General features: G+C 53.1%; 49 protein-coding genes, 1 tRNA gene, 2 rRNA genes and 1 pseudogene (1 of these 53 running past the window's edge). 37 read left to right on the forward strand and 16 right to left on the reverse strand.

Going from position 1 to position 57,671, the window contains the following annotated elements:
* The first annotated feature begins 138 nt into the window (after positions 1 to 138).
* From fhuA to fhuB, 4 genes are read left to right on the forward strand one after another with little or no spacing between them, the layout of a single operon-like run.
* Positions 139 to 2,388 carry a ferrichrome porin FhuA gene (gene fhuA / locus JSN25_RS09305; RefSeq protein WP_121528597.1) on the forward strand — a complete coding sequence of 750 codons (2,250 nt, stop codon included), beginning with the start codon at positions 139 to 141 and terminating at the stop codon, positions 2,386 to 2,388.
* A 47-nt stretch (positions 2,389 to 2,435) separates the two neighbouring features.
* Positions 2,436 to 3,233, forward strand: coding sequence for a Fe3+-hydroxamate ABC transporter ATP-binding protein FhuC (gene fhuC / locus JSN25_RS09310; protein WP_038637358.1), 798 nt, complete (start codon positions 2,436 to 2,438; stop codon positions 3,231 to 3,233).
* Positions 3,233 to 4,123 (forward strand): Fe(3+)-hydroxamate ABC transporter substrate-binding protein FhuD, encoded by an 891-nt coding sequence (gene fhuD / locus JSN25_RS09315; protein ID WP_137346851.1) that lies wholly within the window; start codon positions 3,233 to 3,235, stop codon positions 4,121 to 4,123. Before fhuC ends, fhuD begins: the two co-directional genes overlap by 1 nt.
* Positions 4,120 to 6,102, forward strand: coding sequence for a Fe(3+)-hydroxamate ABC transporter permease FhuB (fhuB, locus tag JSN25_RS09320; RefSeq protein ID WP_204525650.1), 1,983 nt, complete (start codon positions 4,120 to 4,122; stop codon positions 6,100 to 6,102). The genes fhuD and fhuB overlap by 4 nt, the downstream gene beginning before the upstream one ends.
* A gap of 114 nt (positions 6,103 to 6,216) precedes the next feature.
* Here the strand turns inward: fhuB and hemL are convergent, their stop codons facing one another.
* Entirely contained in the window at positions 6,217 to 7,497 is a 1,281-nt protein-coding gene (hemL, locus tag JSN25_RS09325; protein WP_204525651.1) for a glutamate-1-semialdehyde 2,1-aminomutase, read from the reverse strand.
* Positions 7,498 to 7,665: 168 nt separating this feature from the next.
* Between hemL and clcA the strand changes: the two genes are divergently transcribed.
* The 3 genes and pseudogenes from clcA to erpA all read left to right on the forward strand — a co-directional run bounded on the left by clcA (position 7,666) and on the right by erpA (position 9,513).
* Positions 7,666 to 9,087, forward strand: a complete 1,422-nt coding sequence (gene clcA, locus JSN25_RS09330) for a H(+)/Cl(-) exchange transporter ClcA (protein ID WP_038637374.1) — start codon at positions 7,666 to 7,668, stop codon at positions 9,085 to 9,087.
* Between the two features lie 23 nt (positions 9,088 to 9,110).
* A pseudogene (gene yadW / locus JSN25_RS09335) lies at positions 9,111 to 9,176 on the forward strand (small protein YadW).
* The gene (gene erpA / locus JSN25_RS09340; protein WP_006686771.1) at positions 9,169 to 9,513 is read left to right on the forward strand and encodes an iron-sulfur cluster insertion protein ErpA; all 345 of its coding nucleotides are present in this window, start codon (positions 9,169 to 9,171) and stop codon (positions 9,511 to 9,513) included. Before yadW ends, erpA begins: the two are co-directional and overlap by 8 nt.
* Before the next feature lie 119 nt (positions 9,514 to 9,632).
* On the opposite strand, the gene JSN25_RS09345 is transcribed toward erpA, so the two are convergent.
* The 3 genes from JSN25_RS09345 to mtnN are packed head-to-tail and all read right to left on the reverse strand — an operon-like array spanning position 9,633 to position 11,785.
* Positions 9,633 to 10,256, reverse strand: a complete 624-nt coding sequence (locus JSN25_RS09345; protein ID WP_204525652.1) for a TRIC cation channel family protein — start codon at positions 10,254 to 10,256, stop codon at positions 9,633 to 9,635.
* Between the two features lie 37 nt (positions 10,257 to 10,293).
* Positions 10,294 to 11,094 carry a vitamin B12 ABC transporter substrate-binding protein BtuF gene (gene btuF, locus JSN25_RS09350; protein ID WP_121528601.1) on the reverse strand — a complete coding sequence of 267 codons (801 nt, stop codon included), beginning with the start codon at positions 11,092 to 11,094 and terminating at the stop codon, positions 10,294 to 10,296.
* Positions 11,087 to 11,785, reverse strand: coding sequence for a 5'-methylthioadenosine/S-adenosylhomocysteine nucleosidase (gene mtnN / locus JSN25_RS09355; protein ID WP_038637386.1), 699 nt, complete (start codon positions 11,783 to 11,785; stop codon positions 11,087 to 11,089). The genes btuF and mtnN overlap by 8 nt, the downstream gene beginning before the upstream one ends.
* Positions 11,786 to 11,868: 83 nt before the next feature.
* Here mtnN and dgt point away from each other — a divergent pair, with 83 nt between their 5' ends.
* The 3 genes from dgt (at position 11,869) to cdaR (ending at position 16,255) form a co-directional block, all read left to right on the forward strand.
* Positions 11,869 to 13,386 (forward strand): dGTPase, encoded by a 1,518-nt coding sequence (gene dgt, locus JSN25_RS09360; protein ID WP_069324023.1) that lies wholly within the window; start codon positions 11,869 to 11,871, stop codon positions 13,384 to 13,386.
* Positions 13,387 to 13,515: 129 nt separating this feature from the next.
* A complete protein-coding gene (gene degP / locus JSN25_RS09365; RefSeq protein WP_005132129.1) occupies positions 13,516 to 14,949 on the forward strand; it encodes a serine endoprotease DegP in 1,434 nt (477 codons plus the stop codon).
* A gap of 148 nt (positions 14,950 to 15,097) precedes the next feature.
* Positions 15,098 to 16,255: a DNA-binding transcriptional regulator CdaR gene (gene cdaR / locus JSN25_RS09370; protein ID WP_038637395.1), complete on the forward strand. Its 1,158-nt coding sequence runs from the start codon at positions 15,098 to 15,100 to the stop codon at positions 16,253 to 16,255.
* An 83-nt stretch (positions 16,256 to 16,338) separates the two neighbouring features.
* Here the strand turns inward: cdaR and JSN25_RS09375 are convergent, their stop codons facing one another.
* The 4 genes from JSN25_RS09375 to map all read right to left on the reverse strand — a co-directional run bounded on the left by JSN25_RS09375 (position 16,339) and on the right by map (position 21,271).
* Entirely contained in the window at positions 16,339 to 16,725 is a 387-nt protein-coding gene (locus tag JSN25_RS09375; RefSeq protein WP_003018562.1) for a DUF3461 family protein, read from the reverse strand.
* 109 nt (positions 16,726 to 16,834) lie between these two features.
* Positions 16,835 to 17,659, reverse strand: a complete 825-nt coding sequence (dapD, locus tag JSN25_RS09380) for a 2,3,4,5-tetrahydropyridine-2,6-dicarboxylate N-succinyltransferase (RefSeq protein ID WP_006686779.1) — start codon at positions 17,657 to 17,659, stop codon at positions 16,835 to 16,837.
* Between the two features lie 31 nt (positions 17,660 to 17,690).
* Positions 17,691 to 20,363, reverse strand: a complete 2,673-nt coding sequence (glnD, locus tag JSN25_RS09385) for a bifunctional uridylyltransferase/uridylyl-removing protein GlnD (protein ID WP_085048277.1) — start codon at positions 20,361 to 20,363, stop codon at positions 17,691 to 17,693.
* Between the two features lie 113 nt (positions 20,364 to 20,476).
* Positions 20,477 to 21,271 carry a type I methionyl aminopeptidase gene (gene map, locus JSN25_RS09390; RefSeq protein WP_038637400.1) on the reverse strand — a complete coding sequence of 265 codons (795 nt, stop codon included), beginning with the start codon at positions 21,269 to 21,271 and terminating at the stop codon, positions 20,477 to 20,479.
* 451 nt (positions 21,272 to 21,722) lie between these two features.
* Between map and rpsB the strand changes: the two genes are divergently transcribed.
* From rpsB to tilS, 20 genes are all read left to right on the forward strand, one after another.
* Positions 21,723 to 22,448, forward strand: coding sequence for a 30S ribosomal protein S2 (gene rpsB / locus JSN25_RS09395; RefSeq protein WP_003018553.1), 726 nt, complete (start codon positions 21,723 to 21,725; stop codon positions 22,446 to 22,448).
* A gap of 134 nt (positions 22,449 to 22,582) precedes the next feature.
* The gene (gene tsf, locus JSN25_RS09400) at positions 22,583 to 23,434 is read left to right on the forward strand and encodes a translation elongation factor Ts (RefSeq protein WP_003018551.1); all 852 of its coding nucleotides are present in this window, start codon (positions 22,583 to 22,585) and stop codon (positions 23,432 to 23,434) included.
* Between the two features lie 145 nt (positions 23,435 to 23,579).
* On the forward strand, positions 23,580 to 24,305 hold the full coding sequence (pyrH, locus tag JSN25_RS09405; protein WP_003018549.1) for a UMP kinase: 726 nt from the start codon (positions 23,580 to 23,582) through the stop codon (positions 24,303 to 24,305).
* A gap of 139 nt (positions 24,306 to 24,444) precedes the next feature.
* Entirely contained in the window at positions 24,445 to 25,002 is a 558-nt protein-coding gene (gene frr / locus JSN25_RS09410; protein ID WP_006686783.1) for a ribosome recycling factor, read from the forward strand.
* Positions 25,003 to 25,100: 98 nt separating this feature from the next.
* Positions 25,101 to 26,297 (forward strand): 1-deoxy-D-xylulose-5-phosphate reductoisomerase, encoded by a 1,197-nt coding sequence (ispC, locus tag JSN25_RS09415; protein ID WP_038637403.1) that lies wholly within the window; start codon positions 25,101 to 25,103, stop codon positions 26,295 to 26,297.
* A gap of 187 nt (positions 26,298 to 26,484) precedes the next feature.
* Positions 26,485 to 27,243, forward strand: coding sequence for a (2E,6E)-farnesyl-diphosphate-specific ditrans,polycis-undecaprenyl-diphosphate synthase (gene ispU / locus JSN25_RS09420; protein ID WP_032940405.1), 759 nt, complete (start codon positions 26,485 to 26,487; stop codon positions 27,241 to 27,243).
* Positions 27,244 to 27,255: 12 nt separating this feature from the next.
* Positions 27,256 to 28,113, forward strand: a complete 858-nt coding sequence (gene cdsA / locus JSN25_RS09425; protein ID WP_038637406.1) for a phosphatidate cytidylyltransferase — start codon at positions 27,256 to 27,258, stop codon at positions 28,111 to 28,113.
* 11 nt (positions 28,114 to 28,124) lie between these two features.
* A complete protein-coding gene (gene rseP, locus JSN25_RS09430; protein WP_038637407.1) occupies positions 28,125 to 29,477 on the forward strand; it encodes a sigma E protease regulator RseP in 1,353 nt (450 codons plus the stop codon).
* Positions 29,478 to 29,506: 29 nt separating this feature from the next.
* Positions 29,507 to 31,921, forward strand: coding sequence for an outer membrane protein assembly factor BamA (bamA, locus tag JSN25_RS09435; RefSeq protein WP_038637411.1), 2,415 nt, complete (start codon positions 29,507 to 29,509; stop codon positions 31,919 to 31,921).
* Between the two features lie 122 nt (positions 31,922 to 32,043).
* Positions 32,044 to 32,529: a molecular chaperone Skp gene (gene skp, locus JSN25_RS09440; protein WP_016151765.1), complete on the forward strand. Its 486-nt coding sequence runs from the start codon at positions 32,044 to 32,046 to the stop codon at positions 32,527 to 32,529.
* A 3-nt stretch (positions 32,530 to 32,532) separates the two neighbouring features.
* Complete coding sequence (lpxD, locus tag JSN25_RS09445) at positions 32,533 to 33,558, forward strand: UDP-3-O-(3-hydroxymyristoyl)glucosamine N-acyltransferase (protein ID WP_038637414.1); 1,026 nt, start codon at positions 32,533 to 32,535, stop codon at positions 33,556 to 33,558.
* 103 nt (positions 33,559 to 33,661) lie between these two features.
* A complete protein-coding gene (gene fabZ / locus JSN25_RS09450) occupies positions 33,662 to 34,117 on the forward strand; it encodes a 3-hydroxyacyl-ACP dehydratase FabZ (RefSeq protein WP_003018528.1) in 456 nt (151 codons plus the stop codon).
* 3 nt (positions 34,118 to 34,120) lie between these two features.
* Positions 34,121 to 34,909, forward strand: a complete 789-nt coding sequence (gene lpxA / locus JSN25_RS09455) for an acyl-ACP--UDP-N-acetylglucosamine O-acyltransferase (RefSeq protein ID WP_038637417.1) — start codon at positions 34,121 to 34,123, stop codon at positions 34,907 to 34,909.
* On the forward strand, positions 34,909 to 36,057 hold the full coding sequence (gene lpxB / locus JSN25_RS09460) for a lipid-A-disaccharide synthase (protein WP_121528603.1): 1,149 nt from the start codon (positions 34,909 to 34,911) through the stop codon (positions 36,055 to 36,057). The genes lpxA and lpxB overlap by 1 nt, the downstream gene beginning before the upstream one ends.
* Entirely contained in the window at positions 36,054 to 36,650 is a 597-nt protein-coding gene (gene rnhB / locus JSN25_RS09465; RefSeq protein WP_038637421.1) for a ribonuclease HII, read from the forward strand. Before lpxB ends, rnhB begins: the two co-directional genes overlap by 4 nt.
* Positions 36,651 to 36,674: 24 nt before the next feature.
* On the forward strand, positions 36,675 to 40,157 hold the full coding sequence (dnaE, locus tag JSN25_RS09470) for a DNA polymerase III subunit alpha (RefSeq protein WP_085048274.1): 3,483 nt from the start codon (positions 36,675 to 36,677) through the stop codon (positions 40,155 to 40,157).
* Between the two features lie 12 nt (positions 40,158 to 40,169).
* Positions 40,170 to 41,129, forward strand: coding sequence for an acetyl-CoA carboxylase carboxyl transferase subunit alpha (gene accA, locus JSN25_RS09475; protein WP_038637427.1), 960 nt, complete (start codon positions 40,170 to 40,172; stop codon positions 41,127 to 41,129).
* 99 nt (positions 41,130 to 41,228) lie between these two features.
* Complete coding sequence (ldcC, locus tag JSN25_RS09480; RefSeq protein ID WP_199952512.1) at positions 41,229 to 43,367, forward strand: lysine decarboxylase LdcC; 2,139 nt, start codon at positions 41,229 to 41,231, stop codon at positions 43,365 to 43,367.
* Positions 43,368 to 43,432: 65 nt separating this feature from the next.
* On the forward strand, positions 43,433 to 43,822 hold the full coding sequence (locus JSN25_RS09485; RefSeq protein WP_087857689.1) for a VOC family protein: 390 nt from the start codon (positions 43,433 to 43,435) through the stop codon (positions 43,820 to 43,822).
* A 61-nt stretch (positions 43,823 to 43,883) separates the two neighbouring features.
* Entirely contained in the window at positions 43,884 to 45,176 is a 1,293-nt protein-coding gene (gene tilS / locus JSN25_RS09490; RefSeq protein ID WP_204525653.1) for a tRNA lysidine(34) synthetase TilS, read from the forward strand.
* Positions 45,177 to 45,259: 83 nt separating this feature from the next.
* On the opposite strand, the gene rof is transcribed toward tilS, so the two are convergent.
* Together rof and JSN25_RS09500 are read right to left on the reverse strand one after the other, a co-directional pair.
* Positions 45,260 to 45,520 carry a Rho-binding antiterminator gene (gene rof / locus JSN25_RS09495; protein ID WP_003018503.1) on the reverse strand — a complete coding sequence of 87 codons (261 nt, stop codon included), beginning with the start codon at positions 45,518 to 45,520 and terminating at the stop codon, positions 45,260 to 45,262.
* Entirely contained in the window at positions 45,507 to 45,707 is a 201-nt protein-coding gene (locus JSN25_RS09500) for a YaeP family protein (protein ID WP_024132476.1), read from the reverse strand. Before JSN25_RS09500 ends, rof begins: the two co-directional genes overlap by 14 nt.
* 189 nt (positions 45,708 to 45,896) lie before the next feature.
* On the opposite strand from JSN25_RS09500, the gene JSN25_RS09505 reads away from it, so the two are divergent.
* From JSN25_RS09505 to nlpE, 3 genes are read left to right on the forward strand one after another with little or no spacing between them, the layout of a single operon-like run.
* Positions 45,897 to 46,442, forward strand: a complete 546-nt coding sequence (locus JSN25_RS09505; RefSeq protein ID WP_038637444.1) for a YaeQ family protein — start codon at positions 45,897 to 45,899, stop codon at positions 46,440 to 46,442.
* Complete coding sequence (arfB, locus tag JSN25_RS09510; protein WP_204525654.1) at positions 46,439 to 46,861, forward strand: alternative ribosome rescue aminoacyl-tRNA hydrolase ArfB; 423 nt, start codon at positions 46,439 to 46,441, stop codon at positions 46,859 to 46,861. Before JSN25_RS09505 ends, arfB begins: the two co-directional genes overlap by 4 nt.
* Before the next feature lie 30 nt (positions 46,862 to 46,891).
* Positions 46,892 to 47,590, forward strand: coding sequence for an envelope stress response activation lipoprotein NlpE (nlpE, locus tag JSN25_RS09515; protein WP_087857695.1), 699 nt, complete (start codon positions 46,892 to 46,894; stop codon positions 47,588 to 47,590).
* A gap of 43 nt (positions 47,591 to 47,633) precedes the next feature.
* Here nlpE and proS read toward each other — a convergent pair whose 3' ends face one another.
* From proS to metN, 6 genes are all read right to left on the reverse strand, one after another.
* Positions 47,634 to 49,352 (reverse strand): proline--tRNA ligase, encoded by a 1,719-nt coding sequence (gene proS, locus JSN25_RS09520; RefSeq protein ID WP_204525655.1) that lies wholly within the window; start codon positions 49,350 to 49,352, stop codon positions 47,634 to 47,636.
* A gap of 113 nt (positions 49,353 to 49,465) precedes the next feature.
* On the reverse strand, positions 49,466 to 50,173 hold the full coding sequence (tsaA, locus tag JSN25_RS09525; protein WP_069324015.1) for a tRNA (N6-threonylcarbamoyladenosine(37)-N6)-methyltransferase TrmO: 708 nt from the start codon (positions 50,171 to 50,173) through the stop codon (positions 49,466 to 49,468).
* A complete protein-coding gene (gene rcsF, locus JSN25_RS09530; protein ID WP_016151780.1) occupies positions 50,170 to 50,574 on the reverse strand; it encodes an Rcs stress response system protein RcsF in 405 nt (134 codons plus the stop codon). Before rcsF ends, tsaA begins: the two co-directional genes overlap by 4 nt.
* A gap of 116 nt (positions 50,575 to 50,690) precedes the next feature.
* Positions 50,691 to 51,506 (reverse strand): methionine ABC transporter substrate-binding lipoprotein MetQ, encoded by an 816-nt coding sequence (gene metQ, locus JSN25_RS09535; protein ID WP_006686809.1) that lies wholly within the window; start codon positions 51,504 to 51,506, stop codon positions 50,691 to 50,693.
* Between the two features lie 44 nt (positions 51,507 to 51,550).
* The gene (locus JSN25_RS09540; RefSeq protein ID WP_006686810.1) at positions 51,551 to 52,204 is read right to left on the reverse strand and encodes a methionine ABC transporter permease MetI; all 654 of its coding nucleotides are present in this window, start codon (positions 52,202 to 52,204) and stop codon (positions 51,551 to 51,553) included.
* Complete coding sequence (metN, locus tag JSN25_RS09545; RefSeq protein WP_038637459.1) at positions 52,197 to 53,228, reverse strand: methionine ABC transporter ATP-binding protein MetN; 1,032 nt, start codon at positions 53,226 to 53,228, stop codon at positions 52,197 to 52,199. Before metN ends, JSN25_RS09540 begins: the two co-directional genes overlap by 8 nt.
* A gap of 189 nt (positions 53,229 to 53,417) precedes the next feature.
* Between metN and gmhB the strand changes: the two genes are divergently transcribed.
* The 4 genes from gmhB to JSN25_RS09565 form a co-directional block, all read left to right on the forward strand.
* A complete protein-coding gene (gmhB, locus tag JSN25_RS09550) occupies positions 53,418 to 53,984 on the forward strand; it encodes a D-glycero-beta-D-manno-heptose 1,7-bisphosphate 7-phosphatase (protein ID WP_204525656.1) in 567 nt (188 codons plus the stop codon).
* A 364-nt stretch (positions 53,985 to 54,348) separates the two neighbouring features.
* A 16S ribosomal RNA gene (locus JSN25_RS09555) occupies positions 54,349 to 55,888 on the forward strand.
* Between the two features lie 85 nt (positions 55,889 to 55,973).
* Positions 55,974 to 56,049 (forward strand) — tRNA-Glu (locus JSN25_RS09560).
* A gap of 210 nt (positions 56,050 to 56,259) precedes the next feature.
* Positions 56,260 to 57,671 (forward strand): 23S ribosomal RNA (locus JSN25_RS09565) (it continues 1,493 nt past the right edge of the window).
* Together the 16S and 23S rRNA genes with 1 tRNA gene alongside form the textbook arrangement of a ribosomal RNA operon.

Below are 57,671 nucleotides of genomic sequence, written 5' to 3' on the forward strand. Positions count from 1 at the left end.
ATCTGGTTATTTCTTAACCCCTTAGTTTTAGTAAGGGCGCGTATTGCTTGCGCTCGCAACAGCGTTTCGAATATCATACTCTCGTTATAAGAATAATTCTCGTTTACGTTATCATTCACTTTCATCAGAGAAATACCAATGGCGCGTCTTAAAACTGCTCAGCCAAATTCCTCGCTGCGTAAAATTGCAGTTGTGGTAGCCACAGCGGTTAGCGGCATGTCTGTCTATGCACAGGCGGCGGTTCAACCGAAAGAAGAAACCATCACCGTAACCGCAGCGCCTGCTCCGCAGGAAAGTGCATGGGGGCCAGCGGCAACCATCGCCGCACGACAGTCTGCTACGGCGACCAAAACCGATACTCCGATTCAAAAAGTTCCTCAGTCTATTTCAGTGGTCACCGCTGAAGAGATGGCGTTACATCAGCCGAAATCGGTTAAAGAGGCGCTCAGCTACACTCCTGGTGTCGCCGTGGGTACGCGTGGCGCATCCAATACCTATGACTATCTGATTATTCGCGGATTCGCGGCAGACGGCCAAAGTCAGAACAACTATCTGAATGGCCTGAAGATGCAGGGTAACTTCTACAACGATGCGGTAATCGATCCTTATATGCTGGAGCGCGCTGAAGTGATGCGCGGTCCGGTTTCCGTTCTTTACGGAAAGAGCAACCCTGGCGGGTTGTTGAACATGGTCAGCAAGCGCCCCACGACAGAGCCGCTGAAAGAAGTTCAGTTCAAAATGGGCACTGACAGCCTGTTCCAGACCGGGTTTGATTTCAGCGACGCGCTGGATGACGATGGCGTGTACTCATACCGCCTGACCGGCCTGGCGCGTTCCGCTAATGCGCAGCAGCAGGGCGCAGAAGAGCAACGCTACGCTATCGCGCCATCGTTCTCATGGCGTCCGGATGATAAGACAAACTTCACCTTCCTCTCCTACTTCCAGAACGAGCCTGAAACCGGTTATTACGGTTGGTTGCCGAAAGAGGGTACCGTATCTAAGCTGCCAAACGGTTCACGTCTGCCCACCGATTTCAACGAAGGCGCAAACAACAATACCTACTCTCGTAATGAGAAGATGGTGGGCTACAGCTTTGACCACGAATTTAACGACACCTTTACCGTGCGTCAGAATCTGCGTTATGCGCAAAACAAAGTTTCGCAAAACAGCGTGTATGGCTACGGCATGTGCTCAGATCCGCTCTATACAAAAGATCCGGCTAACAGTCCTTGTGCCAGCGTTCCTCAGTCAGATTGGGGTCATACATTGACTCGTCAGTACGTTGACGATAATGAGAAATTGCAGAACTTTGCTGTTGATACGCAGGTGCAGAGCAAATTTGCTACCGGTTCCCTGGATCACACATTGCTGACCGGCGTTGACTATATGCGTATGCGTAACGACATCAACTCCTGGTTTGGTTGGGCTGGTTCTGTAGCGCCGTCAGATATCTATAACCTTGACCGCAGCGACTTTGATTTTGGCGCGCATCCTGGACCAGGTGCTCCGTATCGTGTTCTGAATAAACAGGAACAAACTGGTCTGTACGCTCAGGATCAGATGCAGTGGGATAAGGTGCTGGTTACTCTGGGTGGTCGTTACGACTGGGCTAAACAGGATTCTCTGAACCGCGTATCTGGCGTGCAGGACTCCCGTGATGACAGACAGTTCACTTGGCGTGGCGGTGTTAACTATCTGTTTGACAATGGTGTAACTCCGTATTTCAGCTATAGCGAATCCTTTGAACCGGCTTCCCAGACCGGGGCTAGCGGCAATATCTTTGCGCCATCCAAAGGTAAGCAGTACGAAGCTGGCGTGAAATACGTGCCGGGCGATCGTCCGATCGTGTTGACCGGTGCGGTATACCAGCTCACCAAAACCAATAATTTGATGGCCGACCCGAATGGATCGCTTTTCTCGGTTGAAGGCGGTGAAATTCGTTCACGTGGTGTGGAAATTGAAGCAAAAGCGGCGCTGTCTGCTAGCGTTAACGTGGTGGGTTCTTATACCTACACCGATGCGGAATACACCACCGACACCAACTACAAAGGCAATACGCCTGCTCAGGTGCCAAAGCATATGGCATCCTTGTGGGGTGATTACACCATCTATGACGGCGCGCTCTCTGGCCTGACGCTGGGAACCGGCGCTCGTTTAACCGGTTCAAGCTACGGCGATCCGGCAAACTCCTTCAAAGTGGGAAGCTACACGGTGGTGGATGCGTTAGTGCGATACGATCTGGCGCGCGTCGGCATGGCGGGCTCCAACGTGGCGCTGCATGTGAACAACCTGCTTGATCGTGAATATGTCGCCAGTTGCTTCAACACCTATGGCTGCTTCTGGGGCGCAGAACGTCAGGTCGTTGCAACCGCAACCTTCCGTTTCTAATTTCTCTTTGGGCACGCTTTGCGTGCCCGTTTTACAAGTTGGCTGCTATGCAGGAAAACAGATCCCATCCCGATACCACTTTTGCGTTGCGTAATGTCTCCTTTCGTGTGCCTGGGCGCACGCTTTTGCATCCACTCTCGTTAACGTTTCCCGTAGGAAAAGTGACTGGTCTTATCGGCCACAACGGTTCCGGAAAATCGACGTTATTGAAAATGCTGGGACGTCATCAGCCGCCGTCAGAAGGCGAGATCCTGCTCGACGAACAGCCGCTGGAGAACTGGAGCAGTAAAGCGTTTGCCCGCAAGGTCGCCTATTTGCCGCAGCAGTTGCCGCAGGCAGAAGGGATGACCGTTCGCGAACTGGTAGCGATTGGCCGCTATCCGTGGCACGGCGCGCTGGGACGTTTTGGCGTGGCCGACAGAGAGAAAGTAGAAGAAGCCATTTCGTTGGTGGGCTTAAAACCCCTGGCGCATCGTCTGGTCGATAGCCTGTCCGGCGGCGAGCGTCAGCGTGCGTGGATCGCCATGCTGGTGGCGCAGGACAGCCGCTGCCTGCTGCTTGACGAACCGACCTCTGCGCTGGATATCGCTCATCAGGTTGACGTACTGGCGCTGGTGCATCGCTTAAGTCAGGAGCGCGGCTTGACGGTGGTTGCCGTACTGCACGATATCAATATGGCGGCCCGCTACTGCGATTATTTAGTTGCGCTGCGCGGCGGTGAAATGATTGCTCAGGGAACGCCTGCGGAACTGATGCGCAGCGAAACGCTGGAACAAATTTACGGTATCCCGATGGGCATTTTGCCGCATCCGGCCGGTGCCGCACCCGTGAGTTTTGTCTATTAATGATCGGATTACCACATATTACCCGTCGGCGGCTGCTGACGGCGATGGCGCTGTCGCCGCTGCTGTGGCGGATGAATACGGCTAACGCGGCGGCGATTGATCCGCAACGTATTGTGGCGCTGGAATGGCTGCCGGTAGAGCTGTTGCTGGCGCTGGGCATCGTGCCGTATGGCATTGCGGATATCCCTAACTACAAACTGTGGGTCAATGAACCTCCATTGCCGGACTCGGTGATTGACGTCGGGCTACGTACGGAACCCAATCTCGAACTACTGACCGAAATGAAACCCTCGTTTTTGGTATGGTCGGCTGGTTATGGCCCCGCCCCCGAAAAACTGGCGCGAATTGCGCCTGGTCGGGGATTTAACTTCAGCGATGGCAAAAAGCCGCTGGCGGTTGCGCGTCAGTCGCTGCAGGAAATGGCGCAATTGCTGAATTTGCCAGCTTCTGCTGAACGTCATCTGACTGAATACGATCGTTTTATCGCCAGCCTGAAACCGCGCTTTATCCAACGAGGCGCGCGCCCCGTGCTCCTGACGTCCCTGCTTGATTCGCGGCATATGCTGGTGTTTGGCCCGAACAGCCTGTTCCAGGAGGTGCTGGACGAATATGGGATCCCCAACGCCTGGCAGGGAGAAACCAACTTCTGGGGCAGCACTGCCGTGAGTATTGACCGGCTTGCAGCCTATAAAGATGTTGATGTGCTGTGCTTTGATCACGGCAACAACAGAGAAATGGATGCGCTGATGTCTACGCCGTTATGGCAGGCGATGCCGTTTGTCCGTAGCGGACGTTTTCAGCGCGTGCCTGCCGTCTGGTTTTATGGTGCAACGCTGTCCGCGATGCATTTTGCCCGCATCCTGGATAATGCACTGGGAGGCAAAGCGTGAGTAAACGAATTGCGCTGTTCCCAACGCTTCTTCTGGCGGTTCTGTTTGTCGCTGCCTGCTGGCTCACCTGGGTTAACTTCTCTGTGGCGCTACCGCGCAGCCAGTGGCAACAGGCCATCTGGTCACCGGATATCGATGCCATTGAGCAGATGGTTTTCCACTACAGCCTGCTGCCGAGGCTGGCGATTTCGCTATTAGTTGGCGCCGGGCTGGGGTTGGTCGGCGTGTTGTTCCAGCAGGTGCTGCGTAACCCACTGGCGGAGCCAACCACGTTAGGTGTCGCAACCGGGGCGCAGTTAGGTATTACGGTCACGACGCTGTGGGCGATTCCGGGGGCGCTGACCGCGCAATTTGCGGCGCTGGCAGGGGCCTGTATTGTTGGCGCGCTGGTGTTTGGCGTTGCCTGGGGCAAACGTCTCTCCCCCGTGACGCTAATCCTTGCCGGTCTGGTGGTCAGCCTGTACTGCGGGGCGATTAACCAGTTGCTGGTACTTTTCCATCACGATCAGCTGCAAAGCATGTTTTTGTGGAGCAGTGGCTCGCTGACGCAAACCGACTGGAGCGGCGTTCAGCGTTTGTGGCCGCAACTGCTGGGCGGCGTGATGTTGACGCTGCTGTTATTACGCCCAATGACGCTGATGGGACTGGATGACGGCGTGGCGCGCAACCTTGGGCTGGCGCTATCGCTGGCCCGTCTGGCGGCACTGACGCTGGCGATTGTCATCAGCGCCTTGCTGGTTAACGCTGTCGGAATTATCGGTTTTATCGGCCTGTTTGCCCCGCTGCTGGCAAAAATGCTCGGCGCCCGGCGCTTACTGGCGCGTCTGATGTTGGCCCCGCTGATCGGCGCGCTGATCCTCTGGCTCTCCGATCAAATCATTCTGTGGCTAACCCGCGTCTGGATGGAAGTCTCCACTGGTTCGGTGACGGCGCTGGTTGGCGCGCCGCTGCTGCTGTGGCTGCTGCCGCGCCTTAAGAGCATGAACGCGCCGGATATGAATGCCAGCAACCGCATCGCCGCTGAGCGTCAAAATGTCCTGAAGTTTGCGCTGGCGGGCGGCGCAATTTTACTGCTGACGGTCGTGGTGGCACTGTCGTTCGGACGTGATGCGCACGGCTGGACATGGGCCAGCGGATCGATGCTGGATGAACTGATGCCCTGGCGCTGGCCGCGTATTCTGGCGGCGCTGATTGCCGGGGTGATGCTGGCGGTGGCGGGTTGCATTATTCAGCGTCTGACCGGAAATCCAATGGCCAGCCCGGAAGTCCTCGGTATTAGTTCCGGCGCGGCATTTGGCGTGGTGTTAATGCTGTTTCTGGTGCCCGGCAATGCCTTTGGCTGGCTGCTTCCCGCCGGGAGCCTCGGAGCGGCGGTCACTCTGCTTATCATCATGGTTGCCGCCGGGCGCGGCGGTTTTTCGCCGCACCGCATGCTGCTGGCAGGGATGGCGCTCAGTACGGCGTTTACAATGCTACTAATGATGCTGCAGGCCAGCGGCGATCCGCGCATGGCGGGCGTGTTGACCTGGATCTCCGGTTCAACCTATAACGCGACTGGCGAGCAGGTATTGCATACCGGGATAGTGATGGTTTTCTTGCTGGCGTTGACGCCGCTGTGTCGTCGTTGGTTGACGATTTTACCGCTGGGAGGCGATACGGCGCGGGCGGTCGGTCTGGCGTTGACGCCGTCACGCGTGGGGTTACTGCTGTTGGCGGCGGGATTAACGGCGACAGCAACCATGACGATTGGGCCGTTGAGCTTTGTCGGGCTGATGGCGCCGCATATTGCTCGCATGATGGGTTTTCGCCGGGCGATGCCCCATATGCTGATTTCGGCGCTGGCGGGAGGCGTGCTGTTGGTCTTTGCCGATTGGTGCGGCAGAATGGTGCTGTTTCCGTATCAGATCCCGGCGGGATTACTGTCGACGTTTATCGGCGCGCCGTACTTTATCTATCTGCTGAGAAAGCAGAGCCGCTGAGGCTGATTCTTTTCATGTAGGCCGGATAAGACGCTTTGCGTCGCCATCCGGCAATAAAAAAGCCGGGTGGCGGCTTCGCCTTACCCGGCCTACTTTGTTTCTGTACGTTCTCTTTTACAGTTTCGCAAACACCCGACGCGCGGCATCGATGGTGTTATTGATATCTTCTTCGCTGTGCGCCACAGACATAAAGCCCGCTTCGAAGGCAGACGGTGCCAGGTAAATCCCTTCATCCAGCATCATGTGGAAGAACTGCTTAAAGCGTTCAACGTCGCATGCCATCACATCCTGATAGCAGGTCACGGTTTCTGCATCGGTGAAGAAAATCCCGAACATCCCGCCCACATGGTTAACCACCAGAGGAATGTTCGCTTCTTCGGCGGCTTCCAGCAGACCTTCCGCCAGATGCGTTGTCAGTTCATTCAGCGTTTCATGAATACCCGGTTGGGCCACTTCGTTCAGACAAGCAAAACCCGCCGCCATTGCAATCGGGTTACCGGACAGCGTACCCGCCTGGTAAACCGGACCGGTCGGCGCAAGGGCATCCATCACATCACGACGGCCACCGAATGCGCCAACGGGCATCCCGCCGCCGATGATTTTACCCAGGCAGGTCAGGTCCGGAACGACGCCGTAATAATCCTGCGCACCGGCCAGCGCCACGCGGAAACCGGTCATCACTTCATCGATGATCAACAGCGCGCCAAACTCATCGCACAGCGCACGCAGGCCTGGCAGGAATTCCGGCAGTGGCGGAATGCAGTTCATGTTGCCGGCGACCGGCTCAACGATGATACAGGCGATCTCCTGCGGGTACTGTTCAAACGCTGCACGTACTGAAGCGAGATTGTTGTAGGTGCAGGTCAGGGTGTGTTTCGCGAAATCAGCGGGTACGCCAGGGGAGTTCGGCTGGCCCAGCGTTAACGCGCCGGAACCGGCTTTGACCAGCAGGCAGTCAGCATGGCCGTGGTAGCAGCCTTCAAATTTGATGATCTTATCGCGACCGGTGAAACCGCGCGCCAGACGGATGGCGCTCATCGTCGCTTCCGTACCGGAGTTCACCATGCGCACCATGTCCATGGTCGGTACGAGTTCAGTGACCAGCTCCGCCATTTTTACTTCCATCTCGGTTGGCGCGCCGAAGCTTAAACCGCGCTCTGCCGCTTCAATCACCGCGTTACGGATTGCCGGATGGTTATGGCCCAGCACCATCGGTCCCCAGGAACCGACGTAGTCGACATAGGCTTTACCATCGACATCATACAGATACGCGCCGTCCGCTTTTTCGATAAACAGCGGAGTACCACCCACGCCAGTAAAGGCGCGAACGGGGGAGTTAACGCCGCCAGGGATAAGTTCGCGTGCTGCGCTGTAGAGATTTTCAGACTTACTCATGGATGGGGTCCTGGTTCGTAGAAAAAGTAAATGCCCGCTATTCTAGTTATTCAGAGAAGGTTATGAAAGTTTTACGCAATTGAAACAATGCGATTTGCAGGGGATTTTCGTGAAATGTGCGAGTAGAATGCCGATTCCGTATTTGTATTACCAATTAATGATCATCTGATGAAGACTGACACTCCCTCTTTTGAAGCACAACAAATTGTGCGTTTACGCCGCAGGGATCAAATCCGTCGACTCCTGGAACGAGACAAAACGCCGTTGGCGATCCTCTTGATGGCCGCGGTAGTGGGGACCGTGACGGGACTAGTGGGCGTGGCGTTTGAGAAAGCGGTGACCTGGGTGCAGAATCAGCGCATCGGCGCGCTGGCTCAGGTTGCGGACCATGCCATTTTGCTGTGGCCGCTGGCGTTTATCCTCTCCGCATTGCTGGCGATGGTCGGCTATTTTCTGGTGCGTAAATTTGCGCCGGAAGCGGGCGGTTCGGGGATCCCAGAGATTGAAGGCGCTTTGGAGGAATTGCGACCTGTGCGCTGGTGGCGCGTTCTGCCGGTGAAATTTATCGGCGGTATGGGTACGCTGGGCGCTGGGATGGTGCTCGGGCGAGAAGGGCCGACCGTGCAGATTGGCGGCAACATTGGGCGTATGGTGCTGGATATTTTTCGTATGCGCAGCGCCGAAGCGCGGCATACTCTGCTGGCTACCGGTGCCGCTGCGGGCCTGTCGGCGGCGTTCAATGCCCCTCTGGCGGGGATCCTGTTCATTATTGAAGAGATGCGTCCGCAGTTTCGCTATAACCTCGTGTCGATCAAAGCCGTGTTTACCGGCGTCATCATGTCGAGCATTGTGTTTCGCGTTTTCAATGGTGAAGCTCCGATTATTGAAGTTGGCAAGCTCTCCAATGCGCCGGTGAATACGCTGTGGCTGTATCTGGTGCTGGGGATTGTTTTTGGCTGCGTCGGACCGTTGTTTAATACCATGGTGTTGCGTACCCAGGATATGTTCCAGCGTTTCCACGGTGGCGAGATTAAAAAATGGGTGCTCATGGGCGGCGCGATTGGCGGCTTGTGCGGGATCCTCGGATTAATTAAACCTGAAGCAGCGGGTGGTGGGTTTAACCTGATCCCGATTGCTGCGGCGGGCAATTTTAGCGTCGGTCTGCTGCTGTTTATCTTTATTGCCCGGGTGATTACCACGCTGCTGTGCTTCTCGTCCGGCGCGCCTGGCGGGATTTTTGCCCCGATGCTGGCGTTGGGTACGCTGCTTGGTACCGCGTTCGGTATGGCCGCAGCGGCCTCTTTTCCGCAGTATCATCTGGAGGCCGGAACTTTTGCCATTGCCGGAATGGGGGCTTTGTTGGCGGCTTCGGTAAGGGCGCCGCTCACCGGTATTGTGCTGGTGCTGGAGATGACCGATAACTATCAGCTCATTTTGCCAATGATTATTACCTGTCTTGGCGCAACACTATTAGCCCAATTTATGGGCGGAAAGCCGCTATACTCGACTATCCTTGCCCGCACGCTGGCAAAACAGGAAGCGGAGCAGGCGGCAAAAAGTCAGGGGACTACCGCTGGCGAGAATACTTGAACGAAATACCAGGGTATTAGATAATGGCTTTAACCATTGGGTTATAATTTGCCCAATTGCCAATGTCGTTTGGAGCAAAATATGAGTGATGACGTAGCGCTGCCACTGCAATTTACTGAAGCAGCAGCCAATAAAGTAAAAAGCCTGATCGCTGATGAAGATAACCCGAATCTGAAATTACGCGTGTATATCACCGGCGGTGGTTGCAGCGGTTTCCAGTATGGTTTCACCTTTGATGATCAGGTGAACGATGGTGATATGACCATTGAGAAACAAGGTGTTGGTCTGGTGGTTGATCCGATGAGCCTGCAATATCTGGTGGGTGGTTCGGTTGACTATACCGAAGGTCTGGAAGGTTCCCGCTTCGTTGTGACTAACCCGAATGCTAAAAGCACCTGCGGGTGTGGTTCTTCTTTCAGCATCTGATTGCTGTCTGTAATACTGATGGTCTGATGTTGTAGGCCCGGTAAGCGCAGCGCCACCGGGCAATGTGCCGGATGGCGGCGTAAACGCCTTATCCGGCCTACATGTTCTGTACCGTCATATCAACGCCCGTTATCATCCAGCGCAAACGTCGGCAATTTCAAATGCCAGCGAATGGCGGCCAGCCGAATCAGCAGGGTGACAATCATCCCCATCATACTGGCGTTTTCCAGTGAAACATCAAAGGTATAAAACGCGGTCGCATGTACGATCCCGCCGATAATACAGGCTGTAGCGTAGATTTCGGTGCGCAAAATCATCGGCACTTCACGGGCTAATACGTCACGAATGATCCCACCGCCAACGCCGGTAATCACGCCCATACAAATCGCCACCAGAGGCCCTGTTCCGGCAATAAAAGCTTTGTTGACGCCAATGCCCACGAATACCGCCAGGCCAACGGCATCCAGCACCGGCAGGATCCACTTCGGCAACCGTCGGGGCTGACGCACCAGCAGGATCGTCAGCATGCTGGTGATCATCGCCACCACCAGAACGGTAGGATCCTTAACCCAAAAAACCGGTCCGTTATCCAGCGCCATATCGCGGATCGTCCCGCCACCGACGGCTGTTACCACGCCTAAGACCAGAACGCCGAAGGGATCCATACGCAGTTTTCCGGCAAGCAATACGCCAGAGATAGCAAATACCGCGGTACCGACAATATCCAGCCAATAGACGAGCATGTTTAAATCCTCACAACAAACCTGGTGGGGGCAGGCGCTAATTTACCTGTGAAAGCGCATTGCAGAGTTGTTTTGCGGCGAGGATAATACGCGGGCTCGCACGTTCGAACCAATCACTATTAAGGGTGATAACCGGGATTTTAAGCTGATTTCCCCAGTATTGCTCAATTTTCAGCGTTTCGCCCGAACCACCGGTGGCAACGATAGCCTGCGGCGCTCTTGCTAGGACCTGTTCACGGCTAACCTGCGGCCATGGAACCCGACTGCCGGCAAAAATGTTTTCTCCGCCGCATACCTCAAGAACCTCATGCTGAATGGAGCCTTTTCCACTGGTAAACAGAGGATTCGCCCCAAACTGCAGAAACACGCGTTTTTTCGGTTTGTTGGCATACTGAGATTTTAGTAAAGCGTATTCATCAAGCAATGTTTTTGCCGCCTGTTTGGCCTGCTCTGGCCTGGGGCTCCATGGCGCCAATTGGCGTAGCGCATCGGCGACCTGCTCAATGGTAACGGCATCCACCCACATGACCTTAATGCCCAGCGCGGTTAGCTGATTAACCTGCCGCTCAGCATTTCCTCCGCGCCAGGCGACGACCAAATCCGGTTTCAGCGCCACAATGCGTTCCAGATTCATGCCTTGCCAGGTTGAGACCTCTTCAATTTTTTGGGCCTCGGGCGGGTAATTGGAGTAGCTGCTGACGCCAACGGGCGTAATGCCTGCGGCAAAGGCGAGTTCAGTATTGGCAGGAGAAAGGGTAACAACACGCGGTGCGGCGTAAAGGAACGCCGGAAGAGTGAAAAGCAGGGCGACCAGCGCCCTGGAGAGTAATTTAGCCATGCGCCAGTTTCTGTACCAGCGTTTCAACCATCAGGCTTGACTGCTTCGCGGCGACCACCAGGAACTCGTCAAAGCTGAGATGGGACTGCTGATCGGCGACGTCAGAGATGGCGCGAACCACGACGAACGGCACGTTAAAATTGTGGCAAACATGCGCAATCGCGGTTGCTTCCATCTCAACGGCAATCGCCTGCGGGAAGTTATGCTTAATTTTAGCCAAGCCGACAGAGCCATTAATGAAGGCATCTCCGCTGACGATAAGCCCACGGACGGCATTCAGATTCAGTTCAGCAATGCAGGCTTCTGCTGCAGCAATCAGCGCAGGATCGGCTTTGAAACCCGCCGGGCAACCCGGTAGCTGACCAAATTCATAGCCAAATGCCGTGACGTCGGCATCGTGATAGCGAGCTTCATCAGAAACCACGATATCGCCGACTTTCAGCGTAGAGGCCAGGCCGCCCGCTGAACCGGTATTAATGATAGCGTCCGGCTTGCAGCGTTCAAGCAGCAACGTAGCGCCCAGTGCCGCAGCGACTTTACCGATGCCTGATTTCAGTAGCGCAACCTCAGTACCATTCAGTTGGCCGGTGTAAATTTCACAACCGCCGAGAGCGATGGTCTGACGGTTTTCGATTTTGTCACGCAGTAGCGTAACTTCTTCTTCCATTGCACCAATGATGCCGATTTTCATAGATTTACTCGCGATAAGCCAGATTTGAGGGCATAGTCTATCATGCGCTTACGGGGTAGCGCATTTCTCAGGCGGGAGAGGACATGGCACAGATCGATTTCCGAAAAAAAATAAACTGGCATCGTCGTTACCGTTCGCCGCAGGGCGTGAAGACTGAGCACGAGATCCTGCGTATTTTCGAAAGCGATCGTGGACGCATTATCAATTCTCCGGCAATTCGCCGACTGCAACAAAAGACCCAGGTCTTTCCGTTGGAACGTAATGCGGCGGTACGCACGCGTTTGACGCACTCAATGGAAGTTCAGCAGGTTGGTCGCTATATCGCGAAAGAGATCCTCAGCCGACTCAAAGAGCAAAAGTTGCTGGAGCAGTATGGTCTGGATGAACTGACGGGACCGTTTGAGAGTATTGTTGAAATGTCCTGCCTGATGCATGACATTGGCAATCCGCCGTTTGGTCACTTTGGTGAAGCGGCGATTAATGACTGGTTCCGCCAGCGACTGTACCCCGCAGATGCGGAAAGTCAGCCACTCAGCGATGACCGTTGCCTGGTGGCGGCATTACGTTTGCGCGAGGGCGAAGAGTCGCTGAATGATATTCGCCGTAAAGTGCGACAGGACCTGTGCCATTTTGAGGGTAATGCGCAAGGGATTCGTCTGGTACATACCCTGATGCGTATGAATCTTACCTGGGCGCAGGTTGGCGGTATTTTGAAATATACCCGCCCGGCGTGGTGGCGCGGCAATGCGCCCGCAACACACAACTATTTAATGAAGAAACCGGGTTATTATCTTTCCGAAGAATCGTATATTGAGAGATTACGTAAAGAATTATCATTAGCGCCTTACAGTCGCTTTCCATTAACCTGGATTATGGAAGCTGCTGATGATATCTCTTATTGCGTGGCCGATCTGGAAGATGCCGTTGAGAAAAGAATCTTTAGCGTCGAACAACTTTATCAGCATCTGTATGCGGCGTGGGGACACCACGAAAAAGGTTCCCTGTTCAGTCTGGTGGTAGAGAACGCCTGGGAGAAATCACGTTCAAATACATTAAGCCGGAGTACCGAAGATCAGTTCTTTATGTATTTACGCGTTAATACATTGAATAAACTGGTGCCGTACGCTGCCCAGCGATTTATCGATAACTTGCCGCAGATTTTCGAGGGATGTTTTAATCACGCGCTGTTAGAAGATGCCAGTAGCTTCAGCCAGTTGCTGGGCGTCTATAAAAATGTGGCGATAAAACATGTCTTTAGCCACCCAGACGTAGAGCAACTGGAGTTACAGGGCTATCGGGTGATAAGCGGGCTGCTGGAAATCTATCAACCGTTATTAAAAATGACTCAGTCAGATTTTACGGAACTGGTCGAAAATGAAAGAGTAAAACGTTTTCCTATCGAGTCCCGGTTATTTCAGAAGTTGTCTACTCGCCATCGCCTTGCTTATGTTGAGGCGGTCAGTAAAATATCGGCTAGTTGCGCTGAGTTTCCTGTTCTGGAATATTATTATCGCTGCCGTTTGATTCAGGATTATATCAGCGGGATGACAGATTTATATGCCTGGGATGAATATCGTCGGTTGATGGCAGTAGAACAATAAATAATCATTTGTAAAGATCGACAATAAAATTTTACTTTTTCCTTAAACTTAAATCTGGAACTTAGCGCTATAAAACGACTCTGACGTATACAGCAATTTTGCGTTACCTGTTAATCGAGAACGAAACACATGAAAAAAACCACATTAGCAATGAGTGCACTGGCTCTGAGTTTAGGTTTGGCGTTGTCCCCCTTGTCTGCAACAGCGGCTGAAACGGCGTCTTCAGCAACGACCGCCCAACAGATGCCAAGCCTGGCCCCGATGCTTGAAAAAGTGATGCCATCGGTGGTGAGTATTAACGTCGAGGGGAGCACGACGGTGAATACGCCGCGCATGCCGCGTAATTTCCAGCAGTTCTTCGGTGATAATTCCCCGTTCTGCCAGGACGGTTCTCCGTTCCAGAGTTCCCCGTTCTGCCAGGGCGGCGCACCGGGCGCTGACAACGGCGGCGGCCAGCAGCAAAAATTTATGGCGCTGGGCTCTGGCGTAATTATTGATGCTGCGAAAGGGTATGTTGTGACCAACAACCACGTGGTGGATAACGCCACGGTAATTAAGGTTCAACTAAGCGATGGTCGTAAATTTGACGCGAAGATCGTGGGTAAAGATCCGCGCTCCGATATCGCGTTGATCCAGATCCAGGATCCGAAAAACCTGACGGCAATTAAGCTGGCGGATTCCGACGCGCTGCGCGTGGGTGATTATACCGTGGCAATTGGCAACCCGTTTGGCCTCGGTGAGACCGTGACCTCCGGTATCGTTTCTGCGCTGGGTCGTAGCGGCCTGAATGCGGAAAACTACGAGAACTTTATCCAGACGGATGCTGCGATCAACCGGGGCAACTCCGGTGGCGCACTGGTCAACCTGAACGGTGAGCTGATCGGGATTAACACCGCGATCCTCGCGCCGGACGGCGGTAATATCGGGATCGGTTTTGCAATCCCAAGCAACATGGTGAAAAACCTGACCTCGCAGATGGTTGAGTTCGGCCAGGTTAAACGTGGCGAGCTGGGCATCATGGGTACCGAGCTGAGCTCTGAGCTGGCGAAAGCGATGAAAGTTGACGCCCAGCGTGGCGCATTCGTCAGCCAGGTCATGCCGAACTCTTCCGCAGCGAAAGCGGGTATTAAAGCCGGGGATGTGATTACCTCCCTGAACGGTAAACCTATCAGCAGCTTTGCCGCACTGCGTGCGCAGGTGGGAACTATGCCGGTAGGCAGCAAAATTAACCTTGGCCTGCTGCGCGACGGTAAGCCTGTTACTGTGAATCTGGAACTGCAGCAGAGCAGCCAGACCCAGGTTGATTCCAGCTCTATCTTCAAAGGCATTGAAGGTGCTGATATGAGCAACAAGGGCCAGGACAAAGGGGTCGTGGTAAGCGACGTGAAACCGAATTCTCCGGCTGCACAGATTGGCCTGAAGAAAGGGGATGTGATTATCGGTGCTAACCAGCAACCGGTGAAAAATATCGCCGAACTGCGCAAAATTCTCGACAGCAAACCCGCTGTACTGGCGCTGAACATTCAGCGTGGCGACAGCTCCATCTATCTGTTGATGCAGTAATCTCCCTCAACCCCTTCCTGCACAGGAAGGGGTTTCTTTTTGTGATACCTCCCACAACTCCATACTTCTCTCTTCCGCTTTGTGCATTTGCACAATGTTGTCGCTTGTTATCTTCCTTATGCTTGAGCTCTGCTCACAGGAGGGGTTTATGGCTGGCTGGCATCTTGATACCAAAATGGCGCAGGATATCGTGGCGCGTACCATGCGCATCATTGATACCAATATCAACGTAATGGATGCCCGTGGGCGGATAATCGGCAGCGGCGATCGCGAACGAATTGGTGAATTGCACGAAGGCGCGCTGCTGGTGCTTTCTCAGGGGCGGGTGGTCGATATTGACGATGCGGTTGCACGGCATTTACACGGTGTGCGACAGGGGATCAATCTGCCGCTGCGTCTTGACGGCGAAATCGTTGGCGTTATCGGTCTTACCGGCGAACCGGAACATCTGCGCAAATACGGCGAATTGGTATGTATGACCGCCGAAATGATGCTGGAACAGTCGCGTCTGATGCATCTTTTAGCCCAGGACAGCCGTCTGCGCGAAGAATTGGTGATGAACCTGATTCAGGCGGAAGAAAATACCCCAGCGCTAATGGAATGGGCGCAGCGTTTAGGCATCGATTTGAACCAGCCGCGCGTGGTAGCGGTAGTCGAAGTCGACAGCGGTCAGCTTGGTGTTGACAGCGCGATGGCTGAACTACAGCAATTACAGAATGCGTTGACCACGCCAGAGCGTAATAATCTGATTGCGATTGTTTCCCTGACTGAGATGGTGGTGCTGAAACCCGCGCTCAATCAGTTTGGCCGTTGGGATGCCGAAGATCATCGCAAGCGCGTTGAACAGCTCATTGCCCGGATGAAAGAGAACGGACAGCTGCGTTTTCGCGTCTCGCTCGGCAACTATTTTACCGGACCTGGCAGCATTGCCCGTTCGTATCGTACGGCGCGTACCACCATGATGGTCGGTAAGCAGCGGATGCCGGAAAGCCGAAGCTATTTCTATCAGGATCTGATGCTGCCGGTACTGCTGGACAGCCTGCGCGGAGGCTGGCAGGCCAATGAGCTGGCGCGTCCGTTGGTACGGTTAAAAGCAATGGATAACAACGGCTTGCTGCGTCGGACATTAGCGGCATGGTTTCGGCATAACGTTCAGCCGCTGGCGACCTCAAAAGCCTTGTTTATTCATCGCAATACGCTGGAGTATCGCCTGAATCGTATTTCAGAACTGACCGGGCTGGATTTGGGGAATTTTGACGACAGGCTGCTGCTGTATGTGGCATTGCAGTTAGATGAGCAGCATTGATTGCCTGATGGTGCGACGCTTATCAGGCAAAATGCCGGGTGGCGGCTTCGCCTTACCCGGCCTACGAATACATCCACTCGCGGTTATTTACGCGTCAGTTTTTCCAGATCGGCTTCAATTTCGCTGATCTTGTTGGTCACGACGCTTTCCAGATGACGTAAATCATCGAGGATCTTACGTTTAAGATCGACTTCGCTGCGATCGCGCTGGCAGATCTGATCCAGTTCATCGATCACATAGCGCAGGTTGGGGCTGATCTCCTGCACTTCTTTATAACCCTGGCCGACGCCATCGGCGACAACCGTTTTACGCTGGCGGGGATATTTGAACTTCACGCTCTTGGCAAAAAACTCGCCTTTATCCTTCTGGAAATAGATTTTCAGGATATCGTTGTTGGCTTCTTGCCGCAGGCTGTAACGATCGATCTCTTCAGGATTAGTAATGCCCAGACTTTTCAGATTGTCATACATAGCGGTACCCTTAAGCTCACTATAACCATTGAATAATTAACGAAAAGCCTTGTTTACGCCACTCGCTGATGTAAAAAAAGCGGGCTAAGCCCGCTTTTTCAAATTGCTGTTAGTCGATGGTGCGTAACAGTTCGTTGATTCCCACTTTGCCACGCGTTTTGGCATCAACCTTCTTCACTATCACCGCGCAGTACAGGCTGTATTTGCCATCTTTCGACGGCAGGTTGCCGGAGACGACAACGGAGCCCGCCGGAACGCGGCCATAATGTACTTCGCCAGTTTCGCGATCGTAAATACGGGTGCTCTGGCCGATGTATACGCCCATGGAGATAACGGATCCTTCTTCGACGATCACGCCTTCTACGACTTCAGAACGCGCGCCGATGAAGCAGTTGTCTTCAATGATGGTCGGGTTAGCCTGTAACGGCTCCAGTACGCCGCCAATGCCAACGCCGCCGGACAAGTGTACGTTTTTACCGATTTGCGCACAGGACCCGACTGTCGCCCAGGTATCAACCATCGTACCTTCATCAACATAAGCGCCGATGTTCACGTAAGACGGCATCAGCACGGTGTTACGGGCGATAAACGCGCCCTGACGTACTGCCGCAGGCGGCACCACGCGGAAACCTTCTTTCTGAAAACGCGCTTCGTCATAGTCGGCGAATTTCATCGGCACTTTATCGAAGTAACGGCTTTCCGCACCATCGATAACCTGATTATCGTTAATACGAAAAGAGAGCAGGACCGCTTTTTTCAGCCACTGATGCGTGACCCACTGACCCTCAATCTTTTCTGCGACGCGCAGAGCACCGGAATCCAGTAAAGAAATAACCTGATTCACCGCTTCGCGGGTTACGGTATCCACATTTGCCGGAGTAATGTCGGCACGGCGCTCGAAAGCGGATTCAATAACGTTCTGTAACTGCTGCATTGTTAAACTCTTTCCATAATAAATAAAAACATCACCCTTTATCGTTTGGATTGAGGGCCTCTGTCAACCGTTGATGCACTTCCTGCTGCAGCTCATTATTAAGGGCGCGCCGGTCGGCGGTGGCGATTATGAATAAATCTTCTACTCGCTCGCCAATTGTTGTAATTCGGGCGCCATGCAGCGAAATTCCCAGATCGGCAAAAATCTGCCCGACCCGCGCCAGCAGTCCTGGCTGGTCGAGAGCGATAAGCTCGAGGAATGATTTTCGATCGGTATGGGTCGGCAGAAAAGTCACTTCGGTATCGACGGTAAAATGGCGTAATTTTGCCGGCTGGCGACGCGGTTGCGGCGGTTGCCAGCTACGCTGAGTGATCGCCTGTTCCAGCCCAAAACGGATCGCTTCGTGTCGGTCTGACGACAGCGGGCTACCGTCCGGCTCCAGCACAATGAATGTATCCATCGCCATTCCATCGCGGGTGGTGAAAATCTGCGCATCGTGGACGCTCAGATTACGCCGGTCCAGCTCGGCGCAAACGGCGGCAAACAGATACGGGCGATCCGGACTCCAGATAAAGATTTCCGTTCCTCCACGCGTTGCCTGCGGGCTAAGCAGAATGAGCGGCTCTTTGAGGTCATGTTGTAAGAGATGACGCGCATGCCAGGCCAGTTGATTTGGACTGTGGCGCACGAAATAGTTTGCCCGACAGCGTGACCAGATATGGTGCAGCGCTTCTTCATCAATGTTATCCATCCGCAATAACGCCAGCGCCTGAAGCTGATGGTGACGCACGCGCTCGCGCATATCCGGCGTGTTTTGCATCCCACGACGTAGCTGTTTTTCCGTGGCAAAGTACAGCTCGCGCAGCAGGCTTTGCTTCCAGCTATTCCACAGCGTTTCGTTGGTGGCGCAAATATCCGCGACGGTCAGGCACACCAAAAAGCGCAGGCGGTGTTCCGTTTGCACTTCTTCGGCGAATTGCTTAATCACTTCGGGATCCTGAATATCGCGACGTTGAGCGGTTACTGACATCAGTAAATGCTGGCGCACCAGCCACACGATCAGCTGTGTTTCGCGGGAGTTCAGGCCGTGCAGTTCGGCGAATTTGAGTACGTCCTGAGCACCCAGAACCGAATGATCGCCACCGCGGCCTTTGGCGATATCATGGAACAAAGCGGCAATCAGAATCAGCTCCGGCTGCCGCAGGCGCGGCCACAGATCCACACACAGCGGATGGCGCTGGCGGGTCTCTTCGTTGGCAAAACTTTCCAGCTTGAGCATTACGCGGATGGTGTGTTCATCTACCGTATAGGCATGAAACAGGTCAAACTGCATTTGGCCGACAATATGCGACCATTGCGGCATATAGGCCCACAATACGCTGTGGCGATGCATCGGCAGCAGGCCGCGGCTCACCGCGCCCGGATGGCGTAACATGCTGAGAAACAGCGAGCGCGCTTCCGGGATGTAGCATAACGGCTGCGTTAAATGACGGCGGGCATGGCGCAGATGGCGCAGCGTGGTGGAGTAAATCCCGCTGATTGCGCTGTTACGCACCATGATGTAAAACATCCGCAATATCGCTTCGGGTTTACGGATAAACAGGTCATCGCTGCGCAGATCAATCAAGGAGCCGCGCAGTTGAAAGTCGTCATCAATCGGACGCGGCTTTTCGTCGGCGGGCATGGCGAGGATCGCCTCGTCGAACAGCTGCAACAGCATGTGGTTCAGTTCGCTGACCCGTCGCGTAACGCGGAAATAGTCTTTCATCATCCGCTCGATTGGCTCGTTGCCCTCACCGCCGTAGTTTAGCCGTTGGGCTACGCTGAGCTGACGATCAAACAGCAGGCGGTTATCGTAACGACTCACGATCAGGTGCAGAGCAAAGCGTATGCGCCACAGGATATGCAAGCATTCATTCAGCTCGGCACGCTCCGCCAGCGTCAAAAAACCAAAACCAACCATTTCATCCAGCGACGTGGCGCCAAAATGGCGGCGGGCGACCCATTGTAGAGTGTGGATGTCGCGCAGGCCGCCGGGGCTGCTTTTGATATCGGGTTCCAGATTGTAGCTGGTGCCGTGATAACGCTGGTGGCGTTGATTTTGCTCTTCCACTTTGGCGGCGTAAAACTTATCGGACGGCCAGAAACCTTCGCTAAAAATATGCTTTTGTAGCTCAAGAAACAGCGCCACGTCGCCAATCAGCAGGCGTGTTTCTATCAGATTGGTGGCGACGGTTAAATCTGATAAACCTTCCAGCAGACACTCTTCCAGCGTACGCACGCTGTGGCCCACTTCCAGCCTCACGTCCCACAACAGCGTTAACAGCTCACCGACTTTTTCGGCCTGCGCGTCAGGGAGCTTTTTACGGCTGAGGATCAACAGGTCGATATCGGAAAGCGGGTGCAGTTCGCCGCGCCCGTAACCCCCAACGGCAACCAGCGCCAGGTCGGCAATTTGGCCAAAACCGGCTTCAATCCACAGGCGCTGTAGCAACTGGTCAATAAATTCGGTACGGGCCTCAATGAGCTGTTCAGCGGAAATTCCGCTGTCAAACGCTTCGCCTAACCAGCGCTGGAACGTGTCGATATGCGCTTTAATGCCGGCGCAGTTGAGATCGTGCTGTGGCCAGGTTCCGGGGTTTTGCGGTTGGCCAGGCAGGGTGGGGAGGGCTGTATTTGCGTGCTGTTCAGGAAGAGTATTCATTATGCGCCACCCATTAAAAAGCCGGATGATGGCGTGAACGCCTTATCCGGCCTACGAAGTAGTACAATTTGTAGGCCTGATAAGATGCGGAGGCATCGCCATCAGGCAAAACATTATTCGTCGTGAGTGATGATCGCCGGGATGGTGTCATCCTTGCGTAACGTCAGGATCTCACAGCCGTTTTCCGTCACCACAATAGTATGCTCGTACTGAGCAGACAAGCTGCGGTCTTTGGTTTTCACCGTCCAGCCGTCTTTCATAGTGCGGATGCGGTAATCACCGGCATTCAGCATCGGTTCTACGGTGAAAGTCATGCCAGGCTGCAGTACCACGCCGCCGTCGTCCGCATCGTAGTGCAGAACCTGAGGCTCCTCGTGGAAGCCGCGACCGATACCGTGACCGCAGTATTCACGTACTACAGAGAAGCCTTCGCCTTCCGCGTATTTCTGAATCGCAGCGCCCAACGTGCGCAGGCGGATGCCCGGTTTAACCATCCGCAGCGCCAGATACAGGCTTTCCTGCGTTACACGGCACAGACGTTCGCCCAGAATGGTGGGTTTGCCGACGATAAACATTTTGGAGGTATCGCCGTGGAATTCGTCTTTAATCACGGTCACGTCGATGTTCACGATATCACCATCTTTCAGGTGCTTAGCGTCGTCCGGGATCCCGTGGCACACCACTTCGTTAATCGAGATACAAACGGATTTAGGGTAACCGTGGTAGCCCAGGCACGCGGAAATGGCCTGCTGCTCATTAACGATATAGTCATTACAGATGCGATCCAGTTCGCCGGTGCTGACGCCCGGTTTGATAAACGGTTCGATCATCTCCAGTACTTCCGCCGCCAGACGGCCAGCGACGCGCATTTTTTCGATTTCTTCAGGGGTCTTGATTGAGATAGCCATGAATTCTGTCCATCAGTGCCGATTATTTTCGGCAATAATTGTGTAAGTGCTGACAATGGTATCAGTCAGGGGTGTACCCTGCCAAATTGAGAATCATTCTGAACTTCGCCTTTCGTGCCACAGGTGCGTTGGCTACATTTTTTCACCCCAGTCACTTACTGGTCGTAAGCTCCCGGGGATTCAAAAATTTGCCGCCTGCCTGTAACACGAAATTCATCGTTCAATTCAGCACTGAGTGCCAACAATTATTGGTGTCGGTGGCGTATTTGTGGTATAAAGCGCGCCGGACTTCCGATCCATTCGAAGACTACACACGATGGACGGGAGCGACAAATCTCACTTTGTGTAACAACACACACGTATCGGCACATATTCCGGGGTGCCCTTTGGGGTCGGTAATATGGGATGCGTGGAGGCTTAACCCCAACTTTTATATATAGAGGTTTTTATCATGGCAACTGTTTCCATGCGCGACATGCTCAAGGCTGGTGTTCACTTTGGTCACCAGACCCGTTACTGGAACCCGAAAATGAAGCCGTTCATCTTCGGTGCGCGTAACAAAGTTCACATCATTAACCTTGAGAAAACTGTACCGATGTTCAACGAAGCTCTGGCTGAACTGAACAAGATCTCTGCTCGTAAAGGTAAAATCCTTTTCGTTGGTACTAAACGCGCTGCAAGCGAAGCGGTGAAAGAAGCTGCTAACAGCTGCGACCAGTTCTTCGTGAACCATCGCTGGCTGGGCGGTATGCTGACTAACTGGAAAACCGTTCGTCAGTCCATCAAACGTCTGAAAGATCTGGAAACTCAGTCTCAGGACGGTACTTTCGAAAAGCTGACCAAGAAAGAAGCGCTGATGCGTACTCGTGAGCTTGAGAAACTGGAAAACAGCCTGGGCGGTATCAAAGACATGGGCGGTCTGCCGGACGCTCTGTTCGTAATCGATGCTGACCACGAGCACATTGCTATCAAAGAAGCAAACAACCTGGGTATCCCGGTATTTGCTATCGTTGATACCAACTCTGATCCGGACGGTGTTGACTTCGTTATCCCGGGTAACGACGACGCAATCCGTGCTGTGACCCTGTACCTGGGCGCTGTGGCTACTACCGTTCGTGAAGGCCGTTCTCAGGATCTGGCTTCCCAGGCGGAAGAAAGCTTCGTAGAAGCTGAATAATAAGGCACGCTCGTTCGAGCCCCCTTATAAACCAGGTAGTATCACGTTTGGTTAGGGGCCCTTTAGGCCCCTTTTTCACTTTTAAATCTGTGCGGTTTCATGCCGGGCAGATCAAATCTTCCGAGGATTTTAGAATGGCTGAAATTACCGCATCCCTGGTAAAAGAGCTGCGTGAGCGTACTGGCGCAGGCATGATGGATTGCAAAAAAGCACTGACTGAAGCTAATGGCGACATCGAGCTGGCAATCGAAAACATGCGTAAGTCCGGCGCAATCAAAGCGGCGAAAAAAGCAGGCAACGTTGCTGCTGACGGCGTAATCAAAACCAAAATCGACGGCAACATCGCTTTCATTCTGGAAGTTAACTGCCAGACTGACTTCGTTGCTAAAGATGCTGGTTTCCAGGCATTTGCTGACAAAGTACTGGACGCTGCCGTTGCTGGCAAAATCACTGACGTTGAAGTTCTGAAAGCACAGTTCGAAGAAGAACGTGTTGCGCTGGTTGCTAAAATCGGTGAGAACATCAATATTCGTCGCGTGGCTTCCCTGGAAGGCGAAGTTCTGGGTAACTACCAGCACGGTGCGCGTATCGGTGTTCTGGTCGCTGCTACTGGCGCTGACGAAGAACTGGTTAAACAGCTGGCAATGCACGTTGCTGCAAGCAAACCAGAATTCGTTAAGCCGGAAGACGTTTCTGCTGAAGTGGTAGAGAAAGAATACCAGGTTCAGCTGGACATCGCCATGCAGTCTGGCAAGCCGAAAGAAATCGCAGAGAAAATGGTTGAAGGCCGTATGAAGAAATTCACCGGCGAAGTTTCTCTGACTGGCCAGCCTTTCGTTATGGAACCGAGCAAATCTGTTGGTCAGCTGCTGAAAGAGCACAACGCTGACGTAACTGGTTTCATCCGCTTCGAAGTGGGTGAAGGCATCGAAAAAGTTGAGACTGACTTTGCAGCAGAAGTTGCTGCGATGTCCAAGCAGTCTTAATTTTTAAAGGAGCCGCCTGAGGGCGGCTTCTTTTTGTGTCTGGCTTGTAAATTCAGCGAACCGCTATAGTGGTCATGCTGAAAAGCGACATACAATGTCGCCGGAATTAACTCATCTCATTCGTTGACAGTCTCAGGAAAGAAACATGGCTACCAATGCAAAACCCGTCTACAAACGTATTCTGCTTAAGTTAAGTGGCGAAGCTCTGCAAGGTTCAGAAGGCTTCGGTATTGATGCAAGCATACTTGACCGTATGGCTCAGGAAATCAAAGAGCTGGTTGAGCTGGGTATTCAGGTTGGCGTAGTGATTGGTGGCGGTAACCTGTTCCGTGGTGCTGGTCTGGCGAAAGCAGGGATGAACCGCGTTGTGGGCGACCACATGGGCATGTTAGCCACCGTAATGAACGGTCTGGCGATGCGCGATGCGCTTCACCGCGCCTATGTGAACGCTCGCTTGATGTCCGCCATTCCTCTGAACGGCGTGTGTGATAACTACAGCTGGGCGGAAGCTATCAGCCTGCTGCGTAACAACCGCGTTGTTATTTTGTCTGCGGGTACCGGCAATCCGTTCTTCACTACTGATTCAGCAGCCTGTCTGCGCGGTATTGAAATTGAAGCGGATGTGGTACTGAAAGCTACCAAAGTGGACGGCGTATTTACTGCCGACCCGGCTAAAGATCCTACGGCGACCATGTACGAACAGTTGACCTACACTGAAGTACTGGATAAAGAGCTGAAAGTGATGGATCTGGCGGCGTTCACGCTGGCTCGTGACCACAAATTACCGATTCGTGTCTTTAACATGAACAAACCGGGGGCGCTGCGCCGTGTTGTTATGGGTGAAAAAGAAGGCACGTTAATCACGGAATAATTCCCGTTGCGGCTAAATGCAGGTAATATTCCGCTTTAATGTCGCGGGATACGTCCCTCAAAATTAATCAAGACTATACTTGTCACAGCTTGCGTGGTGGGTGTGGTCTGACTGAAACGAGCTTTCAAGGATTCGTAACGTGATCAACGATATCAGAAAAGATGCTGAAGTACGCATGGACAAATGCGTCGAAGCGTTCAAAAATCAAATCAGCAAAATTCGTACGGGCCGTGCTTCTCCTAGCCTGCTGGATGGTATTGTCGTGGAATATTACGGCACGCCGACTCCGCTGCGCCAGCTGGCAAGCGTAACGGTTGAAGATTCCCGTACCCTGAAAATCAACGTGTTTGACCGTTCCATGGGACCAGCCGTTGAAAAAGCAATTATGGCTTCCGACCTTGGTCTGAATCCAAGTTCAGCGGGTTCCGACATCCGCGTTCCGCTGCCGCCGCTGACCGAAGAGCGTCGTAAAGATCTGACCAAGATCGTGCGTGGCGAAGCTGAAGGCGCGCGTGTTGCCGTACGTAACGTACGCCGCGATGCAAACGACAAAGTGAAAGCGCTGTTGAAAGATAAAGAGATCAGCGAAGACGACGATCGCCGCTCTCAGGACGAAGTACAGAAACTGACTGACGCAGCGATCAAGAAAGTTGATGCGGCGCTGGCAGAGAAAGAAACGGAACTGATGCAGTTCTGATTCATCTGTACGCTAAAAACGCCGCTTAGAAGGCCTGCAAAGGCTGGATGGCGGCGTTTTGCTTTTTTCTGTCTATACCCTATTTTTCTGGATGTCTCATGAAGCAATTAACCATCCTGGGATCAACCGGTTCCATTGGTTGCAGTACGCTGGATGTAGTACGCCATAACCCGGAAAAATTTCGTGTTGCTGCGTTGGTTGCGGGAAAGAATGTTGCCCGTATGGTGGAGCAATGCCTGGAATTTTCTCCTCGCTATGCGGTAATGGACGATGAAAAAAGCGCGGCATTGCTAAAATCGGCTCTGCTGGAGCAGGGTAGCCGCACTGAAGTTATGAGCGGACAGCAGGCAGCCTGTGATATGGCCGCGCTGGATGATGTTGATCAGGTCATGGCAGCGATTGTCGGCGCAGCGGGCCTGCTGCCGACGCTTTCGGCAATCCGCGCGGGCAAAAGCATTTTGCTGGCGAATAAAGAGTCTCTGGTCACCTGCGGACGTCTGTTTATGGACGACGTGAAACGCCACAAAGCGCAGCTTTTGCCGGTAGATAGCGAGCATAACGCGATTTTTCAGAGTTTACCGCAACCGATCCAACTCAATCTGGGATACGCTGACCTTGAGCAAAACGGCGTCGTGTCCGTACTGCTTACCGGGTCTGGTGGCCCTTTCCGTGAAACGCCATTGCGCGATCTGGTTGCTATGACCCCCGATCAGGCATGTCGTCATCCGAATTGGTCGATGGGACGAAAAATCTCTGTCGATTCAGCCACCATGATGAATAAAGGTCTGGAATACATTGAAGCGCGTTGGTTATTCAATGCCAGCGCAAGCCAGATGGAAGTGCTGATTCATCCGCAGTCGGTTATTCATTCGATGGTACGTTATCAGGATGGCAGCGTTCTGGCGCAGTTGGGGGAACCTGACATGCGTACACCTATTGCCCATACGATGGCATGGCCGGAACGTGTGACGTCTGGCGTTAAGCCTGTCGACTTTTGCCAACTCAGTGCGTTGACGTTTTCCGCACCTGATTATCAGCGCTATCCGTGCCTGAAACTGGCGATGGACGCGTTTGAGCAAGGGCAGGCGGCAACGACCGCACTGAACGCCGCGAATGAAATTACCGTTGCCGCATTTCTGGCGCAGCAGATTCGATTTACCGATATTGCCGATCTTAATTTATCCGTACTGGATAAGATGGATTTGCAGGAGCCGCAGAGCGTTGATGACGTGCTGAAGGTGGATACCATCGCGCGGGAAGTCGCCAGAAAAGAAGTGATGCGACTCTCAAGCTGATGATAATCCCTCTACGGAAGATCGTGCTATTTGTTAGCGTTGGGCTTCAGTGATATAGTCTGCGCCACTCGATCGCGGGTAGTTGCTTTTTTTCGGTCGGGTAAGCCGTGGTTTGACACGGCTTTTTTGTGGATGGGCTTCAGTATTCCTGAGTACCGTAAATCCTTTCAGGGACTAAAAACGCGTTATGTTGTCTGCAACTAAACCATTAAGCGAAAATTTGCCAGCACATGGTTGCCGCCATGTTGCAATCATCATGGATGGCAATGGCCGCTGGGCGAAAAAGCAAGGGAAGATTCGCGCCTTTGGGCATAAGGCCGGAGCAAAATCCGTCCGCCGGGCTGTCTCTTTTGCTGCCAATAACGGTATTGATGCGTTAACGCTGTATGCCTTTAGCAGTGAGAACTGGAACCGACCTGCGCAGGAAGTGAGCGCGTTAATGGAACTGTTTGTGTGGGCGCTTGATAGCGAAGTGAAAAACCTGCACCGCCATAACGTACGTCTGCGTATTATCGGGGATATCAGTCGATTTAACTCACGTTTGCAAGAACGGATTCGCAAATCAGAAGCGCTTACCGCCCAGAATACCGGGTTGACGCTGAATATTGCAGCGAATTACGGTGGACGGTGGGATATTGTCCAGGGAGTCAGGCAACTGGCACAACAGGTGCAGGAAGGTCTGCTGCGCCCAGAGCAAATCGATGAAGAGATGCTTGGGCAGCAAATTTGTATGCATGAACTGGCCCCTGTGGATTTAGTGATAAGGACTGGGGGAGAACATCGAATTAGTAATTTTTTGTTGTGGCAAATTGCCTATGCCGAACTTTACTTTACGGATGTTCTCTGGCCCGATTTCGATGAACAAGACTTTGAAGGTGCGCTGCATGCCTTTGCTAATCGTGAGCGTCGTTTCGGCGGCACCGAGCCCGGTGATGAAAAAGCCTGATGGGGGTCGCTTTTGCTGAAGTATCGCCTGATTTCTGCTTTTGTTTTAATACCCGTTGTCATCGCGGCGTTGTTTTTGCTGCCGCCGGTGGGGTTCGCCATTGTTACGCTGGTTGTCTGTATGTTGGCCGCCTGGGAATGGGGACAGTTAAGCGGTTTTACCACGCGTACACAGCGAGTCTGGCTGGCGGTTTTGTGCGGGCTATTGCTGGCGCTAATGCTATTTTTACTGCCAGAATACCATCGCAATATTCATCAGCCGCTGGTTGAAGTATCGCTATGGGCGTCGCTGGGTTGGTGGATCGTCGCGCTGTTACTGGTACTGTTTTACCCAGGTTCTGCGTCGGTCTGGCGTAATTCCAAAACATTACGCATAATTTTCGGCGTGCTAACCATTGTTCCTTTCTTTTGGGGAATGCTGGCGCTACGGGCATGGCACTATGATGAAAATCATTATAGTGGCGCGTTATGGCTGCTGTATGTCATGATCCTCGTCTGGGGAGCGGACTCTGGCGCGTATATGTTTGGTAAGCTGTTTGGCAAACACAAACTGGCACCGAAGGTTTCTCCTGGTAAAACCTGGCAGGGTTTTATTGGCGGACTCGCCACTGCGGCCGTAATCTCATGGGGTTATGGCATGTGGGCGAATCTTGAAGTTGCGCCTGTCACCTTGCTCATTTGCTCCATCGTTGCAGCCCTGGCCTCCGTGCTGGGTGACCTGACTGAGAGTATGTTTAAGCGTGAAGCAGGTATTAAGGACAGTGGTCACTTAATTCCAGGACACGGCGGTATTCTGGATCGTATTGATAGCCTGACGGCTGCGGTACCGGTCTTTGCCTGCCTGTTGTTACTGGTATTCAGGACGCTCTAACGGATGGTCTTATGCTGAGTATTCTCTGGAATCTGGCTGCATTCATCGTCGCACTCGGTGTGCTTATCACCGTGCATGAATTTGGTCATTTCTGGGTTGCACGGCGCTGCGGAGTCCGCGTTGAGCGCTTTTCCATTGGCTTTGGAAAAGCGCTTTGGCGTCGTACCGATAAACTGGGTACAGAATACGTCATCGCTCTAATCCCCCTCGGCGGTTACGTCAAAATGCTGGATGAGCGCGCTGAACCGGTGGTACCGGAGCTGCGCCATTACGCTTTCAACAATAAAACGGTTGGGCAGCGCGCGGCTATTATCGCCGCAGGTCCGATCGCAAACTTCCTTTTTGCTATTTTCGCTTATTGGCTGGTGTTTATCATTGGCGTTCCTGGCGTTCGTCCGGTTGTTGGTGAAATAACACCCAACTCGATTGCTGCGCAGGCGCAAATTCAGCCTGGTACGGAACTAAAAGCGGTTGATGGTATCGAAACCCCTGATTGGGATGCCGTGAGACTGCAGTTGGTTTCCAAAATTGGCGATGAGCATACAACGCTCAGCGTGGCGCAGTTTGGCAGTAACCAGCGGCAGGACAAAACGCTGGATTTGCGCCATTGGGCATTTGAGCCAGACAAACAGGATCCCGTCGCCAGTTTAGGGATTCGTCCACGCGGTCCGCAGATTGAATCGGTGCTGTCAGAAGTGCAGGCTAACTCGGCTGCAAGTAAGGCGGGTTTGCAAGCTGGCGACAGGATCGTTAAAGTCAATGGTCAGCCGCTGACGCAATGGATGATGTTCGTGACGCTGGTGCGCGATAATCCGGATAAGCCGTTAGCGCTAGATATTGAAAGACAAGGCAGTTCCTTGTCTTTAACGTTAACCCCGGATTCAAAACAGGTTAACGGGAAGGCAGAAGGTTTTGCGGGCGTGGTGCCTAAAATTATTCCTCTGCCTGATGAGTATAAGACTGTACGCCAGTATGGACCCTTCAGCGCCATCGTCGAAGCCTCGGATAAAACGTGGCAGTTGATGAAGCTGACGGTCAGTATGCTGGGAAAATTGATTACCGGTGATGTAAAACTGAACAACCTCAGTGGGCCGATTTCTATCGCCCAGGGGGCTGGGATGTCAGCGGAGTTCGGGGTGATTTATTACCTGATGTTCCTTGCGCTTATCAGCGTGAACTTAGGGATAATTAACCTGTTTCCGTTGCCCGTTCTTGACGGGGGGCATCTGCTGTTCCTGGCGATTGAAAAGCTGAAGGGCGGTCCGGTATCCGAGCGGGTTCAAGACTTTAGTTATCGCATTGGCTCTATCTTGCTGGTGTTGTTAATGGGGCTTGCACTTTTCAATGATTTCTCTCGGTTGTAAGAGAGTGTTAGGAAGAACGCATAATAACGATGGCGATGAAAAAGTTGCTCATAGCGTCGCTGCTGTTTAGCAGCGCCACCGTATACGGTGCTGAAGGGTTCGTAGTGAAGGACATTCATTTCGAAGGCCTACAGCGAGTCGCCGTTGGTGCGGCTCTCCTCAGTATGCCGGTGCGCACAGGCGACACGGTTAATGATGAAGACATCAGTAATACCATTCGTGCTCTGTTCGCCACCGGTAACTTTGAGGATGTCCGCGTCCTGCGCGATGGTGATACCCTTCTGGTTCAGGTAAAAGAACGTCCGACGATTGCCAGCATTACTTTCTCCGGTAACAAATCGGTGAAAGACGACATGCTGAAGCAAAACCTCGAGGCGTCTGGCGTACGTGTTGGCGAGTCTCTGGATCGCACCACGCTTGCCGATATCGAAAAAGGCCTGGAAGATTTCTACTATAGCGTCGGTAAGTACAGCGCCAGTGTGAAAGCGGTGGTAACGCCGTTGCCGCGTAACCGCGTTGACCTCAAACTGGTCTTCCAGGAAGGTGTTTCGGCGAAGATCCAACAGATCAATATCGTCGGCAACCATGCCTTCTCGACTGACGAACTTATCTCTCACTTCCAACTGCGTGATGAAGTGCCGTGGTGGAACGTAGTGGGCGATCGTAAATACCAGAAACAGAAACTCGCGGGCGATCTCGAAACCCTGCGCAGCTACTATCTGGATCGCGGTTATGCTCGCTTTAATATCGATTCTACCCAGGTGAGCCTGACGCCGGATAAAAAAGGTATCTACATCACCGTTAACATCACTGAAGGCGATCAGTACAAGCTTTCTGGGGTAGAGGTGAGCGGTAACCTGGCCGGACACTCCGCCGAAATTGAGAGCCTGACCAAAATCGAGCCAGGCGAACTCTATAACGGCACCAAAGTGACCAAAATGGAAGATGATATCAAGAAGCTTCTGGGGCGCTATGGCTATGCCTATCCGCGCGTACAGTCGCAGCCTGAAATCAACGATGCCGACAAAACCGTTAAATTACGCGTAAATGTGGATGCGGGTAACCGTTTCTATGTGCGTAAGATTCGCTTTGAAGGTAACGACACGTCTAAAGACTCCGTTCTGCGTCGCGAAATGCGTCAGATGGAAGGTGCATGGTTGGGCAGCGATCTGGTCGACCAGGGTAAAGAACGTCTGAACCGTTTGGGTTACTTTGAAACCGTCGATACCGATACTCAGCGTGTTCCGGGCCGTCCGGATCAGGTTGATGTGGTCTATAAGGTGAAAGAGCGTAACACCGGTAGCTTTAACTTCGGCGTCGGTTACGGTACCGAGAGCGGCGTGAGCTTCCAGGCGGGCGTTCAGCAGGATAACTGGTTAGGTACCGGTTATTCCGTCGGGATTAACGGCACTAAAAACGACTACCAGACCTATACTGAGCTATCTGTCACCAACCCGTACTTCACCGTTGATGGTGTGAGCCTTGGCGGTCGCGTCTTCTATAACGACTTTGAAGCGGATGATGCAGACCTGTCCGACTATACCAACAAAAGTTATGGTACTGACGTAACGCTCGGCTTCCCGGTTAACGAATACAATACGCTGCGTGCTGGCCTGGGTTATGTACATAACAAACTGTCCAACATGCAGCCGCAGATCGCGATGGATCGTTATCTTGAGTCGATGGGACAACCTGCTGATACCAGCAGTTTTGCCGCTGATGACTTCACCTTCAACTACGGTTGGACGTACAACAAGTTAGACCGTGGTTATTTCCCGACAGACGGTTCGCGTGTCAACCTGAATGGTAAAGTGACCATTCCGGGTTCTGATAACGAATACTACAAATTGTCGATGGATACCGCGACCTACGTGCCGATTGATGACGATCACAAATGGGTTGTCCTGGGCCGTACCAAGTGGGGTTATGGTGATGGCATCGGTAGCAAAGAGATGCCGTTCTACGAGAACTTCTATGCTGGTGGTTCCAGTACCGTGCGTGGTTTCCAGTCGAATACTATCGGCCCGAAAGCTGTTTATAAAAATGGCGCCCACACGAGCTGGGACGATAATAATGATTACGAAGACTGTACTCAGGAAGCTGGCTGTAAATCTGATGATGCGGTAGGTGGTAACGCCATGGCTGTCGCCAGCCTGGAGTTTATTACCCCGACGCCGTTCATCAGCGACAAGTATGCCAACTCGGTCCGTACCTCGTTCTTCTGGGACATGGGTACCGTTTGGGATACGAACTGGGATCCGTCATCCGCGCCGTCGGATGTACCGGACTATAGCGATCCGAGCAATATCCGTATGTCAGCAGGTATCGCTTTACAATGGATGTCCCCATTGGGGCCGTTGGTTTTCTCCTACGCCCAACCGTTCAAGAAGTACGATGGAGACAAAGCGGAACAGTTCCAGTTTAACATTGGTAAAACCTGGTAATTGTTCTTCGCAAAGGAATGTAGTGGTAGTGTAGCGCTGACTTTAGGCGATCTTGCATGGGATCGCCTGGCCACGCAAAGAACTGTACCTTCGGGTGCAAATGGGATGGTAAGGAGTTAATTGTGAAAAAGTGGTTATTAGCTGCAGGTCTCGGTTTAGCGATGGCAACGTCCGCACAGGCCGCTGACAAAATTGCAATCGTCAACATGGGTAGCCTGTTCCAACAGGTTGCACAGAAGACAGGTGTTTCCGCTACGCTGGAAAACGAGTTCAAAGGCCGTGCCAGCGAACTGCAGCGTATGGAATCCGATCTGCAATCTAAAATGCAGCGTCTGCAATCAATGAAAGCGGGTAGCGATCGTACCAAGCTGGAAAAAGACGTTATGGCTCAGCGTCAGACTTTCTCACAGAAAGCTCAGGCTTTTGAGCAGGATCGTGCGCGTCGTTCCAACGAAGAACGTGGCAAACTGGTTACTCGTATCCAGACAGCTGTGAAATCTGTTGCTAACAGCCAGAGCATCGATCTGGTCGTTGACGCAAACACCGTTGCATACAATAGCAGCGATGTAAAAGACATCACCGCTGACGTACTGAAACAGGTTAAATAAGTAATGCCTTCAATTCGACTGGCTGATTTAGCAGAGCAGTTGGATGCAGAATTACACGGTGATGGCGATATCGTCATCACCGGCGTAGCGTCCATGCAATCTGCGCAAACTGGCAATATCACGTTTATGGTGAATCCTAAGTACCGTGAACACTTAGGCGTATGCCAGGCTTCTGCCGTTGTCATGACGCAGGACGATCTTCCTTTTGCTAAGAGTGCAGCGCTGGTAGTGAAGAATCCCTACCTGACCTATGCTCGTATGGCGCAAATTTTAGATACCACGCCGCAGCCCGCACAAAACGTTGCACCGAGTGCAGCGATCGATGCGACGGCGAAGCTGGGTAAAAATGTCTCTGTGGGCGCAAATGCGGTCATTGAGTCTGGCGTAGAACTGGGCGATAACGTGGTTATTGGCGCAGGCTGCTTCGTCGGGAAAAATACAAAAATCGGCGCAGGTTCTCGCTTGTGGGCGAACGTGACGATTTACCACGACATTCAGATCGGTGAGAATTGCCTGATCCAATCCAGCACTGTCGTCGGTTCGGATGGATTTGGTTACGCGAACGATCGCGGTAACTGGGTGAAGATCCCGCAGCTTGGTCGCGTGATTATCGGCGATCGCGTCGAGATCGGCGCTTGTACTACCATTGACCGTGGTGCCCTGGACGATACTGTGATCGGTAATGGTGTTATCATTGATAATCAGTGCCAGATTGCACATAACGTTGTGATTGGCGACAATACGGCGGTAGCCGGTGGCGTCATTATGGCGGGTAGCCTGAAGATTGGCCGTTACTGCATGATTGGCGGCGCCAGCGTGATCAATGGGCATATGGAAATATGCGACAAAGTCACGGTAACTGGCATGGGTATGGTGATGCGTCCTATCACGGAACCTGGCGTCTACTCCTCAGGCATTCCGCTACAACCCAATAAGGTATGGCGTAAAACAGCTGCACTGGTGATGAATATTGATGATATGAGCAAGCGCCTCAAAGCGATTGAGCGCAAGGTTAATCAACAAGACTAAAGCACCTTTTTTGCATGTCTGACTTTTCGGCCTGTCCCATTCATACGATTGCGACAGGCCGTGTTATTATTGCCTTTTAGTATATTTTGACAGGAAGAGTATTTTGACTACTAACACTCATACTCTGCATATTGAAGAGATTTTAGAACTTCTGCCGCACCGTTTTCCGTTTCTGCTGGTTGACCGCGTGCTGGATTTTGAAGAAGGTCGTTTTCTGCGCGCAGTGAAAAATGTATCCGTTAATGAGCCTTTCTTCCAGGGCCACTTCCCGGGCAAACCTATTTTCCCTGGCGTACTGATTCTGGAAGCGATGGCGCAGGCCACCGGTATCCTCGCATTTAAAAGCGTAGGAAAACTGGAACCAGGCGAACTGTACTATTTCGCGGGTATTGACGAAGCACGCTTTAAGCGTCCTGTCGTGCCGGGCGATCAGATGATCATGGAAGTGACTTTCGAGAAAACGCGCCGTGGCCTGACCCGTTTTAAAGGGGTTGCGCTGGTCGACGGTAAAGTTGTGTGCGAAGCAACGATGATGTGTGCCCGTAGCCGGGAGGCCTGATACGTGATTGATAAATCCGCCTTTATTCACCCTACCGCCATTGTGGAAGAGGGCGCCAGTATTGGCGCTAACGCTCACATTGGCCCATTTTGTATTGTTGGACCCCATGTTGAAATTGGTGAGGGTACCGTACTGAAGTCTCACGTTGTCGTGAATGGCCATACAAAAATTGGTCGCGATAACGAGATCTATCAGTTTGCCTCCATCGGCGAAGTTAACCAGGATCTTAAATATGCTGGCGAACCGACCCGCGTGGAAATTGGCGATCGCAACCGCATCCGCGAAAGCGTCACCATTCATCGTGGCACAGTGCAGGGCGGTGGAGTGACGAAGGTGGGCAGCGATAACTTACTGATGATTAATGCGCACGTCGCGCATGATTGTACGGTAGGCAACCGCTGTATTCTGGCGAATAACGCCACGCTTGCCGGACATGTTTCGCTGGATGATTTTGTTATCATCGGCGGCATGACTGCGGTGCATCAATTCTGCATCATCGGCGCGCATGTGATGGTTGGCGGCTGTTCTGGCGTTGCTCAGGACGTGCCACCGTACGTTATCGCCCAGGGCAACCACGCGACGCCGTTTGGCGTCAATATCGAAGGTCTGAAGCGTCGTGGGTTCACCCGCGAAGCGATTACCGCGATTCGTAATGCCTACAAAGCGTTGTACCGTAGCGGTAAAACGTTGGAAGAAGCGAAACCGGAAATCGCCGAACTGGCGAAACAGCACCCTGAAGTCCAGGCTTTCAGCGACTTCTTTGAGCGCTCAACGCGTGGTCTGATTCGTTAATGACTGAGCAGCGTCCTTTAACGATTGCCCTCGTCGCCGGAGAAACCTCCGGCGATATTCTTGGTGCAGGGCTAATCCGCGCACTCAAAGCTCGTGTTCCCAATGCGCGTTTTGTTGGCGTGGCGGGGCCGCTAATGCAGGCCGAAGGCTGTGAAGCCTGGTACGAAATGGAAGAACTGGCGGTGATGGGCATTGTTGAAGTGCTCGGACGTCTGCGCCGTTTACTGCATATTCGTGCCGATCTCACTCGTCGATTCACCGATCTCAAGCCGGATGTTTTCGTTGGCATTGATGCGCCTGATTTCAATATTACCCTTGAAGGGAACTTGAAAAAGCAGGGCATAAAAACCATTCATTATGTCAGTCCGTCCGTCTGGGCGTGGAGACAGAAACGCGTTTTCAAAATAGGCAGATCCACTAATATGGTGCTGGCTTTTCTGCCTTTCGAAAAAGCGTTTTATGACAAATTTAACGTCCCGTGCCGCTTTATCGGCCACACCATGGCGGATGCCATGCCGTTGGATCCGGATAAACACGCGGCCCGTGATATTTTGGGTATTCCCCACGACGCGCATTGCCTTGCGCTGCTGCCAGGAAGCCGTGGCGCAGAAGTGGAGATGCTTAGCGCCGATTTTCTGAAAACGGCGCAACTGTTACGTCAGCATTATCCGGATCTCGAAGTCGTGGTGCCGTTGGTGAATGCCAAACGCCGGGAGCAGTTTGAGCGTATCAAGGCAGAGGTTGCGCCGGAGCTTTCCGTGCATCTGCTTAATGGCATGGGACGTGAAGCGATGGTGGCCAGCGACGCCGCACTGTTGGCTTCAGGCACCGCCGCGCTGGAATGTATGCTGGCAAAGTGTCCGATGGTGGTCGGCTACCGCATGAAACCCTTTACCTTCTGGCTGGCGAAGCGTCTGGTGAAAACGGATTACGTTTCGCTTCCTAACCTGTTAGCGGGAAGAGAACTGGTTAAAGAGCTGTTGCAGGAAGAGTGTGAGCCGCATGCGCTGGCGCAAGCGCTGTTGCCGTTACTGGCGAATGGTAAAACCAGCCATGCGATGCATGACACTTTCCGTGAACTGCATCAGCAGATCCGTTGCAATGCTGATGAGCAGGCGGCGGATGCAGTCCTGGAGTTAGCGCAATGATTGAATTTGTTTATCCGCATACGCATTTAGTGGCGGGTGTGGATGAAGTCGGGCGCGGTCCTTTGGTTGGGGCGGTTGTTACTGCTGCCGTCATTCTGGATCCGGCGCGTCCGATTATCGGTCTTAACGACTCAAAAAAATTGTCGGAAAAACGTCGCCTGGCGCTGTTTGATGAAATAAAAGAAAAAGCGTTAAGCTGGAGCGTAGGCCGTGCAGAACCGCATGAAATCGACGATCTGAATATTTTGCATGCCACCATGCTGGCGATGCAGCGTGCGGTCGCGGGGCTGCATATTGCGCCGGAATACGTACTGATTGACGGCAATCGTTGTCCGGCATTACCGGTACCGTCGATGGCGGTAGTCAAAGGTGATAGCCGCGTAGCGGAGATTAGCGCAGCGTCAATACTGGCAAAAGTGACCCGCGATGCTGAAATGGCAGCGCTGGATACGGTTTTTCCGCAGTATGGCTTTGCGCAGCACAAAGGCTATCCAACCGCTTTTCATCTGGAAAAATTGGCACTGTATGGCGCGACAGAGCACCATCGCCGCAGTTTTGGCCCCGTCAAACGCGCACTGGGACTCACGTCCTGATTCTTGTGTCGAAGGAATCTGAAGATGTCTGAACCACGTTTCGTCCACCTCCGGGTGCACAGCGACTACTCCATGATCGATGGGCTGGCGAAAACCGGGCCGCTGGTGAAGAAGGCGGCCGCGTTAGGCATGCCTGCGCTGGCGATCACCGATTTTACCAACCTGTGTGGTCTGGTGAAGTTTTACGGAGCGGGTCACGGCGCCGGTATTAAGCCTATTGTAGGCGCAGATTTTCATGTCCGCAGTGAACTATTGGGTGATGAACTCACGCAACTCACCGTACTGGCCGCTAACAATACCGGCTATCAGAACCTGACGTTATTGATATCAAAAGCCTATCAGCGCGGTTATGGCGCAGAAGGGCCGGTTATCGACCGCGACTGGCTGGTCGAGCTAAAAGAAGGTTTGATTTTGCTCTCCGGCGGCCGCATGGGCGACGTCGGACGTAGCTTGTTGCGCGGTAATAGCGCCCTGGTTGACGAATGCGTGGCGTTTTACGAAGCGCATTTTCCCAATAGCTACTTCCTTGAGCTGATCCGTACCGGCAGACAAGATGAAGAAAACTATCTGCATGCCGCGGTAGAACTGGCCGAAAGGCGTGGTTTGCCGGTGGTGGCGACCAACGATGTTCGCTTCCTGGAAACCGGCGATTTCGACGCGCATGAAATCCGTGTGGCGATCCACGACGGGTTCACCCTTGATGACCCTAAACGCCCGCGTAACTACTCCGCGCAGCAGTATATGCGCAGCGAAGACGAGATGTGCGAGCTGTTCTCCGATATCCCGGAGGCGCTGCAAAACACCGTCGAAATTGCCAAACGCTGTAACGTCACGGTGCGTTTGGGTGAGTATTTCTTGCCACAGTTCCCGACCGGCGATATGACCACCGAGGATTTCCTCGTGGCGAAGTCGAAAGAGGGGCTGGAACAGCGACTGGAGTTCCTGTTCCCGGATCCGGAAGAGCGCGCCAGGCGCCGTCCGGAATATGATGAACGTCTGGATGTTGAGCTACAGGTTATCAACCAGATGGGGTTCCCGGGCTACTTCCTGATCGTTATGGAATTTATCCAGTGGTCGAAGGATAACGGCGTACCAGTCGGCCCGGGACGTGGTTCCGGCGCAGGCTCGCTGGTGGCCTATGCGCTAAAAATTACCGACCTGGATCCGCTGGAATTTGACCTGCTGTTCGAACGTTTCCTGAACCCGGAACGTGTCTCAATGCCCGACTTCGACGTTGACTTCTGTATGGAGAAACGCGACCAGGTTATTGAACACGTGGCGGATATGTACGGTCGTGATGCGGTTTCGCAGATTATTACTTTCGGTACGATGGCGGCAAAAGCGGTTATCCGAGACGTGGGTCGCGTGCTGGGGCACCCGTACGGCTTCGTGGATCGTATTTCGAAACTGGTGCCGCCCGATCCGGGCATGACGCTGGCGAAAGCCTTCGAAGCTGAACCGCAACTGCCGGAAATCTATGAGGCAGATGAAGAGGTTAAAGCGCTGATCGATATGGCGCGTAAGCTGGAAGGCGTCACGCGTAACGCCGGTAAGCACGCCGGTGGCGTGGTTATCGCTCCGACCAAAATTACCGATTTTGCGCCGCTATACTGCGATGAACAGGGGCTGCACCCGGTTACTCAGTTTGATAAGAACGACGTGGAATACGCCGGCCTGGTGAAGTTCGACTTCCTGGGGCTGCGTACGCTGACCATCATCAACTGGGCGCTGGAGATGATCAACGCCCGCCGTGAAAAGAACGGCGAGCCGCCGCTGGATATCGCGGCCATTCCGCTTGACGATAAGAAAAGCTTCGACATGCTGCAACGCTCGGAAACCACCGCGGTATTCCAGCTTGAATCCCGCGGCATGAAGGATCTGATCAAACGTCTGCAGCCTGACTGCTTCGAAGATATGATCGCACTGGTGGCCCTGTTCCGCCCGGGCCCGCTACAGTCGGGGATGGTAGATAACTTTATCGACCGTAAGCATGGTCGCGAAGAGATTTCCTATCCGGACGTACAATGGCAGCATGAATGTCTGAAGCCGGTACTGGAGCCAACCTACGGCATTATCCTGTATCAGGAACAGGTTATGCAGATTGCCCAGGAGCTATCTGGTTACACGCTTGGCGGCGCGGATATGCTGCGTCGTGCGATGGGTAAGAAAAAGCCGGAAGAAATGGCCAAACAGCGCGGCACCTTTGAAGAAGGGGCGAAAAAGCGCGGTGTCGACGGCGAACTGGCGATGAAAATCTTTGACCTGGTGGAGAAATTCGCCGGTTACGGATTTAACAAATCACACTCCGCTGCCTATGCGCTGGTCTCTTACCAGACGCTATGGTTGAAGGCGCATTACCCGGCCGAGTTTATGGCGGCGGTAATGACGGCCGATATGGATAACACCGAGAAAGTGGTCGGGCTGGTGGATGAATGCTGGCGCATGGGGTTAAAAATCCTGCCGCCAGACATTAACTCCGGGCTTTACCATTTCCACGTTAACGATGATGGCGAGATTGTTTATGGCATCGGCGCGATAAAAGGCGTGGGTGAAGGGCCAATTGAAGCTATTATTGAGGCGCGCAACGAAGGCGGTTACTTCCGCGAGCTGTTTGATCTCTGTGCGCGTACGGATATCAAAAAACTCAATCGCCGGGTGCTGGAAAAACTGATTATGTCCGGGGCGTTTGACCGCCTTGGCCCACACCGCGCGGCGTTGATGAATTCGTTGAATGATGCGCTAAAAGCCGCCGATCAGCATGCGAAAGCCGAGGCTATTGGCCAGGCTGATATGTTTGGCGTGCTGGCGGAAGAACCCGAACAAATTGAACAGTCTTATGCCAACTGTACACCGTGGCCTGAGCAGGTAGTATTAGACGGTGAGCGTGAAACGTTAGGGCTTTACCTGACGGGACACCCTATCAACCAGTATTTAAAAGAAATTGAGCGCTATGTTGGAGGCCACAGGCTGAAAGACATGCATCCGACAGAACGTGGTAAAGTCACCACGGCTGCGGGGCTCGTCATTGCCGCGCGGGTAATGGTCACCAAGCGCGGCAATCGTATCGGCATCTGTACACTGGATGACCGTTCCGGGCGTCTGGAAGTTATGTTGTTTACCGATGCCCTGGATAAATACCAGCAATTGCTGGAAAAAGACCGCATACTTATCGTCAGCGGACAGGTCAGCTTTGATGACTTCAGCGGCGGGCTTAAAATGATGGCCCGTGAAGTCATGGATATTGACGAAGCCCGGGAAAAATATGCTCGCGGGCTTGCTATCTCGCTGACGGACAGGCAAATTGATGACCAGCTTTTAAACCGACTCCGTCAGTCTCTGGAACCCCACCGCTCGGGGACAATTCCAGTACATCTCTACTATCAGAGGGCGGATGCACGTGCGCGGTTGCGTTTTGGCGCGACGTGGCGTGTCTCTCCGAGCGATCGTTTGCTAAACGATCTCCGCGGCCTTATTGGTTCGGAGCAGGTGGAACTGGAGTTTGACTAATACAGGAATACTATGAGTCTGAATTTCCTTGATTTTGAACAGCCGATTGCAGAGCTGGAAGCAAAAATCGATTCTCTGACTGCGGTTAGCCGTCAGGATGAGAAACTGGATATTAACATCGATGAAGAAGTGCATCGTCTGCGTGAAAAAAGCGTAGAACTGACGCGTAAAATCTTCGCCGATCTTGGCGCATGGCAGGTAGCCCAACTGGCGCGCCATCCACAGCGTCCGTACACCCTGGATTATGTCCGCCTGGCGTTTGATGAATTTGATGAGCTGGCGGGCGATCGTGCCTATGCGGATGACAAAGCTATCGTCGGCGGTATCGCGCGTCTGGATGGCCGTCCGGTGATGATCATTGGTCATCAGAAAGGCCGTGAGACCAAAGAAAAAATTCGTCGTAATTTCGGCATGCCAGCGCCAGAAGGCTATCGCAAAGCGCTGCGTCTGATGGAAATGGCAGAACGTTTCAACATGCCGATCATTACCTTCATCGACACCCCAGGGGCTTACCCGGGTGTGGGCGCGGAAGAACGTGGTCAGTCTGAAGCGATCGCGCGCAACCTGCGTGAAATGTCGCGTCTGAGCGTACCGGTCATCTGCACCGTTATCGGTGAAGGTGGTTCCGGCGGCGCGCTGGCGATCGGCGTAGGCGATAAAGTGAATATGCTGCAATACAGCACCTATTCCGTTATCTCCCCGGAAGGTTGTGCCTCCATTCTGTGGAAAAGCGCTGATAAAGCGCCGCTGGCCGCTGAAGCGATGGGCATTATCGCGCCGCGTCTGAAAGAGCTGAAGCTTATCGACTCTATCATTCCTGAACCGCTGGGTGGCGCGCACCGTAACCCGGAAGCCATGGCGGCGTCACTGAAAGCGCAACTGCTGGCCGATCTCGCCGATCTTGATGTGTTAGGTAAAGAAGATCTGAAAAACCGTCGCTACCAGCGTCTGATGAGCTACGGCTACGCATAAGCTACATTAATTCTGAAAAGGGCCACAATGCTGTGGCCCTTTTTTTTACCTGCAGTTTGACCAGGCTATGCTTAACTGAGGTTTTTCCAGGAGGAACGCATGAATATCATTGCCATCATGGGACCGCATGGCGTCTTTTATAAAGATGAGCCCATCAAGGAACTTGAGCGTGCGCTACAACAGCAGGGGTTTCAGATTATCTGGCCGCAGAATAGCGTTGACCTGCTGAAGTTTATCGAACATAACCCACGAATTTGCGGCGTCATTTTTGACTGGGATGAATACAGTCTGGATCTGTGCAGTGACATCAACCAGCTCAACGAATATCTTCCGCTTTACGCCTTTATTAATACCCATTCAACGATGGATGTCAGCGCTCACGACCTGCGCATGGCGCTGTGGTTTTTTGAGTATGCGCTGGGCCAGTCTGAAGACATTGCCACCCGCATCCGCCAGTACACCAGTGAATATCTGGATAACATTACGCCCCCTTTCACCAAAGCGCTGTTTACCTATGTGAAGGAAGGAAAGTATACCTTTTGCACGCCCGGTCATATGGCGGGAACGGCGTACCAGAAAAGCCCGGTCGGCTGCCTGTTCTATGATTTCTTTGGCGGTAATACGCTGAAAGCCGATGTCTCCATTTCAGTGACCGAGCTGGGCTCGCTGCTGGATCATACCGGCCCGCACCTGGAAGCGGAGGAGTATATCGCGCGCACTTTTGGCGCCGAGCAGAGCTATATGGTAACCAACGGCACGTCCACCTCCAATAAAATTGTTGGCATGTACGCCGCACCCACGGGCAGTACGCTGTTGATTGACCGCAACTGCCATAAGTCGTTGGCGCATTTGCTGATGATGAGCGATGTGGTGCCAATCTGGTTGAAGCCGACGCGTAATGCGTTGGGTATTCTGGGCGGTATCCCCCGTCGGGAATTTAGCCGGGCAAGCATCGAAAGTAAGGTAGAGGATACCCCTCAGGCGCAATGGCCGGTGCATGCGGTGATCACCAACTCCACCTATGACGGCCTGCTGTATAACACCAACTGGATCAAACAAACGCTGGATGTGCCCTCTATCCATTTTGATTCAGCCTGGGTGCCATATACCCATTTTCATCCGATCTATCAGGGGAAAAGCGGGATGAGCGGTGAGCGCGTGCCGGGGAAGGTGATTTTTGAAACCCAGTCCACCCACAAGATGCTGGCGGCGTTGTCACAGGCTTCTTTGATCCACATTAAGGGCGATTACGACGAAGACACCTTTAACGAAGCCTTTATGATGCACACATCCACTTCGCCGAGTTACCCGATTGTTGCCTCAATAGAAACCGCAGCGGCCATGCTGCGTGGCAATTCCGGTAAGCGGTTAATCAATCGTTCGGTGGAGCGGGCGCTGCATTTTCGTAAAGAAGTGCAGCGGTTGCGTGAAGAGTCGGATGGCTGGTTTTTTGATATCTGGCAACCAGAAAGGGTGGATGAAGCAGAATGCTGGCCGGTAGCGCCCGGTGAAGACTGGCACGGATTTATCGATGCTGACGCCGACCACATGTTTCTTGACCCGGTGAAAGTCACTATTCTGACGCCGGGGATGGATGAACAGGGAAATATGAGTGAAGAGGGGATTCCTGCCGCGCTGGTGGCGAAATTCCTTGATGAACGCGGCGTGGTTGTCGAGAAAACGGGACCGTATAATCTGTTGTTCCTGTTCAGCATCGGCATTGATAAAACCCGGGCGATGGGCCTGCTGCGCGGACTGACGGAATTTAAGCGTTCGTACGATCTGAATTTACGCGTGAAAAACATGCTGCCGGATCTGTATGCTGAAGATCCTGATTTTTATCGTAATATGCGCATTCAGGATCTGGCGCAGGGGATCCATAGGCTTATTCGCCAGCACGATCTTTCCGGGCTGATGCTGCGGGCATTTGATACCTTACCGGAAATGAAAATGACGCCGCATCAGGCCTGGCAGCGGCAGATCAAAGGTGAGGTTGAAACGGTAGCACTCGATCAACTGGTGGGGCGCGTTTCCGCCAATATGATCCTACCTTACCCTCCCGGCGTACCGCTCTTGATGCCTGGTGAAATGATCACGGAAAAAAGCCGGGCTGTACTCGATTTCCTGCTGATGCTGTGCTCCGTGGGCCATCATTATCCTGGATTTGAAACCGATATCCATGGCGCTAAACTGGGTGAGGATGGCGTGTATCGTGTGAGAGTCTTAAAAATGGCATAACGACTTGCCTGAACCCATTGAGCGCGAGTAACGTGCTGAAGAACAAACGAAAGAGGCAAAACGCTATGCTGGGATTAAAACAGGTTCACCATATTGCCATTATTGCGACGGACTACGCGGCGAGTAAGGCATTTTACTGCGATGTGTTGGGCTTCACCCTGATGAGCGAAGCCTACCGGGAAGAGCGAGACTCCTGGAAAGGCGATCTGGCATTGAACGGTCAGTATGTGATTGAGCTCTTTTCTTTCCCATTTCCACCTTGCCGCCCCAGCCGACCGGAAGCCTGTGGTTTACGTCATCTGGCGTTCAGTGTGGATGACGTAGAGAAAGCGATCGCGCATCTGGAAGCGCGCGATGTGAAGTGTGAGGCGGTACGCATTGATCCGTTTACCGGCAAACGCTTTACGTTTTTTAACGATCCCGACGGATTACCGCTCGAACTGTATGAGCTGTAAGGCTTGTCATTATGGCGTTAGCCCGGTAACGTGCCGGGCAATGCCATTGTAAGTAACCATCATGACAACACTCACGCTGAACACTTCACTGCTGAATTCTCAATCGATTCTGGTCGCCTTTAGCGGCGGGCTGGACTCCACCGTGCTGCTGCATCAGTTAGTGCTGTGGCGAGAACAGCACCCTGACGTTACGTTGCGCGCAATCCATATTCATCATGGATTAAGTCCCCACGCGGACAACTGGGTGCAGCACTGTGAATCGATATGCGCGCAGTGGCAGGTGCCGCTGGTGGTTGAACGGGTCCGTCTGGAGGATGATGGTCTGGGGATAGAAGCTCAGGCGCGGCGGGCGCGCTATCACGCATTTGCACAGACGTTACTGCCGGGCGAGGTACTGATGACCGCCCAGCATCTGGACGACCAGTGCGAAACTTTTCTGCTGGCCCTTAAGCGTGGCAGTGGTCCTGCCGGGCTTTCCGCCATGGGAGAAAGCTCGCCGTTCGCCGGGACCCGGCTGATCCGACCGCTGCTGGCGCAAACGCGAGAGGCGCTGGAAGGGTGGGCGCGACAGCACCAATTATGTTGGATTGAGGATGAAAGTAATCAGGATGATACCTACGATCGCAATTTCCTCAGATTGCGCGTTACTCCCTTGCTGCAACAGCGTTGGCCGCACTTCGCGCAAGCCACGGCCCGCAGCGCCGCGCTGTGCGCCGAGCAGGAGAGCTTACTGGATGAACTGCTTGCCAGCGATTTAGCCGACAGCGTCACGGCCCAGGGCACACTTTTACTGGCGCCGCTAATGACGATGAGCGGTGTACGGCGTGCCGCCCTGCTTCGCCGCTGGCTGGCAGGATTAAATGCGCCAATGCCTTCCCGTGACGCTCTGGAACGTATCTGGCAGGAAGTCGCGCTGGCGCGGGAAGATGCTTCCCCCTGTTTTCGCCTTGGAGAGTTCGACATTCGTCGTTATCAGTCACAGCTGTGGTGGGTGAAATCGGTCGATGGGCAAAGCGAAACCGTCATCCCGTGGACATGCCGGGAAACGCCGTTGACGCTGCCTGCCGGGTTAGGCTCGGTGCAGCTCATCCCTGCTGGCGAATTGCGTATGCCGCAGGCAGATGAAGCCGTCAGCATTCGGTTTAAAGCGCCAGGCGTATTACATATTGTCGGGCGTAACGGGGGACGTAAATTAAAGAAAATCTGGCAGGAGCAGGGGATCCCGCCCTGGCGACGAGATACCACGCCGCTGTTGTTTTACGGCGAAACGCTGATTGCGGCTGCGGGTGTTTTTGTGACGCGTGAGGGAGCAGCAGAAGATAAAGAAGGGGTGAGTCTGGTTTGGCATGCCTGATGGCGGTGCGCTTATCCGACCTACATATCGCATGGAAAGTAGGCCGGATAAGGTGCTTGCACCGCCATCCGGCAACAAAAGAATCAGGATTCGCTGACGACCACGGTACCGATTTGCGGGTGACTGAAGCTGGCAATTTTATCGAGGCGAAGCTCCCGGGTTTCACCTGCGACATCTGCGACCAGATATTCCACGTTTTTGCGTGAAACCAGATCGTTTGCTTTCGCTTGTAAAACTTCGCCATCTTTTAACGCCAACGTCAGTAACAAATGGTGCTGGCAGGCGAGTTCAAGATTGTCGTAATCATCACAGTTGATGGGTTGATACGTTTCATTCATTGACATAATCGCTCACCAGTAAGTTCGCGGCAGCATAGGCCGCTTTTTCCCTGACCGACTCTGAAAGGGCGCTGTCTGCCGCCATTTCATTAAGCACCTTCAATACGCAACCCAGCGCATCCGGGACATACCCTAAGTCTCCGCTGGCGATTTCCGCGTACCGCTTGCGTATTAACTCACAATATTTTTCCACATGCCCTCCTGTCAGCACTCTGACTTAACCGTGGATGCAAGTCTAAGCCTACGAAGATAAACTCTGTTTAGCAAGGTGACTATACCATACTCATTCAGGCAATATCAGCGGCCTTGATAGAGGTGCTGTTAGCAGCCTTTTGCCGCAGTTTTCGCTACAATGAGCGCCTGATTCGAAAGGAGTTCTCAAATGGCGCTTAAAGCGACAATCTATAAAGCTGTAGTCAATGTGGCGGATCTCGACCGCAACCAGTTCCTTGACGCAGCCTTGACGCTGGCGCGTCACCCTTCAGAAACCCAGGAGCGCATGATGCTGCGACTGCTGGCGTGGATTAAATATGCCGATGAACGCCTGCAGTTCACACGTGGCCTGAGCGCGGAAGATGAACCGGAAGCCTGGCTGCGAAACGACCATCTGGGCATTGATTTATGGATTGAACTCGGCCTGCCGGATGAGCGTCGTATTAAGAAAGCCTGCACTCAGTCTGCTGAGGTGGCCCTGTTTACCTACAACAGCCGTGCGGCCCAGATCTGGTGGCAACAAAACCAGAGTAAGTGCGCGCAGTTTAAAAATCTTACCGTGTGGTATCTGGATGACGAACAGCTGGCGCAACTGAGTGAATTTGCTGGTCGCACCATGGCGCTGCAGGCGACGATTCAGGATGGCGCTATCTGGTTGTCCGATTCTCAGAACAATCTGGAAATTCATCTGACCGCGTGGCAGCAGGGTTCATGATAGTCATCTCCCGAAACGTCTCTATCCCTGATAATGAGCTGGAAATCACGGCGATTCGGGCGCAGGGCGCGGGTGGTCAGCACGTTAACAAGACCTCGACGGCCATCCATTTGCGCTTTGACATTCGGGCCTCTGGCCTGCCAGAGTATTATAAGGAACACCTGCTGGCCGCCAGCCATCATCTGATTAGCAGCGATGGCGTTATTATCATTAAGGCGCAGGAATACCGTAGCCAGGAGCTAAACCGGGAAGCGGCAATCTCCCGGCTGGTGGCGGTGATCAAAGAATTAACCGCAGTGCAAAAAAGCCGACAGGCAACGCGTCCTACGCGCGCTTCGAAAGAGCGTAGGTTGTCATCGAAGGCGCAAAAATCCACAGTGAAGTCACTGCGCGGGAGAGTTCGTCGAACGCAAGACTGACGAGCAGGAATAAAAATTTATAAGGAATTGATAGTGAAAACAGCAATATTGTCCGTCGTCGCTGCATGCACGCTTTTTTCCTTGATCGGCTGTAACAACCGTACTGAAGTCGAAGTACTACAGCCGACACGGGCGGCAGAATTAAAACCGATGCAGCAAAGCTGGCGAGGCATCCTGCCTTGCGCGGACTGCGAAGGGATTGAAACTTCTCTGTTCCTCGAAAAAGACGGAACATGGGTGATGAACGAACGTTATCAGGGGGTGAGGGATGAACCGTCGTCCTTTGCCTCTTATGGAACATGGGCGCGCACTGCGGATAAGCTGGTGCTGACCGACAGTAAAGGTGAAAAGTCGTACTATCGTGCTAAAGGCGAAGCGCTGGAAATGCTCGATCGTGAAGGTAATCCGATTGAGTCGCAGTTCAACTACACCCTTCAGCCCGTTTCCGCTAGCTTACCGGTGACGCCAATGCCGATGCGGGGCATGTACTTCTATATGGCTGACGCAGCTATCTTTACCGACTGCGCAACGGGTAAACGGATGCCGGTGGCGAATAACGCCCAGCTTGAGCGTGACTATTTAGCCGCGCGCGCGGAAAACGGGCAATCCGTATTGCTGACGCTGGAAGCGCATTTTACACTGGAGGCGAACCCGGACACTGGCGAGAAAGTGAAAACGCTGATGGCGGATAAAGATGCGAAATTTATCCCCGGTAAAGGGTGTAATTAATTGATGAAAAAAAGGCCCTGATTATCAGGGCCTTTTGCTGATATTAGCCTTTAATGGCTTTTACCAGGTAGTCGACGATGTCGCCCGTTTTAATCAACTGCTTCTCGCCGTTACGACGGTATTTGTATTCGATATCGTCGTTGTCGAGGTTACGGTCGCCCAGCACGATAGTGTGCGGAATACCGATCAGTTCCATATCGGCAAACATCACGCCCGGACGCTCTTTACGGTCGTCCATCAGCACTTCAATGCCCTGCGCGCGCAGCTCAGCGTACAGCTTTTCAGCCAGTTCCTGCACGCGGTAGGACTTATGCATGTTCATCGGCAGAATCGCGACCTGGAACGGGGCAATGGCGTCTGGCCATACGATACCGCGATCGTCATAGTTCTGTTCGATAGCAGCAGCAACCACGCGAGTGACCCCGATACCGTAGCAACCCATGGTCAGGATCTGGTTACGGCCATCTTCGCCCTGAACGGCGGCTTTCATCGCTTCAGAGTACTTGGTACCTAACTGGAAGATGTGACCCACTTCGATGCCGCGTTTAATCAGCAGCGTACCCTGGCCATCCGGACTCGGGTCGCCAGCGACCACGTTACGAATGTCCGCAACTTCCGGGGTGGCAACATCACGATCCCAGTTAATACCGAAATAGTGCTTACCGTCGATGTTGGCGCCGGCGGCGAAGTCGCTCATCACGGCAACGGTACGGTCGATAACGACCGGAATTGGTATGTTCACCGGACCCAGAGATCCCGGACCCGCTTTCACCAGTGCGCGAATCTCTTCTTCGGTGGCGAAGGTCAGCGGGCTGGCAACCTGCGGCAGTTTTTCCGCTTTGACTTCGTTCAGCTCGTGATCGCCGCGAACCAGCAGTGCAATCAGCGGAGACTTGCTGCCTTCAACCGCTTTCACCAGCAGGGTTTTTACGGTTTTCTCGATCGGCAGGTTGAACTGCTCAACCAGCTCGGCGATGGTTTTGGCGTTTGGCGTATCGACCAGCGTCATCTCCTGCGTTGCTGCCGCACGCGGCTCTTTTGGCGCAACGGCTTCGGCAAACTCGATATTCGCTGCATAATCGGAGGTGTCGGAGAAGATCACATCGTCTTCGCCGCTCTGCGCCAGCACCTGGAATTCGTGAGAGGCGCTACCGCCGATAGAACCGGTATCCGCTTGTACCGCACGGAAATCGAGACCCATACGGCTGAAGATCTTGCTGTACGCTGCGTACATCGCGTCGTAGGTCTCCTGCAGGGATTCCTGAGAGGTATGGAAAGAGTAGGCATCTTTCATCAGGAATTCGCGGGAACGCATCACGCCGAAGCGCGGACGAACTTCGTCACGGAATTTAGTCTGGATCTGGTAGAAGTTCAGCGGCAGCTGTTTGTAAGAGCTCAGCTCGTTACGAATCAGGTCGGTGATCACTTCTTCATGCGTTGGGCCAAGGACGAACGGGCGATCGCCACGGTCAGCAATACGCAGCAGTTCCGGGCCGTATTGTTCCCAACGGCCACTCTCTTGCCACAGCTCAGAGGGCTGAACGACCGGCATCAACACCTCGATCGCACCGGCGTTGTTCATCTCTTCACGCACGATGTTTTCGACTTTTTTCAGGACGCGCACGCCGGTCGGCAGCCAGGTGTATAACCCGGAGGCCAGCTTGCGGATCATCCCGGCGCGCAGCATCAGCTGATGGCTGATGACTTCGGCGTCGGCAGGTGTCTCCTTCAGAGTGGAGAGCAGATATTGGCTAGTACGCATGTTGTTACGGTTCCAGTTGAACGATCGAACAGGCTCAAGACGAGCCTGGCACAAAACAAAAGTGGTTTAGTTTACCAGCGAGAAAGGGATGTCAAAAGAGTACGCGACGCAAATTAGCGGGCTTCCAGAGCAAAGACCTCAAATCCTGACGGCATAACGCGCCAGCGGACGTTAAAGTCCAGCAGCCAAACGGCGTAGGTTTTGCCTTCTTCCTCGTTTTTACGGTAGGCAGGACGGGGATCCTGCGCCAGCACTTCGGCAATAAACTGGCGAAGATGCGGATAACGTTTTTCCAGCCCAGCCAGTTGCCCGGCGATCTCTTCACTGAACGACACATCTACGCTGGCCTGCGGTGCATCCTGAGCATAGCTGGCGCGAGCATCGGGCAGCGATTCGGCAAATGGCAGATACGGTTTAATATCCACAACCGGCGTACCATCGACAAGATCCAGCCCGCCGAGCTCAAGGATGACGTGCTCTTTGTGGCAGCGGATACCTCGAAGCTCAACCAAAGACATGCCAACAGGGTTAGGACGAAACGTTGAACGCGTGGCGAAGACACCCATTCTGGCGTTGCCGCCAAGACGGGGAGGGCGCACGGTTGGACGCCATCCTCCTTCCATTGTCTGATGAAAAACAAAAATCACCCACAAATGGCTGAAGGCTTCCAGGCCGCGAACAGCTTCGGCCTGGTTATAGGGAGCGAGCAAATGCAGTTCGCCGCTGGCACTTTTCACCAGACCTGGCTGGCGTGGAACGGCGAACTTTTCTTTATAAGGTGAGCGGATAACGCCTATTTGCTCGAACTGAAAATGGCTCATTTCGCCGAAATGTTCAGTGCAGAACCAATGCAAACCGCCTGACGATAGCAACCTGGCGTCCCGCTGGTGACTTCGCAACTGTGCAGCAATACCGCATTCGCTTTCATTTTAGAGGCGTTAATCTGCATGCGTTTACGTGCGGTTGGGATGCTCGGAGGGGAATCCTGGTTAGATGCCTGGCAGGATTCGCCGCTGACTTCGCCGAGATCGCGGAACGGTTTACCCACTAAATCTTCGGCGTTAGTAATGATTCTTACCGGCGCCGCGCGCGGTGCTTTTGGTTTTTCCGGCTCCGCTTTTGGCGGGGTAGCGGTGCTTTGAACGGGTTCAACAGGGGATCTGCTTAACATAGAACAGCCGCTCAGCATGAGTGCTACTAAACAGATCGGTAAAGCACGCATAATATTTCCTCAATGAATGATCTAAACGTCAGATATTGAATCAGGTGCTTGCATAAATGACAAGACGGGCAAGCGCCCGTCCTGATGATATTACAGATTCTGGAAACAGCCTAAAATTACCAGCCCTTAACAGCACCGCCGTTGAAGACTTTGTTCGCTGCTTCGTACACTTCGTCAGACTGGTAGGCCTGCACGAATTTCTTCACGTTCTCAGCATCTTTGTTGTCTTCACGGGTCACGATCAGGTTTACGTACGGAGAATCTTTATCTTCAACAAAGATACCGTCTTTTGCCGGGGTCAGGCCAATCTGGCTGGCGTAGGTGGTGTTGATGACCGCCAGGGCGATTTGCGCATCGTCCAGTGAACGCGGCAGCTGCGGCGCTTCCAGTTCAACCAGCTTCAGGTTTTTCGGGTTTTCAATCACGTCCAGCGCGGTCGGCAGCAGGCCAACACCGTCTTTCAGTTTGATTAAGCCCACTTTTTGCAGCAGCAGCAGCGAGCGGCCGAGGTTAGTCGGGTCGTTTGGAATCGCGACCTGAGAACCTTCCTGCAGCTCATCCAGTGATTTGATTTTTTTGGAATAGCCCGCAATCGGGTAAACAAAAGTATTGCCCGCGGCAACCAGCTTGTAACCACGATCTTTAATCTGCTGATCCAGGTACGGTTTGTGCTGGAAGGCGTTAGCATCAATGTCGCCTTTGCTCAGCGCTTCGTTAGGCAGGACGTAATCGTTAAACGTGACCAGCTCAACGTCCAGACCGTATTTTTCTTTTGCCACTTTCTGCGCGACTTCTGCAACCTGTTGCTCTGCGCCAACAATAACGCCCACTTTGATGTGGTTAGGATCTTTTTCATCCTGACCGCAACCCACAAGTGCCAGAGAACCGATCAGGGCTCCAACTGCCGCAAAGGTTTTGAATTTGAACGCCATGCTTATTTCCTTTTCTTAATGAGTTTTTAGTGTTGTGTGCAACGTTATTTGTGCGTGACAACCCGGACGATGCGATCGCCGGATAACTGAATTAAATAAACCAGAACGACGAGCAATACCAGTACTGTATTCATCACGGTAGCGTTGTAGCCGATATAACCGTACTGGTAGCCAATCTGTCCCAGACCACCTGCACCGACGGCACCGCCCATCGCGGAATAGCCAACCAACGTGATGAGCGTGATGGTGGCGGCATTGACCAGACCCGGCAGCGCTTCTGGCAGTAATACCTTACGTACAATCTGCAACGGCGTGGCGCCCATCGCACGGGAGGCTTCAATCAGCCCGGTCGGGATTTCCAGCAGCGCGTTTTCCACCATACGGGCGATAAACGGCGCGGCGCCGACGGTCAGCGGGACGATAGCGGCCTGCAGCCCAATAGAGGTACCCACAATCATGCGGGTGAAAGGAATCATCCACACCAGCAAAATAATGAATGGGATGGAACGGAAAATATTTACCAGCGCAGAGAGCGTACGGTAAAGCTTAGCGTTCTCAATGATTTGTCCAGGACGCGTAACGTACAGCAATACGCCAACCGGCAGGCCAATGACAAAACCAAAAAAACCGGACACAAAGGTCATTGCCAGCGTTTCCCATACGCCGCGAACCAGCAGCCACATCATCGGCTCAGACATAACCCAGTACCTCTACTTTTACATGGTGTTCCTGCAGCCAGTTAATGGCTGCTTGTGTATCTTCCTGTGTGCCGTGCATTTCAGTCAGCATAATGCCGAACTTCACGCCGCCGGCATAATCCATCTGCGCGCTAATAATGTTGTTATTCACATTAAAGCGACGGGCCGTCTCAGAGAGTAATGGCGCATCGACCGAATGACCGGTGAACTCCATGCGCAGCATTGGCACGCTGTCGGCTTGCGGCTCTGCTTTTAAACGTTCCAGATAATCTTCCGGGATATCCAGATGTAGAGTGGACTGGATAAACTTCTGTGCCAGCGGCGTTTTCGGGTGAGAGAAGACTTCGCTGACGGTGTCCTGTTCAATCAGTTCACCATTGCTGATGACCGCCACGCAGTCACAAATGCGTTTTACAACGTCCATCTCATGGGTAATCAGCAGAATGGTGAGACCCAGACGACGGTTAATGTCTTTCAGCAGTTCCAGAATCGAACGCGTGGTTGCCGGGTCGAGTGCGCTGGTGGCTTCATCGCAGAGCAACACTTTGGGATTACTTGCCAGCGCACGGGCGATCGCCACTCGCTGTTTTTGTCCACCGGAAAGGTTGGCCGGATAGCTATCGTGCTTGTCGCCAAGGCCAACTAAATCCAGCAGTTCTGTTACACGGCGTTTGATCTCTTCCTTTGGCGTGTTATCCAGTTCCAGCGGCAGCGCAACGTTGCCAAACACGGTACGGGAAGAGAGCAGGTTAAAGTGTTGGAAAATCATGCCGATTTGACGGCGAGCTTTGGTCAACTCGGACTCTGAAAGCGTTGTCAGCTCCTGACCGCCGACCTGAACGCTGCCTTCGGTTGGGCGTTCAAGTAAGTTAACGCAGCGGATAAGCGTACTTTTACCGGCACCGGAGGCGCCAATGACGCCGTAAATCTGCCCGGCGGGAACATGCAGGCTGACATTATTTAGCGCCTGAATGGTGCGAGTCCCCTGCTGGAACACTTTGGTGATATTCGAAAGTTTAATCATTGGTTATTTATTATCGTAATTAAGTTAGCCGTGGCATTTTCGTCTGTCTGGGACGGTCAAGGCCGTCAACAAGATGGATGTTAAGGCATCCAGACGTCTAAATCAATCTAGCTTTGCACGATGAGCACTTTCTTGCCCGCCGAAACATGCGATACTAGAGCCACATGCCTTATTCAGGAGCTATAAAAGGTGGCAAAGTCTGTACCCGCAATTTTTCTCGACCGTGACGGCACCATTAATGTGGACCACGGTTACGTACATGAGATTGATGAGTTCGAGTTTATCGACGGCGTTATTGATGCTATGCGTGAACTTAAAAATATGGGTTACGCGCTAATTGTGGTGACGAACCAGTCTGGTATCGCGCGCGGTAAATTTACCGAGGCACAGTTTGAAACGTTGACCGAATGGATGGACTGGTCGCTGGCCGATCGCGACGTTGATCTGGATGGTATCTACTATTGCCCGCACCATCCGCAGGGTACCGTAGAAGAGTATCGTCAGGTCTGCGATTGCCGTAAGCCGCATCCCGGGATGTTGATCTCCGCTCGCGACTTCCTGCACATCGATATGGCTGCTTCTTATATGGTAGGCGACAAAATAGAAGATATGCAGGCGGCAGCAGCGGCGAATGTTGGAACCAAGGTACTGGTGCGCACGGGCAAACCCGTCACGCCGGAAGCAGAAAATGCGGCAGATTTGGTTATAAATAGTCTGGCAGACCTGCTAAAGGCGATAAAAAAGCAGCAAAAGTAAGCGTTGTGGATAAAAGGTGAGCGGTTGGAACAAAAATGCATTTTTCCGCTTGTCTTCCTGAGTCGACTCCCTATAATGCGCCTCCATCGACACGGCGGATGTGAATCACTTCACACAAACAGCCCGGTCGGTTGAAGAGAAAAACCTGAAAATGAGGGTTGACTCTGAAAGAGGAAAGCGTAATATACGCCACCTCGCGACAGAGCGCCAAAGCGCGTCGCAACTGCTCTTTAACAATTTATCAGACAATCTGTGTGGGCACTCGAGGATACGGATTCTTAACGTCGCAAGACGAAAAATGAATACCAAGTCTCTGAGTGAACACGTAATTCATTACGAAGTTTAATTCACGAGCATCAAACTTAAATTGAAGAGTTTGATCATGGCTCAGATTGAACGCTGGCGGCAGGCCTAACACATGCAAGTCGAACGGTAGCACAGAGAGCTTGCTCTCGGGTGACGAGTGGCGGACGGGTGAGTAATGTCTGGGAAACTGCCCGATGGAGGGGGATAACTACTGGAAACGGTAGCTAATACCGCATAATGTCGCAAGACCAAAGAGGGGGACCTTCGGGCCTCTTGCCATCGGATGTGCCCAGATGGGATTAGCTAGTAGGTGGGGTAACGGCTCACCTAGGCGACGATCCCTAGCTGGTCTGAGAGGATGACCAGCCACACTGGAACTGAGACACGGTCCAGACTCCTACGGGAGGCAGCAGTGGGGAATATTGCACAATGGGCGCAAGCCTGATGCAGCCATGCCGCGTGTATGAAGAAGGCCTTCGGGTTGTAAAGTACTTTCAGCGAGGAGGAAGGCGCTGTGGTTAATAACCACAGCGATTGACGTTACTCGCAGAAGAAGCACCGGCTAACTCCGTGCCAGCAGCCGCGGTAATACGGAGGGTGCAAGCGTTAATCGGAATTACTGGGCGTAAAGCGCACGCAGGCGGTCTGTCAAGTCGGATGTGAAATCCCCGGGCTCAACCTGGGAACTGCATCCGAAACTGGCAGGCTAGAGTCTTGTAGAGGGGGGTAGAATTCCAGGTGTAGCGGTGAAATGCGTAGAGATCTGGAGGAATACCGGTGGCGAAGGCGGCCCCCTGGACAAAGACTGACGCTCAGGTGCGAAAGCGTGGGGAGCAAACAGGATTAGATACCCTGGTAGTCCACGCCGTAAACGATGTCGACTTGGAGGTTGTGCCCTTGAGGCGTGGCTTCCGGAGCTAACGCGTTAAGTCGACCGCCTGGGGAGTACGGCCGCAAGGTTAAAACTCAAATGAATTGACGGGGGCCCGCACAAGCGGTGGAGCATGTGGTTTAATTCGATGCAACGCGAAGAACCTTACCTACTCTTGACATCCACGGAATTTGGCAGAGATGCCTTAGTGCCTTCGGGAACCGTGAGACAGGTGCTGCATGGCTGTCGTCAGCTCGTGTTGTGAAATGTTGGGTTAAGTCCCGCAACGAGCGCAACCCTTATCCTTTGTTGCCAGCGGTCCGGCCGGGAACTCAAAGGAGACTGCCAGTGATAAACTGGAGGAAGGTGGGGATGACGTCAAGTCATCATGGCCCTTACGAGTAGGGCTACACACGTGCTACAATGGCATATACAAAGAGAAGCGACCTCGCGAGAGCAAGCGGACCTCATAAAGTATGTCGTAGTCCGGATTGGAGTCTGCAACTCGACTCCATGAAGTCGGAATCGCTAGTAATCGTGGATCAGAATGCCACGGTGAATACGTTCCCGGGCCTTGTACACACCGCCCGTCACACCATGGGAGTGGGTTGCAAAAGAAGTAGGTAGCTTAACCTTCGGGAGGGCGCTTACCACTTTGTGATTCATGACTGGGGTGAAGTCGTAACAAGGTAACCGTAGGGGAACCTGCGGTTGGATCACCTCCTTACCTTAAAGAACCGACCTTTGCAGTGCTCACACAGATTGTCTGATGAAAAGTGAATAGCAAGGCGTCTTGCGATTGAGACTTCAGTGTCCCCTTCGTCTAGAGGCCCAGGACACCGCCCTTTCACGGCGGTAACAGGGGTTCGAATCCCCTAGGGGACGCCACTTGCTGGTTCGTGAGTGAAAGACGCGTACCCTGATATCTCAAAACTCATCTTCGGGTGATGTTTGAGATATTTGCTCTTTAAAAATCTGGATCAAGCTGAAAATTGAAACGACACACTGTTTCATTTCTCCGTAAACARGAAATGAAAAGCGGTGTGTTCGAGTCTCTCAAATTTTCGCAATCAGAAGTGAAACATCTTCGGGTTGTGAGGTTAAGCGACTAAGCGTACACGGTGGATGCCCTGGCAGTCAGAGGCGATGAAGGACGTGCTAATCTGCGATAAGCGCCGGTAAGGTGATATGAACCGTTATAACCGGCGATTTCCGAATGGGGAAACCCAGTGTGATTCGTCACACTATCGTTAACTGAATACATAGGTTAACGAAGCGAACCGGGGGAACTGAAACATCTAAGTACCCCGAGGAAAAGAAATCAACCGAGATTCCCCCAGTAGCGGCGAGCGAACGGGGAGCAGCCCAGAGTCTGAATCAGCATGTGTGTTAGTGGAACGGTCTGGAAAGTCCGACGGTACAGGGTGATAGTCCCGTACACAAAAACGCATGTGCTGTGAACTCGAAGAGTAGGGCGGGACACGTGGTATCCTGTCTGAATATGGGGGGACCATCCTCCAAGGCTAAATACTCCTGACTGACCGATAGTGAACCAGTACCGTGAGGGAAAGGCGAAAAGAACCCCGGCGAGGGGAGTGAAAAAGAACCTGAAACCGTGTACGTACAAGCAGTGGGAGCACCTTCGGGTGTGACTGCGTACCTTTTGTATAATGGGTCAGCGACTTATATTCTGTAGCAAGGTTAACCGTATAGGGGAGCCGAAGGGAAACCGAGTCTTAACTGGGCGTTAAGTTGCAGGGTATAGACCCGAAACCCGGTGATCTAGCCATGGGCAGGTTGAAGGTTGGGTAACACTAACTGGAGGACCGAACCGACTAATGTTGAAAAATTAGCGGATGACTTGTGGCTGGGGGTGAAAGGCCAATCAAACCGGGAGATAGCTGGTTCTCCCCGAAAGCTATTTAGGTAGCGCCTCGTGAATTCATCTTCGGGGGTAGAGCACTGTTTCGGCTAGGGGGTCATCCCGACTTACCAACCCGATGCAAACTGCGAATACCGAAGAATGTTATCACGGGAGACACACGGCGGGTGCTAACGTCCGTCGTGAAGAGGGAAACAACCCAGACCGCCAGCTAAGGTCCCAAAGTCATGGTTAAGTGGGAAACGATGTGGGAAGGCACAGACAGCCAGGATGTTGGCTTAGAAGCAGCCATCATTTAAAGAAAGCGTAATAGCTCACTGGTCGAGTCGGCCTGCGCGGAAGATGTAACGGGGCTAAACCATGCACCGAAGCTGCGGCAGCGACACTATGTGTTGTTGGGTAGGGGAGCGTTCTGTAAGCCGTTGAAGGTGGCCTGTGAGGGTTGCTGGAGGTATCAGAAGTGCGAATGCTGACATAAGTAACGATAATGCGGGTGAAAAACCCGCACGCCGGAAGACCAAGGGTTCCTGTCCAACGTTAATCGGGACAGGGTGAGTCGACCCCTAAGGCGAGGCCGAAAGGCGTAGTCGATGGGAAACAGGTTAATATTCCTGTACTTGGTGTTACT

Source organism: Citrobacter cronae (assembly GCF_016893685.1).
Classification (GTDB): Bacteria; Pseudomonadota; Gammaproteobacteria; order Enterobacterales; family Enterobacteriaceae; genus Citrobacter; species Citrobacter werkmanii.

Bases quoted from the DNA above. Each gene is read 5' to 3' on its own strand.
- fhuA (WP_121528597.1), top strand. From the start codon at position 139: ATGGCGCGTCTTAAAACTGCTCAGCCAAATTCCTCGCTGCGTAAAATT.
- lpxB (WP_121528603.1), top strand. From the start codon at position 34,909: ATGACTGAGCAGCGTCCTTTAACGATTGCCCTCGTCGCCGGAGAAACC.
- erpA (WP_006686771.1), top strand. From the start codon at position 9,169: ATGAGTGATGACGTAGCGCTGCCACTGCAATTTACTGAAGCAGCAGCC.
- metN (WP_038637459.1), bottom strand. From the start codon at position 53,228: ATGATTAAACTTTCGAATATCACCAAAGTGTTCCAGCAGGGGACTCGC.
- rof (WP_003018503.1), bottom strand. From the start codon at position 45,520: ATGTCAATGAATGAAACGTATCAACCCATCAACTGTGATGATTACGAC.
- JSN25_RS09485 (WP_087857689.1), top strand. From the start codon at position 43,433: ATGCTGGGATTAAAACAGGTTCACCATATTGCCATTATTGCGACGGAC.
- mtnN (WP_038637386.1), bottom strand. From the start codon at position 11,785: ATGAAAATCGGCATCATTGGTGCAATGGAAGAAGAAGTTACGCTACTG.
- JSN25_RS09505 (WP_038637444.1), top strand. From the start codon at position 45,897: ATGGCGCTTAAAGCGACAATCTATAAAGCTGTAGTCAATGTGGCGGAT.
- arfB (WP_204525654.1), top strand. From the start codon at position 46,439: ATGATAGTCATCTCCCGAAACGTCTCTATCCCTGATAATGAGCTGGAA.
- clcA (WP_038637374.1), top strand. From the start codon at position 7,666: ATGAAGACTGACACTCCCTCTTTTGAAGCACAACAAATTGTGCGTTTA.
- metQ (WP_006686809.1), bottom strand. From the start codon at position 51,506: ATGGCGTTCAAATTCAAAACCTTTGCGGCAGTTGGAGCCCTGATCGGT.
- pyrH (WP_003018549.1), top strand. From the start codon at position 23,580: ATGGCTACCAATGCAAAACCCGTCTACAAACGTATTCTGCTTAAGTTA.
- ispU (WP_032940405.1), top strand. From the start codon at position 26,485: ATGTTGTCTGCAACTAAACCATTAAGCGAAAATTTGCCAGCACATGGT.
- ispC (WP_038637403.1), top strand. From the start codon at position 25,101: ATGAAGCAATTAACCATCCTGGGATCAACCGGTTCCATTGGTTGCAGT.
- accA (WP_038637427.1), top strand. From the start codon at position 40,170: ATGAGTCTGAATTTCCTTGATTTTGAACAGCCGATTGCAGAGCTGGAA.
- dnaE (WP_085048274.1), top strand. From the start codon at position 36,675: ATGTCTGAACCACGTTTCGTCCACCTCCGGGTGCACAGCGACTACTCC.
- tilS (WP_204525653.1), top strand. From the start codon at position 43,884: ATGACAACACTCACGCTGAACACTTCACTGCTGAATTCTCAATCGATT.
- fhuC (WP_038637358.1), top strand. From the start codon at position 2,436: ATGCAGGAAAACAGATCCCATCCCGATACCACTTTTGCGTTGCGTAAT.
- rnhB (WP_038637421.1), top strand. From the start codon at position 36,054: ATGATTGAATTTGTTTATCCGCATACGCATTTAGTGGCGGGTGTGGAT.
- map (WP_038637400.1), bottom strand. From the start codon at position 21,271: ATGGCTATCTCAATCAAGACCCCTGAAGAAATCGAAAAAATGCGCGTC.
- dapD (WP_006686779.1), bottom strand. From the start codon at position 17,659: ATGCAGCAGTTACAGAACGTTATTGAATCCGCTTTCGAGCGCCGTGCC.
- cdaR (WP_038637395.1), top strand. From the start codon at position 15,098: ATGGCTGGCTGGCATCTTGATACCAAAATGGCGCAGGATATCGTGGCG.
- rcsF (WP_016151780.1), bottom strand. From the start codon at position 50,574: ATGCGTGCTTTACCGATCTGTTTAGTAGCACTCATGCTGAGCGGCTGT.
- hemL (WP_204525651.1), bottom strand. From the start codon at position 7,497: ATGAGTAAGTCTGAAAATCTCTACAGCGCAGCACGCGAACTTATCCCT.
- dgt (WP_069324023.1), top strand. From the start codon at position 11,869: ATGGCACAGATCGATTTCCGAAAAAAAATAAACTGGCATCGTCGTTAC.
- fhuD (WP_137346851.1), top strand. From the start codon at position 3,233: ATGATCGGATTACCACATATTACCCGTCGGCGGCTGCTGACGGCGATG.
- rpsB (WP_003018553.1), top strand. From the start codon at position 21,723: ATGGCAACTGTTTCCATGCGCGACATGCTCAAGGCTGGTGTTCACTTT.
- bamA (WP_038637411.1), top strand. From the start codon at position 29,507: ATGGCGATGAAAAAGTTGCTCATAGCGTCGCTGCTGTTTAGCAGCGCC.
- rseP (WP_038637407.1), top strand. From the start codon at position 28,125: ATGCTGAGTATTCTCTGGAATCTGGCTGCATTCATCGTCGCACTCGGT.
- lpxD (WP_038637414.1), top strand. From the start codon at position 32,533: ATGCCTTCAATTCGACTGGCTGATTTAGCAGAGCAGTTGGATGCAGAA.
- proS (WP_204525655.1), bottom strand. From the start codon at position 49,352: ATGCGTACTAGCCAATATCTGCTCTCCACTCTGAAGGAGACACCTGCC.
- JSN25_RS09345 (WP_204525652.1), bottom strand. From the start codon at position 10,256: ATGCTCGTCTATTGGCTGGATATTGTCGGTACCGCGGTATTTGCTATC.
- ldcC (WP_199952512.1), top strand. From the start codon at position 41,229: ATGAATATCATTGCCATCATGGGACCGCATGGCGTCTTTTATAAAGAT.
- glnD (WP_085048277.1), bottom strand. From the start codon at position 20,363: ATGAATACTCTTCCTGAACAGCACGCAAATACAGCCCTCCCCACCCTG.
- JSN25_RS09375 (WP_003018562.1), bottom strand. From the start codon at position 16,725: ATGTATGACAATCTGAAAAGTCTGGGCATTACTAATCCTGAAGAGATC.
- tsf (WP_003018551.1), top strand. From the start codon at position 22,583: ATGGCTGAAATTACCGCATCCCTGGTAAAAGAGCTGCGTGAGCGTACT.
- btuF (WP_121528601.1), bottom strand. From the start codon at position 11,094: ATGGCTAAATTACTCTCCAGGGCGCTGGTCGCCCTGCTTTTCACTCTT.
- degP (WP_005132129.1), top strand. From the start codon at position 13,516: ATGAAAAAAACCACATTAGCAATGAGTGCACTGGCTCTGAGTTTAGGT.
- tsaA (WP_069324015.1), bottom strand. From the start codon at position 50,173: ATGAGCCATTTTCAGTTCGAGCAAATAGGCGTTATCCGCTCACCTTAT.
- JSN25_RS09540 (WP_006686810.1), bottom strand. From the start codon at position 52,204: ATGTCTGAGCCGATGATGTGGCTGCTGGTTCGCGGCGTATGGGAAACG.